This window comes from Flavobacterium aestivum, assembly GCF_026870175.2.
GTDB lineage: Bacteria > Bacteroidota > Bacteroidia > Flavobacteriales > Flavobacteriaceae > Flavobacterium > Flavobacterium aestivum.
The window spans coordinates 1,498,966-1,556,636 of the sequence record NZ_CP113977.2 but is presented as its reverse complement, the minus strand read 5'-3'; the positions used below and the strand labels follow the sequence as shown (position 1 = coordinate 1,556,636).

Here is a 57,671-nt window from a genome sequence, read left to right as displayed (position 1 = left end):
AAATTGCGATTTAGAGGTGCCTTCATTTATACCCAGCATACTTGCAATTTCTTTGTGTTTATAGCCTTCTATAACAAATAAATTAAAGATAATTTTATAACCATCCGGCAAACTGTCTATTAAACTTTGAATGTCTTCTACAGAAAACTGAATATCAACTTCACTGTCTATTTCCTCAAATCCTACAGAATCTTCTATAAAATGTACTTTTTTCCGAACTCTTATATATGAAATACATTCATTAATCATCGTTCGTCTAATCCAACCTTCAAAACTTCCTTTGTTTTCAAATCGTCCTAAATTGACAAACACTTTCATAAAAGCGGTTATCATAACATCCTCGGCCAATTGTAAATCTTTTATGTACTGTCGGCAAACACTTAACATCTTTGGCGAATACTTGGAATAAATCCATTGTTGAGCCTGCCTGTTGTTTTTGACAGCCAACGCAATTGCTTCATTTTCTTCCTGATATAAATTAATTATCTTCAAAGTCGTTTCTAGAGTGTTTCTATAAGCATAGACGAGAATTAAACCAAAATGGTTGCATGGATTTTAAAAAAAGTTAAAATAAATGTACGATTTATTCAGACAAACAACACAAATAGCTATTTATCAAATATTTAAAACTATAAAAAAGTGATTTCTAAAACTGAAAATTTATTTTTTCCTTTCGATAACGTAGTTCACCATTAAGATAAGTGCCTCTTTATAGTCAGATTCAGGATAATCGTTCAACAGTTGCAGTGCTTCTTGCTGAAATTCCACCATTTTATTTTCGGCATATGCCAAACCATGATTATTCTTTACAAAAGCAATAACTTCCTTTACTCTTTTTTTATCCTTATTGTGGTTTTTTATCGAATTGATCAGCCAGCTTTTTTCTTTTGAGGTACATGTATTGAGAACATGAATAAGTGGCAATGTCATTTTTTGTTCCTTAATGTCGATTCCTGTTGGTTTTCCGATTGCTTCTTCCGAGTAATCAAACAAATCGTCTTTTATTTGAAAAGCCATTCCGATGAGTTCTCCAAATTTTCGCATATTCTCTACTTGGGTCTCATCATCAATTACTGATTTTGCTCCGAGAGCACAACAAGCTGCTATTAAAGTGGCTGTTTTTTTTCTGATTATTTCATAATAAACAGCTTCTGTAATATCTAATCTTCGGGCTTTCTCGATCTGTAATAATTCACCCTCGCTCATTTCGCGAACAGCTACCGAAATAATTTTTAACAAATCGAAATCTTCATTATCTATTGATAGCAATAATCCTTTAGACAATAAATAATCTCCAACCAAAACGGCAATTTTATTTTTCCAAAGCGCATTTATAGAAAAGAAACCTCTACGACGATTACTATCATCGACAACATCATCATGAACCAAAGTTGCTGTATGAATCAATTCTATTACGCAGGCTCCACGGTATGTTCTTTCATCAACTACACCTTTAGATACCATTTTTGCCATCAAGAAAACAAACATAGGTCGCATTTGTTTTCCTTTTCTGTTTACAATATAATACGTAATACGGTTAAGAAGAGCCACTTTGGAGGTCATCGATTCGTAGAACTTTTTTTCAAAAAGTTCCATTTCGTACAAAATTGGCTGCTTTATTTGAGAAGTAATATTCATTTAGACCCCAAATATACTATTTTAAATAAAAAAAACGTTTATCATTATAGATTAAGTACAATTAATTATTTTGTAAATTTACACTAGCTACTGCCCTATTTATCTTTCTACGCCGAATCCTAGTATTCTCACAAAACCACTTTAAATATGATTAGAACTTTATAAAAATAGCATTTTATAATTTCCTTCGTCATTAATACACAAATAATTCTGCTAAAAAAATTGCTCTTTTATTATTTTCAAGAAGAGAATAAAGCCTTTGTAGTGCTAACTTTTTTTTAATAAAACATCTTATAATAATCATTAAATCTATTCATCATGAAAACAAAGATTTTTTTCATTGCTTCATTCATTACAATAGCTTTTTTTATGAGTTGTGACTCTTCAGACAAAACTACTGATGAAATGAATACTACGACGGCAACCAAACAAGTTGCTATCGATGCTAAAATTGATGCTTCTATTGAAGACGTTTCAAATATTGCCGAAGATCAATTTTCATTAAAAAAAACCAGTACTGCCAGACCTTCAGAAGCAATGCATAGTTTCTTGCCTGCCTGTGCTGTTACAACATGGACATTTGTAGACGGAACATTTACTGGTACAATTGATTTTGGTACTGAAGGCTGTACTCTCCAAAACGGAAATGTGCTAAAAGGGAAAATTACTATTTCTTTCTCAGGAAATTTCATGACTCCGGAAAAAACCATCACTTATAGTTTTGATAATTTTTATCACAACGGCATCAAAATTCAAGGTAGTAAAACAATTATTAAGGCTCTAAAAAGTACTGATCTGTATGCCCCTATACATCCCGTATTTACACATAGCATTGATATGACTGTAACTTTTGAAGACGGATCCGTTATTACCAGAACTGGTAACAGAATTAAAGAAATGATAGGTGGCGACGATGACCATGACGGTGACGATGACCATGATGATTGGGAAAACAGAATCTTCTTGGTTACTGGAAGCTATACCACAAGCATGTCTAATGGTGACACATGGTCTTGTACTATTCAAACCCCTTTACGTTATGAGATGGAATGTAAAAGATCTATCCCTGTTTCCGGTACCGTTTTAAAAGTTCATAATGGTATCGAAACATTTATCGATTACGGAAACGGTACATGTGACAATCTTGCCACTGTAACTGTTGGTGGCGTAACTACTACGGTAGAATTAAAAAGATAGAACCCTTATATAAACAAAAAAGCATTAAAAGAAAGTGATTTCTTTTAATGCTTTTTCTATGATTTAAAAAAATTTAAGCTTCTTTATTGGCCAATTGTCCACAGGCGGCATCAATATCTTTACCACGACTCCTTCTTACTTTTACCACTACGCCTATTGATTCTAGTGCTTTTATATAGGCATTTATGGATTCTTCAGAAGCTTGTTGAAATTCTCCGTCATCTATCGGGTTGTACTCTATCAGGTTTACTTTGCAAGGAACATATTTGCAAAATTTCACTAAAGCATCTACTGAAGCCTTATTATCATTAATTCCTTTCCAAACAACATACTCATAGGATACTTTGCTTTTGGTTTTTTTGTACCAATATTCCAAGGATTGTCTTAAATCTACTAGAGGAAAGTTTTGGCTAAAAGGCATTATTCGAGAACGAATTTCATCTATTGCGGAGTGTAATGAAACTGCCAATTTGAATTTTACCTCATCATCTGCCATTTTTTTTATCATCTTTGGAATACCCGAAGTCGAAACCGTAATACGTTTTGGTGACATTCCTAAGCCTTCATCAGAAGTTATCATTTCTATAGCCTTCATCACATTATTGTAATTCATGAGTGGCTCGCCCATTCCCATAAAAACTATATTCGACAACGGATGATTGTAATACAGACGGCTTTCTTTATCGATAGCAATTACCTGATCATAAATTTCAGCGGGTTCCAGATTGCGCATGCGTTTTAATCTCGCAGTAGCGCAAAAATTACAGTCCAAACTACAACCTACCTGACTAGAAACACAAGCCGTTGTTCTGGTTTGGGTTGGAATCAAAACACTTTCTACCACTAATCCGTCATGCAATCTAACTGCATTTTTAACAGTTCCGTCTTCACTGCGCTGCATCGTATCTACTTTGATATGATTGATAACAAAGTTACTTTCGAGCATACTACGGGTGGTTTTAGCCACATTGGTCATATCCTCAAAACTGTGTGCTCCTTTACTCCACAACCATTCATAGACTTGATTCCCACGGAAAGCTTTATCTCCGTTGGTTACAAAAAAATCTCTCAATTGGTCTTTGGATAGTGCTCGTATGTCTTTTTTCTCGATTTGCATGGCGCAAATTTAATGACATTTTGTTGAATTCCTCTTTTGATAACAGAATTTTAAGTAAATGGCTTTCAAATATCACCTGTCGATTTTTTTTAATTCATTATTTCTTTCGGCCAATACTTCAAAAAAATCATAAATTATTAAAGCACTTGAAACCAATGCAATAATCTATTTTTAATCATTTTTTAAACCTTTTTTTTTATTAAATTTGTCTTAACAAGAAACAACTTTCTGTATCAATTAATCAAATATCTCTTAATCAAGATAGAGTTTTGGTAAGCTTTAACTAAATACAGAAACGCATAAATTATGTTAAATAGTCTCGAAATTAAACATAATTATTTTTTATAAAATAAGAGCATTTAAAGTTTTTCTGTTCTTAAAAACAGAACAAATACTATTTCCAAAAACAGACATAATAATCATTTGAAAAAGTTTTTTTTACATGATTCCTTTTTTATATTTTTATTAACAGGATTTTAATTATAAAATACAATAGTTATTAGCTTATATATTGATTTTAAATTTTGAACAATTCGATCAAATAAAATAATCTTTCTGTCACTTTCATTAATTAATCTTAACCAAAAATCATGAAAACAATTCTTAAAAAAACCTCAGTAGTATTGGCTTTCTTTGCAATTGTAATATCTGCTAATGCACAGAAAAGCTATACATTAGACGCTAAAACCAATTTTTCGGTAGCAGGAACCTCAACTCTTCACGATTGGGTAATGAAATCCGAATCTAAAACCGGAACCGCCAATCTTACTGTGGACAATTCTAAATTGACAGCTATTACCAGTATTGATATTACCCTTCCTGCTGAGTCAATAAAAAGCGAGAAAAAAAGCATGGACAAAGTTGCTTATGAAACTTTGAAAACAAAAAAAATCAAAAACATAAAATATATTTTAAAATCTGCAGAAAAAGTAAATGAAACCTCTTGGAACTTAACTGGTACTTACACTATTGCCGGAGTGAGCAAAGAGCTAAAAACATCTGTTAAAACATCCGTTACCAATGGGATTGTGAACCTGCAAGGGTCTAACAAAGTTACTTTCAAAGAATTTGGCATGAAATCACCAACTGCTATGCTTGGGACTATAAAAACCGGTGAAGATTTGACAATAAAATTCAATATTAATTTTAAATAAAAAAGATGAAAAAAATTATACTATTTACAGCTGCCATACTTTCCCTGACTACTGTTGATGCACAAGTTTCCTTCAGGAAAATGCAAAATATGATTCCGAGGAGCAAGGATGGATTAAACATGTTTGACGTAAGAAAAGATGATGTTCCTTTTGACGGTATAAGTGTAGACTTAGGTGGCGCTTTTGCAATGCAATTCCAGGCATTGAATTCCTTCAATGACCAGAGAGAAGGTTCGTATATTGCCTCTAATGGCGCTGTAATTTCAGGCAACTCCGGCACAGCAGGCTACAGACTAAATAATTTACAGAATAACTTTAATTTACCTGCCGCCAACCTAACTGTAGGTGCCCAGTTAGCAGATGGAGTGCATGTGAACCTAGATGTTTATCTTTCTTCCAGACACCATAATGAAACTTGGGTAAAAGGTGGATATTTACAAATTGATAAATTAGACTTCATCAAAAAAGATTTCTTGACTGATATCATGAAATACACTACTATCAAAATAGGTCAAATGGAAAATAACTATGGTGATGCCCACTTTAGAAGAACTGACAATGGTAATGCACTTTTGAATCCGTTTATTGAGGGTAACATCATGGATTCTTTTGAAACCGAAATGGGAATGGAAGTCTACTATAACAGAGAAGGTTTGGTTAGCATGATTGGAATTACTAATGGGAAATTAAACCAAGGGGTAGCCGAATTTATTCCGGCTGAAGCAACCCCAACAGCTCCAGACCCAAACACAACAGTTAGTCCAACTATTTTGGCAAAGCTAGGTTATGACAAACAATTAAACAAAGATTTGAGAGTAAGAATCACTGGATCATACAACCACAACGCCAATATGAGTGCTAATCCATGGGGATCTGACAGAGCCGGTAGCCGCTATTTTGGAGTTATGTCGCATCAAGCTTATTCTTATAACGGAGTTCCTAATCCGAACAACTTTGATCCAGCTTCAAATGCCACAACAGGTAGATTCAGCCCTGGTTATGCAAACTGGTACACAGCATTCATGATTAACCCATTTGTTAAATACAGAGGATTGGAATTCTTTGGAACTTTGGAATTCACTAATGGTGGAGACAAAAAAGGCAGTGATGCCTCTCGTAGTGTAGATCAATATGCTGCCGATTTAGTTTACCGATTCGGAAAAACAGAACAATTTTATATAGGAGCAAGATACAATGTAGTTTCTGGTAATATCTCCAGTCAAACTGAAAAAGTTAATGTAGACAGATTCGAATCCAGTTTGGGTTGGTACATGACTAAAAACATTATTGCTAAACTAGCCTATACCAATCAAAAATATTCTGATTATTCCCAATATAGCGGATCTAGCTTAAACGATTTATACGGAGGTAGTTTTGACGGAATTATGTTTGAAGCTGCCATCACTTTCTAATATGAAACAAAAAATAGTACTTATAGTAATGGGTCTGACACTTTTCATTTTATTGGGAAATGCCAGACCTATTGCTTTATTTGATGCTGACTCCAACATAATAATCATAAAAAGACTGGAAATTGAAATTCTTGGTCATTCCTCTGTAGGGAAATACAAATGTGTAAACTCACATCCTTACAAGGATACTATTTACTTAAACTCCAAAACTAAAAATAGATTGAAATCAAAAATTTCTATGAATAATTTTGAGTGTGGTAACAGAACTATGAATAAAGACCTTAGAAACACTGTTAAGGCTACTCAATTCCCAAAAAGCACTGTGACTATTACCAATATTAAACCTTCCGGAACCGACTATAAATGCAGTTTAAACTTTCATATAACTGACAAAAATCTTTCCTATAAAGATCTTGTTCTAAAAAACACCAAAGAATCACTGGAAGGAATTGTAACAGTAAAATTTACTGATATTGGTCTTGAACCACCTGTCAAAATGGGTGGCCTCATAAAAGTAAAAGATAAATTTGTGATTCATTTTATTCTGTTTAAATAAGGAAATACGACAGTAAAATTTTCTGATACTTTTTTCATTTTAAATCTAGCTTTCGACATATTCGTAAGAGACAAATACTATTAAAACAAAAAACTGCAACTTTTTTAGGGTTGCAGTTTTTGTTTAGACTAATCTTGTTTGTGGATACAGTTAGTAAAACTACGCTATCCACAAAAGGAATTTACTGTATATCAATGCCCTTGGTGCTAATAATTTCAATAATATCATCATCAAAAAAAGAATCTAAAAAATAAAAAGACTCTTCACCTATTTTTACCAAAAGACAAGATTGATCTAAAATATAATCCTTTTCTTTTAATGGAAACATTTCTTTTAAAAAAATCAATTCCGAAAAATTTACGCTTTTAGTTTTTTGTTTTACAATCCAAAATTTCAAGACATGAAATGGAAGTGTTTCTATTGTTAAATTCTCATCATCAATCGTAATGGTTCTAATTGTTAGATTTAATATTTTCCCATTTTTATAAAATTTCAAAAGAGTAACAGAATTTATGACAATAAATCCAATTTCATACATCCAAAATAAATCCCCAGTTATATTTCCATTCAAGAAACACACATAAATACAAGGAAAAACAATAAAGATTAAAGTCGAAAAAACATTAAAAACAATCAAGTTCTCACTTTTTTTCATAAATGCCGAAAGCTTATAGTTAGCGATATACTTCATTTCTTTATTATTTTATTTTTGTTGATAAATCCGAAATTAAAGAATCCTCAAATTCTTTATGCATTAGATAATATTCAACCTCTTTTACAACAAAAATATAACATTCTATAGTAGGAGTAGGGGCTTTTTTATTTTCTTTTAATGGAAATTCGTTAAGTAAAAATCTCAAACCTTTATACTCTGTCATTACATTTTTTTTACTAAACTTAATTAATCCAAATAGTTTAAATTCATACGTTTTAAGAACTACATCTAACTCATTTATTTCAATCTCTTTTATAGTTCTGTTAAATATAGAACCAGCTCGAATATAAGTATACAAAAAGAACAGCATTATTATTACCACTCCTGAAAGGCCAAATATTTTATCATTATTCAACCCTCCTTCTGAGCCAAAAAATATTGCCAACCCTACAAAGAGCATTAACAGGATTGAATAAACATTAGTTTTAAAAAGCTGCTTTTGATAATTTTCAACCCATTTATCAAAATTATTTTTTATCGTGTACATCATTATTTTTTTGTATTCATTTTTTTATATTCATCCCCTATCTGGTGCTCGTCTGCGACGAGTACCCACTTACTTATATCATCTAACAAATCGTTTACAACGCGGCTCACATGAATAAATTACCATAAGGCTTCAACATTTACATTACAAAAGAAGGTATTATTTTCCCTATTTTATAAATCTTAAATGAATAACTTTGCATCAAATTTCAACAACACAAAAAATGCATTTCATTTCCCAAGATTTAGAAGATTATATTGAGCAACACCCCCATCTGGTGCTCGTCTGCGACGAGTACCCACTTACTTATATCATCTAACAAAGCGTTTACAACGCGGCTCACATGAATAAATTACCATAAGGCTTCAACATTTACATTACAAAAGAAGGTATTATTTTCCCTATTTTATAAATCTTAAATGAATAACTTTGCATCAAATTTCAACAACACAAAAAAATGCATTTCATTTCCCAAGATTTAGAAGATTATATTGAGCAACACTCTGAAAAAGAGCCTGTATTACTGGCGGCTTTAAATAAGGAAACGTATCAAAAAATATTGTTGCCCCGAATGTTGAGTGGGCATTTTCAGGGGCGCGTTTTGAGTATGCTTGCCAAATTGATTCGGCCAGTGAATATTCTGGAAATTGGGACTTACACTGGCTACTCCGCTTTATGCCTATGTGAAGGTATGCAGGAAAACGGTCAATTGCACACCATAGACATTAAGGAAGAATTGGTCGATTTCCAACGCAAACATTTTGACAAATCACCTTGGGGAAAACAGATTGTACAACATCTTGGAGAAGCAATAGACATAATACCCACACTGGATATAAAATTTGATTTGGTTTTTATCGATGCCGACAAAGAAAATTACATTAATTATTTTGAATTGATTCTTCCCAAAATGAATAAAGGTGGTATTATTTTATCGGATAATGTACTCTGGAGCGGAAAAGTTCTAGAACCGGTTCATCCTAATGACACAAGCACCAAAATTTTGATTGAGTACAATCAATTACTTAAAAACGATCCAAGAGTAGAAACGGTTTTATTACCTATTCGTGATGGATTGACTGTAAGTAGAGTGATTTAAAAATAGATATTAGCTTAAAAAACAAACCCTGCAAGTTTTAAAAATTGCAGGGTTTGTTTTTATTGAGGAAAATATTTTTTGTGTGCCCATTGATAAACCTTATACATAAGATATCCCATGATCAGTCCACATAAATATCCCGAAAGGATGTCTAAAGGATAATGCAATCCTAAATAAATTCTGCTATAAGCAAAGATTAATGGCCATAAAAACAGTAAACCAAAGTACTTGAATTCTTTCTTAAAAATCGAATATAAAAATGTGGCTACGGCCATTGTATTAGCTGCATGTCCTGAGAAAAAACTAAAAGAAGTACGTACTTGAACCACCCTTATGAATGTATTGATTTCTGGATTATTACAAGGTCTAGGACGTTGAAAAGTATATTTGAATAAGTTGGTAATTTGATCTGTTGCTAACACCAAAACGGCAACAAAAAGCAACAAATATCCTGTTTGTTTTATTCCTATTTTTTTATAGATAAGATATAATAAAAACAGAAAAAAGGGAGTCCAATACCCTTGCTTTGTTATAACAAGCCAAAGTCCATCATAAGTTTCGGATCCTAAACTGTTGAGATAAATAAATAATTGGGTATCTAGGGCGAGTATTTTTTCAAGCATTACATTTGGCGTTTTATAGGTCCTGTTTGATCATCCAAAAATGATGTCCCATCAGGATTTGTTGTGCCACTTAGTATACTATCTTTGGTTTTATCGGCTTCGGAAGCAAATGTATCCGCAATTCCATTGAATGTATTGGATGTTTCCCCTAAAAGATTTGTTTTCGCTTTATTAATTTCGGAATTGATATTTCCTGTTAGATTATCCAAGGAATTTTTATCTAAACCGTTGGCTTCGGCTCCTTTTTGAATCTCGCTCTTAATATCATTAGTTGCATTTTTTAGTTGCGCCATAGCTTTCCCCATAGTTCTCGCAATTTCAGGCACTTTATCTGAACCAAAAAGCATCAATACGATAAACATGATAAAGACTAATTCGCCTCCTCCTATTCCAAACATAATTTTTTTATTTAATGAGCAAAGATATTAAATTTTAAAACTTTGTCTTTATAATTATTTCATAAAAAAGTCTCTAAGAGATTAAGTTTCTAAGACCCTAAGACTCCAATAAGCTCAAAATTCTTAACAACTTAGTCTCCTAGAAACTCAGTCTCTTTCTCCTTCTATTAATCAAATTTTGATTTTTCTTCTACCTTTGGCCATGAATTGTTGGTCACATCGATATCCGCAGTTTCAAGTTTTGGATCAATTAGAATTTGTTTAATGGCTTTATTAGTGGCATATACTTTTTTAGCTGTTTCATTATTTTGTCTCCAAATCTGTGCCGGGTATTTATAATTGTCTACTGTTCCGTCTTCATACGTAATTTGAACAATAATAGGCATTGGCATTCCTCCCGGTTTATTGAACTCTACTTCGTAAAAATATTTTGGATTTTTTAAGTTCACTTTATCTTCCGGAGTTATATTTTGATTTACATAATCCGAAAGCAATTTTACTTCTTCTACTTTCAGAGGTTTCTTTGACGCTGGATTCAATTCAGTATTATCTCCTGCAATTAAATATACAAACGGTCCTTTTTCCTCTCCAAAACGTCCTTTTTTAATTTTAACATTTTTTAAAGCAACTGTAGGCACTTCATCAACATAATATTGCTTTACATCATTAATCCCGATATCTACAACATCTGTAGAATAAAACCATCCTCTAAAAAACCAATCTAAATCTACTGCCGAAGCATCTTCCATCGTTCTAAAAAAGTCTTCTGGAGTTGGGTGTTTGAATTTCCATCTGTTAGCATAAACCTTAAAAGCATAGTCAAACAACTCACGCCCCATGATAGTCTCTCTAAGTATATTAAGTCCCGTAGCAGGTTTCCCATAGGCGTTATTACCAAACTGAATGATACTTTCTGAATTGGTCATGATAGGCTCCAAAAATTTCTGGTCTCCGCTCATATAAGGAACAATGTTTTTGGCTGGTCCTCGTTTAGATGGGAAATTTGTATTTAATTCCTGTTCTGCCATATACTCCATAAAGGAGTTCAAGCCCTCATCCATCCAAGACCATTGACGTTCATCTGAATTAACAATCATTGGAAAAAAATTATGTCCTACTTCATGAATTACTACACCGATCATTCCATTTTTCAGTTGCTCACTAGTCACACCATTTTCATCTGGACGTCCATAATTCCAACAAATCATAGGGTATTCCATTCCTTGATCTTCTGCCGAAACTGAAACTGCTTTAGGATATGGATAATCAAATGTATGTGAAGAATAACTTTTTAAAGTATGGGCTACTGTCATTGTTGAAGTTTCTCCCCAAAGCGGATTGGCTTCTTTTGGATAAACTGATTCTGCCATCACTACTTTGTTACTCAATTGTACCGCCATAGCATCATAAATGAATTTTCTTGATGTTGCTATACCAAAATCCCTAACGTTTTTGGCACTAAATTTCCAGGTTTTCTTTTTGTCTGAGAATCCTTTTTCTGCTGCTTCTGCCTCTGCTTGTGTTACAATGACAACAGGCTTATCAAATGATTTTTGGGCTAATTCATATCTTTTTACCTGCTCTGCCGTAAAGACTTCACTTCTATTTATTAACTCTCCTGTTGCATCAATAACGTGATCTGCAGGAACAGTAATATTTACATCAAAATTTCCGAAAGGTAGTGCAAACTCTCCTGCACCCCAGAATTGCATATTTTGCCAGCCTTCAACATCATTATATACTGCCATTCTTGGGTAAAATTGCGCTATAATATACAATCTATTGCCGTCTTTTTCGAACAACTCATAACCTGAACGCCCACCTTCCTGTTGGTAATTATTAATATTATACCACCACTTTATTGAAAATGACAAGCTTGTTCCCGGTTTCATAGGTGTTGCCAAATTAATACGCATCATAGTTTGATTGATCGTATAGGACATCGGACTTCCTTTGGCATCCTTTACATATTCTATATTAAAACCACGCTCCAATTCTTGCTTCAAGTATTCATTGGCAAATTTGGCAACTGGTAGAACTTGCTCTATTTTTTGATTTTTTACTAATCGGGATTGTGAATTCTTGTTAGATTGATTTTGATCCAATTGTACCCACAAATATTCTAAAGTTTCTGGAGAATTATTATGGTACGTTATGGTTTCTGAACCGCTTAGTTTAGCTTTCTTATCATCAAGTTCTATGTCTATTTTGTAATCAGCCTGTTGTTGGTAATAAGCCGGTCCCGGAGCTCCAGAGGCTGTACGAAACATATTGGGCGTAGCCAATAGATCATACATTTGGCTAAACTTATTCGTATCATATTTACCTGTTTGTTTTGCTGGAGTGGTAACAGCTTTCTCTTGTGCAATTAAAAGGGCGGGGAAAATGAATAAGAATACAATTTTCTTCATAACATCTAACTGATTACTATTAGTAGTGCACGAAAATAATATTTTTAAACAGAATTACTAATTTATGCTAATATTTTAACACTTGATTGACAGAAGTATCAGTAAAAAGTATACTTTTTTTGTTTCCAAGTATTGTAACATGGGTAATATTTTGTTGCTCGGACTGCCAATCTATTAACACCGAATTATGTATTTCCAGTGAAGTAATTTTAGAAATATCCTTACAACTCAAATAACAGACCAAGACATCACCATCCAATTCTTTACTCAAAAAATTCATGGTTTTAGTTTGTCCATTTACTTTAATCGTGAAATTTTCGGCAAGGTATTTTTTTAGTGAATTTACATCTTCTACAGTTTCTTTATCGGTTCCCAAAAACACTTTTTTATTGTATTTTTTTGCTAAAGCATTATTGCAATCATCCACAAATATCCGAGAAGTAATTTGAAGCATTTTCTTTTCGGGTGCAAAATTAATTTGATATATCGCCATATAAAACTTATGCATACCAAAACTACTTAGCGACACCAAAAAGAATCCTAAAAGTCCATAAATTATTACCTTTTTCATTTTTCTAAAGTAGTAATATTTTTAAATTCCCCATTTTTTGTTATTAAAAAATCCATGATTTCAAATGGTTCACTTGTGTTGGTATACGTTTTTGATTTAGGATCATTTTCACAAAAGAGAAGAAATAAACCTATTTGATCTTCATCAAGTTTTAAGGTATTGGTAAAAAAAGAATAACTTACACTTTTCATCGCTATAGAAGTAAAACCCATATCCGAAACAAAATCTGTTTTCTCAGGATTGTTTTTCTTCAAATTTTTGAAAATCATTTTATACACTCGAATACAATCTATCCCATTATCACCGGTACCGGTTGGCGCCATTAGAACATTCTTTGGCGAAGATTGCTTATCATCATAATATTCAGTATCTACTATACTTTGTGTATTCCCAAACTTAGGTTCTGATCCCTTTTTGGCATGAACTACTACTTCTATCAATTGACGAGCAATTGCTTGGAGATTTACCCTAAAAAAAGAAGAAGAAATATCTTTTTCAGTAAGTACTATTTTTTTGGTTTTAAACCCTAAACTCGAAATAACCAAAGTATCTTTTACTTTTACTAATATACTAAAGTACCCTTTCTGGTCGATAATAGATCCTGTTTTGGCATTAACATTAAAGACCAATCCGTTTTCTATTGCAATAGAATCATTTACTACCCTACCATGTAATGACTTTCTGGTCAGTACTTGACCTATACAAAACTGACAGCACATCAACAAAATAAGGATTCCTATTTTACTTTTCATTTGTAATCATTTTAGATTTAATATAAAGACATTAAAGATAACATCTTTCAACTTTCTAAATTTACAACTTTATTTGATTCTTCGATCCAAGGATATGTTATTTCTATATTTTTTCAAATCAAAAACATCAAAATTCGTACTAAAAAAATTACTCAGATGTTTTATTCTGTACAACCAACTTTTTGAAAGCAATGTTTTTGTTTATCAAAAAATCAACCATCTGAAAGTTATCTTTAGAGCTCAATACTTTCTTTGCATTTTCATCAGAATCACAAAAGATCAAGAAAAGATTGATTTCCTCTTCCTTTAATTTCAAAGTATTTGTAAAAAAGTAAGTACCAAACTGCCTTTGCACTTTATCTATAAAAATCTCATCCTGAATGAAGTTGGTTTTTCCTGTATCCTTTTTTTTGAATAAACCAGCAACCATCTTACCTACTCTAACAAAATTAATTCCATTTTCTATTCCATAATAAGGCATCGTTCTATTCAATGGAGAAGATTGAGAATCATCAAAAAACTGCTTATCAACAATTTCCTGTGATCCCGCAATTTTAGGGGTGATTTTTCGCCCTACAACAACCTCTTTTAACTGATTGTTGAACAACTCCATTTCTACAATATATAGTTTCTCTTTAAAATCTATATCAGCCAAAATCATTTTCTTGGGTTTCAAAGCCAGACTGGTAATCAACAAAGTATCCTTTGGCATTGCAAGAATATCAAAAAAACCATTCTTCCCAATAAAAGTAGTTACTCTTGAATTTAAATTAAAAACATATCCGTTTTCTACAGCTATAGAATCATTAACAACTTGACCATGCAAAGATTGTCTTACCTTCGTTTGTCCTATGCAATATTGCCCCACTAAAAGCAAAAGTATCACCCAAACTTTATTATTCATCAATTCGTTTTTTATTATATACTGATGCTAAATTTGTGATAAGAAACAGGCTTACCGTTTTGTTTTTATAACCTAAGGACTCTACAAATTCCGGATCTTCAACACAATAATATTGAAACCCCTTTATGAGTTCTTCTGGAATTTTTAAGGTTTTGGTATAATATTTATTTCCAAAAAGATATTCCATTTTCTTTAACAGCTGCTCTTTCTTTTCTATCTCAACATTTTTTTTAAGAACATCAATTTCTCCAGAAAGAAAACTATAAAGTCCTTGAATCCCTGAAGAGCCAGAATACAATCTACGCTCTTGAGGTGTAAATTTTACTTGTCCTCTCCGAATAATCCCTAGATTTTCGGCAGTAATATTCGCGTTTTTATTTATAACCACTTCATCTAGTTCAATACTATTAAAAGTCATATTTACTTCTAAAGTTCCTGATGCATATTCATGCTTGTATACATATTTCCGCAAATTCTTATAATCTATTCCAGAAAAACTCAAGACATCTTTATCTTTAGCCAAAATTGAAAAACAACCATTTTCATCTGATACTGCCATCATTTTATTAGAGCTATTCACCACACTAATTCCCTCCAATGGCTTAGAATCTGAAACCACTTTTCCCGTAATAATTTTTTCAACATCCTCTTGAGCAACAACTAGCTGATTTTGAAGCAAAAGAACAAACAGCACAATTAAATTATTTTTCATAACTAGCAATATTTCATTGACAAAACATACCTCTTACAACTAATTGCCTTCAGTTGTGTTCTCTCTATTTTTATTATACTTGAAAGCCAAACCCACAATCAAGAACATACTCATAGTTTTGTTTTTTGATTTTAAAGCATTTGCAAAATCAGCATCTTCAACACAATAATACTGAAACCCCTTGATGTGTTCTTCCGGTATTTTCAGGGTTTCTATATAATATTTATCCTCAAACAAATATTCTAATTTTGCCATTAGAGACTCCTTTTGCTCAACAGCCACTTCTTTTTTAAGCATTTTGGTTCTACCAGAAAAATAATTTAATAATGCATCTGTAGGAGTAGAAGTTGCTGTATACACCTTTCTTTCTGCAGGTGTTAATTTAATTTGATTCTGAGGAATTATTCCCAAATTTTCTGCGGTTATTTCTGAATGCTTATTGACAACAACCTCTCTCAATTCAATACTTGTAGCCGTCATATTCACGACAATACTCCCTAAATTAAATTCCTGTTTGTTTATAATTTTCCGCAAAGGTTCATAATCAACAGCCGAGAAACTCAGCACATCTCCTTCCTTTGCAGTAATAGAAAAATTACCATATTGATCTGACAATGTCTTTATTTTACTTGAGGTATTGATGATATTTATCCCGCTCAAAGGAATAGCATCAGCAGTTATTTGCCCTTTAATCGTTTTCTCTACACCAACTTGTGCAGAAACAGCTAGAGAAAGAGATACTAAAAAAAATAAAAAGGTAATGTTCTTTTTCACGAGCCATTTATTAGGTTATGAAACCGTTTCTAACTATTATTTACTGATTTTTTTAAATTCATTTAACTCTTTTGGAGCTTTATAATTTTTAACTTGAATCACCTTTTTGACATGTCTCTTTAGAGTTTGCTCATCATTTAAGTCGTCATAAATAGCAATTTGCGATACCATTTGTATCGAAATTAAAACCAAATATTGAATCAAATACATAATAATTTTAGTCATGATCTCTCATTTGCAAAATGTAAAAGTATCCCAATAGCCTCCAAATTAATTACTAATGCTTTAATAAATAATTGTTAATTAATAGCTGACCTTCACCCTTTCAAGATTTTCATTTTTATATCTTTACGCAAACTACTTTTATCTAAATAAAAATGAAAAATTGTATTATTGCCAGCACCTCAACTCTTCACGGAGGTGAGTATCTAGAATATTTATTACCTGAATTAAGTTTGCATTTTAAAGATTGTAAAGAAATCCTTTTTATACCTTTTTCAAGACCCAGCGGTATTACTCATGACGAATACACTGCCAAAGCTGCTTTGGCTTTCGCCAAAATAAACAAAACAATCAAAGGACTTCATGAATTCGAAAATCCAGTAGAAGCCATCCAAAAAGCTGAAGGAATTTTTACAGGTGGCGGAAATACTTTTTTACTAGTTTCCCAATTGTATAAAAATAAAGTCATGGATGTTTTGGCAGAAACTGTTAAAGCTGGAACTCCTTATCTAGGGACCAGCGCAGGAAGTAATATTTGCGGACTAACCATGCAAACTACTAATGACATGCCAATTGTTTACCCTCCTAGTTTTCAGACTTTAGGATTAATCCCATTTAATTTAAATGCACATTATTTAGATCCAGACACTCAATCAAAACATATGGGAGAAACCAGAGAAACAAGAATAAAAGAATTTCACACTTTCAATTCTTTGCCGGTTTTAGGATTAAGAGAAGGAAGCTGGTTAGATGTAAAAGGAGACTCTATTATTCTAAAAGGAGATTTAAGCGCCAGAGTGTTTAAACAAAACCAACAACCGGAAGAAGTTGCTAGCGGCACTAATTTAAGCGACTTGAAATAAAAAAACAAAAACCATTAAGGAGTTAAGTCATAACTCTCAAACAAATAAAGTCTGTAAATCAGTGGCAAATAGGCATAAAAAAAGTGCTAAATCAAAAGATTTAGCACTTTTTTTATGCCCCATTACTGAACAATTTACAAACCATTTTATGCAAGCTTTGAAGAAATTGGCATATTTTCAAGTGAATTTGCAAGACAATTATTCTGCATTTTGATTCGTGAGCTATTTGTATGTATCGCAGAGGTCAAATGTTAAATTAATCAGCCTAAAATTTTCAGAAAACTGATTTGAGCATATAATTTTCAGTAGTTAATTTTGGATATATAGAAATCAAATTATACAAGTAAATTTAAATTATTGTTCAAAAAATATCAGCATTAAAATTTAGTTATGATAAATAAAGTCAATCTATATTAGAACAGCTCCTGGTAATATGATTATAGCGGTAGTTTTGAAAGACTAAAACTACTGACAGTATTGAAATCGTCTGCTAATGTTAGTTTGTTTTTTTCGAGACTTACTTTTATAGTTAATAATATACTAAGATCGGCAAAATGGTAACCGCTGACCAATAAATGTAAAAAATATTCCTATCTTGAAAACCCTCCCATAAATGCCCTACTGTCTTTTTCTATGTAAGCATCAATTATCATCGTGGTTATATCAGCTGTGGCCAGAATGATATCAAGCAGAAAAAAGCTGCCTTATTGTTTATCAAGGCAACTGTATTAAAGAATCTTTTATTTCACGCCTTTTTGTCTAAAAGTTTTTATATCTGAATGCGATTGTTCTAACATTTCTTTAAACCCAGCATGATTTTTACAATTTATCAGCAGATTCTGACTATTGGTCAAGAAAATTTCTTCAATGACTATTGTCCTAATAGTTTTGCCTTCATTAATATAATATAAAATAAAAATGAAAGCAAAAAAAATCATTATGCATGCAGTACTATTCATAATGTCACTAGGACTGCAGGCCCAGAAAAACATTTCTGGGAAAACGACTTATTATCAAAAGCCTCTTACGAGTGTAACCATTATAGTTCTCAAAGAGGGCTCAAGTTATCTAACAGGTTCCCAAACAGATTTGGATGGAAGTTATACAATACAAAACATAAAAAAGGGCAATTATAAATTATTGTTTTCACTGATTGGTTATGATTGGAACAGACAAGTAAACTGGATCAATCGTCAAATCCAGATTCTGAAGATGAACTTCAGGGAAAAATGGGAAAAAAAATGGGAGAAAATATCAAAATCACGAATCTGCAGTCTAATATCGGCTATGACATCTCAGATAAATCTATATTTCATTCAGGCATCAAATACTTGTCAATTGCTATTGACAATGGTGCATTGTATAATTCACTGCAGTCAGGCGAATGGATTGAGGATGAAAAACTAAACAGCAGTTTTTTATAAAGAAAATATATTGACAGGCTATCTCCAGATGGGTCAGAAATGGTCAGAACGTTTTTCTACCGAAGCAGGACTCCGTTTAGAATTAACAGATACCGAAGCACGCTACATTGCTGGAATTCGGAATTCGACACCTGTTAGGAATTATGAACAGCTTTTTCCAACTTTCTCGGCAAAAGATAAACATACTCTGACATTTCAATATCGAAGACGCATTGTTCGTCCAAATTACAGAGATCTTAATCCTTTTACTGAAGTTAACGATCGTTATCTTCAGGAAAGGGGAACACAGCTTTGAGACCGGAACTGGTAAATAATCTGGAAGCTCATGGCTTGTTAAAGTCACAGATTCTGGAAGTTCTTCAAAAGCAATGCGAAAAATTGAAAACATGGAAGAAAGTAAGCATATCAATTAGTAAATTAGAACCCGTAAAATGAGTAAAAGTAAAAAAATAGCAATTGAATGGATTTATCCCGCCGTTTGGGGAACGCTGATGTATAATGTACTGAGAGCTGTCACTGATTTCACGCATCAGGGCATTTTCTGGGGAGGAGACATGAAACTTCATGCAGTAGCATTGACTCTTTCTATTTTTATGTGTTATGTATATAATTTTGTATGGGGGCAAAAACTTCTCAGAAAATGTGAAGTTAATCGGATCGGAAGAGATTATATTTTTGTTCTTGCGGAATTGATTATCTGTATGAACCTTTTACTGATAGGCGGGCAGGCGATAGGTGTGCTGTTGATGGGTTCCGGTTGGATAGATTATATGCTGATTAACGCAATCTATCTACCGTTACTGCTTATTTTTTATACACTGATTCGCAACACTATTACAGAGAAAAATGTAAATGAAAAAAATCTGGCACTCGAAAAATTAAAAGCAGAAAAAAATGAAGCCGAACTTGAATTTCTGAAGGCTCAATACCATCCACATTTTCTTTTTAATGCCCTGAATACTATTTATTTTCAGGTTGATGAGAATAATACAGAGGCAAAAAAAAGTATTGAATATTTATCTGAATTACTACGTTATCAGCTTTATGATGTAAATCAGGAAGTGGCATTTCATCAAGAAATAAATTATTTGCGTTCTTATATTGCTTTTCAACAACTCAGAAAAACAGATAAATTAACAGTAAATGTGGATATTGACAATACTTTGAAAGAACAGCGGATACATCCGTTACTATTTCAGCCACTTTTAGAAAATGCATTTAAATATGTGGGAGGATTGTATCAGATATATTTTATATTGAAACTTAAAGAAGATCAAATATATTTCGAATTGACAAACTCAGTTTCAGATACATTCGTTTCTTCAGATATAAAAGACAGCGGTATCGGACTCAATAACTTAAAACGAAGACTAGATTTGCTTTATCCTGAAAAACATCAGTTACGCACACATGCTGGTGAGTTTTTTTTTAAAGCGACGCTTCTTTTACCAATTAAATAATACGAAATAAAATTATTGAAGTATAGAATTGATTTTTTTTAAATCAGTAACAACGGTTGAAAAGATTGCTTTGAGAACATCTCAGCACACTTACATCTTTTATCAGAAAAACGGATTTGTACTAAAAGAAATTCGAAAAGATTATTGGGCAAAAGATTTCGATTTATATGATATGATTTATGATATCGAAATTTAAGTTATTGACTCAAATGCAAAATGAGGAATAGATTTTTTAAAATATTGGACTTGTTTAGAGAATAAAAAGATATGAAGTTAAAATGTATTATTACAGATGATGAACCTCTAGCTCGCAAAGGAATTAGAGGATATATTGAAAAAACAGATTTTCTTTCAATAACAGGCGAATGTGAAACTGCAATTGAGTTAAACAGTCTTCTAAAGAAAGAATCTGTAGATGTCATATTTCTGGATGTTGAAATGCCGGGATTAACCGGTATGGAATTTTTGGCATCTGCAGTAAATCTTCCTAAAATCATTATCGTATCAGCCTATGAACAATATGCTCTAAAAGGGTATGAACTGAACGTATTTGATTATCTTTTAAAACCAGTTTCTTATGATCGTTTTTTAAAATCGGTTAATAAATTATACGATCACCACGAAAAGGAACTTAAAACTGTAAATCGGGACCACATCTTTATCAAAGCAGATAAGAAAACAAAAAAAATAATGCTGAAAGATATTCTTTTTATAGAAAGCATGGAAAATTATGTTGTGATTCATACTACTTCTTCAAAAGAAATGGTTTACTGTACGATGAAAATGATGACTGATAATCTTCCATCTGACATTTTTTTTCAAACTCATCGCTCTTTTATTGTGAATACTGAACATATTCAGGCAATAGAAGGTAATACATTGGAAATTGGGAATAATAAAATTCCAATTTCCCGAAATTTGAAAGATGTGATATACAATAATCATATCGCAGGAAATTTTATTTCAAGAAATAAAGATGACTGATAGCTGCTATTTTTAGAAGAAGCAGAATATAAGATTATAAAAAATATTAGCACAATAACAATAATGGAAAATTGTCAGAAAGAAATTCTTAGACAAACTATGTTATACTGATCTTATATACGAAAGAATTAATAAGAAACTAAATTGGGAATTTTCAAATAACGAAATTGAAGAACTTATTCAAATTTCTATCTTAGAAACTGACGAAACTGCATTTCAAAAGATTGTAAAGAATATATATCACAAACAAGCAAAGAAATATCCGACTCACTATTTAGGACTGATCCTTGATCAGTCTATTTTTTTTATTTTTTGGATAAAAAAAAGCCTCAAACAAAGTTTGAGGCTTTGGAGCGAAAGACGAGGCTCGAACTCGCGACAACCAGCTTGGAAGGCTGGAGCTCTACCAACTGAGCTACTTTCGCATTAATCATTAAAATTTAACCCTTAAAATCAAATTGACTTAGAGCGAAAGACGAGGCTCGAACTCGCGACAACCAGCTTGGAAGGCTGGAGCTCTACCAACTGAGCTACTTTCGCATTACTGGGTGCAAAGATAGTTAATAAAAACAGTTATTTGCAAATTTTTTTTGAAAAAAAAACTCAAAAAAAACATTATTCGTCGCAACCATTTTAAAACTAAATTGTTATACTTTTATTTTTTTTTCATCCTCATGCAAAATATCAAAAAAATCACCGCTTTAGAGACCTATTCTGTTAGACAACCCGTCCTTCGTAAAGGAAAACCATTATCCAGTTGTCAATTTGACGGTGATGAATTAAAATCAACACAACATTTTGGTTTTTTTATAGATACTGAATTAGCAGGTATCATTTCATTGTATAAAAAAAACAACGATAACTTTTCATCATCAAACCAATATCAAATTCGAGGAATGGCTGTGTTAGATCAGTTCCAAAAGAAAGGCATTGGTGCCAAGCTCGTTTTATTTTGCGAGGATTATTGCAAAGAAATCCATGTCGATTTAATTTGGTTTAATGCCAGAACATCAGCTGTGGGCTTTTATGAAAAATTAGGCTTTCATAAAATTGGACTTCCGTTTGAAATAAAAGAAGTAGGTGAACATAGTCTAATGTCTAAAAACCTAATAGATTAAATTAAGAAATTAGCTTTGATTCTTTTTCGCGATCAATAGAAGGGTGATAGATATACAGACACGATTTATCTTTAATAGCTGAGATGATTTCGCTTGCCAATTCAACTGGAATTGCAGGACAACCTTGACTTCTTCCTAACCTTTTATTTCCTCTTATAAAAGAATCCGAAACATAATCAGCTCCATGAACCACAACAGCTCTTTCTCTGGCGTGATCATTTACGCCTTTTTCTAAACCGTCTAACTTAAGAGAAAGACCATGCTTTCCATTATAAATCTCTCCTGTTGCATAGAATCCCAAACTACTTTTGAAAGACGATGCCGCATTAGAAAATCGCGTTGCAAATTCTTCACCTGTATTTCTTCCGTGTGCCACCAAAGACTGGAACAACACTACATTTGTTTTTAAATCAATAACCCAAAGACGCTTAGCATTAGAGGATAAACTAAAGTCAACCAACGTAAGTATATCTTTCTTAATCAATCCTTTTTCTTTTAATAAATAAAACCCTTTTAGAGCTTCTGCAAAAGTTTCTTGTTTTGGCAATTCAAAATTATTAGGATTAAGAGCCTTATAAACCATTTCGATATTGGCATCAAAATTAGATTTAGCAGCAATTATAGAAGAAATTTTATTTGAAGTTGATAGAGGAGATTTTATTTCTTTTTCAGTGGAATTGAACGAAAAAAATACAAAAATAGATGAAAGAAAAAATTTATAAATCATTGTTTAACAGTTAGTTGTGTGGTATTTTGATGTTCGCAAATGTACATAAAAAAACTTTTTACGCAACGCAAACTCCTTTTGTCGATTAAATTTAACACTTTATCGACATTTTACGAAAGTAATCAACTTTAACTAGTTTACAATAAATTATATACTCTTTTATCAAATATTCAACAATTTCAAACAAAGACACTATTTATATCCTCGTTTACAGCATTTTATGATATCGTATTTTATTCAACAAAAAACAAAATACATTCCTATTAAATAACACTAAAAAGACTACAGACAAGTATGAGTGAGTAATAAAATATCATATTTTGCAAATTTTTGCGCAAAAAAGGAAGATTTACTGTAACATTACCAAAATATAACAGTCTATTATCACAACCTATTAAACTATACCAATATACCACTCCATGAAAAATTTAATCTTAGTCTGTTTTTTGTTTCAATGCATTCTTGGCTTCAGCCAAAAAAAGACACTCCAAACAAAATTCACCTCAGAAAAGATAATCCTAGATGGCAAATTAGACGAAGTAATTTGGCAATCAGTTCCTATTGCGACCAATTTCGTGATGTTTCAACCTGATAACGGAAAACCTATTCCAGAAAACAAAAGAACTGAAGTTCGGGTTTTATATGATAATGAAGCTATTTATATAGGCGCCTTACTTTACGACAATGAGCCTAATAAGATACTAAAGGAAATAACCCCAAGGGATGATTTTGGTGCAGCCGATTTTTTTGGAATCTTCATCAATGGCTACAATGATGGTCAACAAAATTTTCAGTTTTTTGTAAATGCCCCAAATGGGCAAGCCGATTGTTTGGCTACTGATAGTAACGGAGAAGACTATTCATGGGATTCTGTATGGGATAGTAAAACACTTATGACCTCTTTTGGCTGGGCTGTAGAAATGCGTATTCCTTATGCTGCTCTTCGTTTTTCGAGCGAAAAGAAACAAACCTGGGGAGTAAACTTTTTTAGAGAAATAAGACGTGATCGTCAAAAATACTCCTGGAATTTTATTGATTCTAAAATTGGGACATTTACTCAACAAAACGGAATCCTGGAAGGGATTGAAAATATAACCCCACCAACAAGACTTTTCTTCTTACCGTATGCATCTTTTTATACCTATGCAAATGATGAGCAAAAAACCTATGGCGAATTAAAAGGAGGTTTGGACATCAAATACGGAATAAACGACGCCTTTACACTAGATGCTATGCTAATTCCTGATTTTGGTCAAACTAAATATGATGACCGAATTTTAAACCTAACTCCGTTCGAACAACAATTTAATGAAAACAGAGGTTTCTTTACTGAAGGGACGGATTTATTCAGCAAAGGAAATCTTTTCTATTCCAGAAGAATTGGTGGACCACCTCCCTACTCTCCAGAGACAAACACTAATGAAAAGATAATCGAAGACCCAACCAGTGTAGATCTTTATAATGCCACCAAAGTTTCTGGAAGAACCAAAGGAGGCTTGGGAATTGGGTATCTAAATGCGATCACTAAAAAAACCTACGCCACTATTAAGGATACAATCACCCAAGAAACAAGACGTGTTTTAGTAGAACCGCTAACGAATTACAATGTCTTGGTTTTTGACCAACGCTTTCATAAAAATTCTTCTATTTCGTTAATAAATACAAATGTTACCCGAAATGGATCTTTTAGAGACGGTAATGTCACTGGTTTGATATGGGATTTGAACACAACCAAAAACACTTATAATTTATTTGGGAATTTAGAATACAGTTATGTCAATGACATTGAAGAAAAGAAAAAAGGAATTAACACCTCTATCAGTTTTGCAGAAACGAGTGGCAAATTTCGCTATAATTTAGGCTCAAAACTCGTTACAAAAGACTTTGACAACAATGATTTAGGAATCATTTTCGAAACCAATTATTACAGCTTTGATGGATTTACCAGCTATAGGATTCTTAGCCCTACCAAAATATTTAATTCCTTCAATACAAACATTAATTCCAATATTCAATTTCAAAAAGAGACAGGTAAACTACAATCTAACGAAATTAATCTCAATGTAAATTCAACTACCAAGAAGAACCATTACGTAGGTTTTGGAATCAATTATCGACCAGTCGAAGTATACAATTACTACGAACCTAGAACCGAAGGTCGTTACAGCATTGATCCTTCACGTTTGGGAGGCTTCTTTTCTATTTCAACAAACTACAATAATAAATTCGCAATTGACATCAATCCATCAATAGCTGTATTGAATGAACCTCAAAGAATGTCATATGGCTTTTTTATTGGCCCGAGATATCGTTTCAACGACCATTTAGCATTGTATTATAATTTTAACTTTTTCCGTCAAAACAACAACAAAGGTTATGTTGATAGTAGTAAAGATAATGATGAGTTGGCTCCCAATACCATAATCTATGCGAACCGAAATGCCATTAATTACACCAACAGCCTAAATGGAAAATATTCCTTGAGCAGCAAAATGAATTTCAACCTTTCTGCTCGTTATTATTGGTCGTATACCGAGAATAAAAGCTTCTTCCAACTGCAAGACAACGGAAGACTAACTCCTTATGACAACTATACTGAGCACAAAGACCAAAATCTTATTACCTGGAATTTAGATGTATCTTACAATTGGTGGTTCGCACCGGGAAGCCAACTGACTATTTTGTATCGAAGCAATGCCTCTAAATATGACAATCTAATAAACAAAGATTTTGGAAACAATTACACCAATCTACTTAACAATCATGACTTGAGCCATGCTTTATCTATTAGCGTGAAGTATTTTATAGACTACAATCAGGTGAAAAATATACTCTAGGAATCACAAACTTATAAACTATAACGATTTCATTTGATCAAGCCAAACCTTTTGAAACCATAATTATCATATTGAAAGCGGTATACATTTTTTGAAATGCTTTACCTTTGTGAAAAATAAAATGACATGAACAAAAAAGTAATTCTAATGATATTAGACGGTTGGGGAAAATCACCTGACCCAAAAGTTTCTGCAATTGACAATGCAAATGTTCCGTTTATAAATAGTCTATATACAAAATACCCTAATGCTCAATTAAGAACCGACGGTTTACATGTAGGTCTTCCAGAAGGTCAAATGGGAAACAGTGAAGTAGGACACATGAACCTAGGTGCCGGAAGAATAGTTTACCAAGATCTTGCCAAAATAAATCTTGCTGTAGAACACAAAACTTTGGTAAAAGAACAAGTCCTTATTGACGCCTTCGAATATGCCAAACAAAACAACAAAAAAGTACACTTTTTAGGATTACTTTCTGATGGAGGTGTACACTCACATACATCTCACTTGCGCGGACTCATTGATGCAACCCAAGAATACGGTTTGCAAAACGTATTTGTACATGCCTTTACAGATGGTCGTGACGTAGATCCTAAATCAGGAAAAAAATACATACAGGATTTAGAAAATTATATCTCAAATACCACTGTAAAACTAGCTTCTGTAGTAGGTCGTTATTATGCTATGGACCGAGACAAACGTTGGGAAAGAGTAAAACTAGCCTACGATTTAGTGGTAAACGGAATTGGAACACATTCTAAAAATGCCTACGAAACCATAAAAGAAAGCTACAAAAACCATGTAACGGATGAATTTATCACTCCAGTGGTGATGGTAGACGATAACGACAAACCTCTTGCTACAATTCAAGAAGATGATGTTGTTATCTTTTTCAATTTTAGAACAGACAGAGGACGTGAATTGACTGAAGCGCTTTCGCAAAAGGATTTCCACGAGCAAAACATGCACAAACTAAAACTGTATTATGTTACGCTTACCAATTATGACGAAACGTACGAAGATGTAAAAGTGGTGTATAATAAAGACAACATTACAGAAACATTGGGTGAAGTTTTAGAAAAAGCCAACAAAAAACAAATTCGTATTGCAGAGACAGAGAAATATCCTCACGTAACATTCTTTTTCTCTGGAGGGCAAGAAACTCCATTTGAAGGCGAAAGCAGAATATTAAGAAACTCCCCAAAAGTAGCTACATACGATTTGCAACCCGAAATGAGCGCATATGAATTGAAAGATGCTTTGGTTCCAGAATTAAACAAAGGTGAAGTTGATTTTGTATGCCTTAATTTTGCCAATGGTGATATGGTTGGACACACTGGAGTTATGAGTGCTGCCATCAAAGCCTGTGAAGCCGTTGATGCTTGCGTAAAAGAAGTTATCGAAGCGGCTCTTGCCAATGATTATACCACTATTGTAATTGCCGATCACGGTAACTGCGAAACCATGATTAATCCAGATGGAAGTCCAAACACAGCGCACACAACGAATCCTGTGCCAATCATTTTGGTAGACAAAGATTTGAAATCAATAAAAGATGGTGTTTTAGGAGACATTGCCCCTACTATTCTTGAGTTGATGGGAATCGAACAACCAGCAGCAATGACATGTCATTCGTTACTATAAAACTCTAAAAAATATAGCCCAGAAAATTAATCCGTCTCAATAAATTTAAGACGGATTTTTTATTTCTAATGCTGTCAGTTACAATACAAAACTATGCAGCACACATTCTGCGGCATAAATCAAAAGACCTACCAAACCGCCCACAAGTGTTCCATTAATTCGTATGTACTGAAGATCACTTCCTATTTCCAGCTCAAGCTTCTTGGAAACCTCATCTGTATCCCAACTTTTTACTGTAGAAGAAATCAAATCACCAATCATTTTTTTATTATTGATTACAACAGATAAGACATCATTTTTTATAAAGTTATTAATCTTGTTCATCATCAGCTGATCCTCCTGTATTCCTTTACCAAAACTCTGAATGAGGTTCGCAATACTTTTTTTGATCGTTGATTTTTCTTTTAAAGCCAAATCATTCATAATGGCTGTTTTGATTTCAAGCCAAATTCCACTAATGTAATCCTGTACTTCTTTTTTGTTGGCAAAGCCAAGAACCAAATCGTTGACTTTTTGCTGCATTTCCGGAGAACTTTTCAGCTCGGTAATAAAATGCATCACATAGTCATTTATCCTTTTGCGGATAGCGCTATCCTGATAACTGGCTTGTTCCAGAAAATCGTACAATCCATTAAATATACCTTCAGTTATTTTTTTATCGGCTAAGCCAAAGGAAAGAAATGGAGTCGAACTCTTTACTTTTTCTTCAATCAGGTGTTTGTTATTTTGCAATTCAATAATAAGTGTCTTCAAAACATTAGTAACCAATTGTTCTTGTTTTTCACTTTTTGCTAATGATTCCAAGCCATAAGCAATCCATTCTCCAAAATTTATTTTACTTAGTTTATCACTAAATTGAGCGTGAATAAAATGCTTTACCTCATCATCATCAATGGTTTTCAAGATACCTGGAATCACGTTTTCTACAATTAAGCCAGCTACTAAACTGGCATTATTTTCGTCAATCAACCAGTCAGAAGCTTTTACAGCCACATTGAAATGTTCAATTTTTACTTCTAATTTTTCCCTTATCAAAAACTCATCCGAAACAAAATTCCCAAGATTTACACCTATCTTATCTTTGTTGCTAGGGATTAACGCCGTGTGCGGAATAGGAATTCCAAGCGGGTGCCTGAACAAAGCCACTACCGCAAACCAATCTGCAATTCCACCTACCATAGCTGCTTCGCTGAAAGCTTTTAACCAATCAATTTTATAAACATTACCTATCACAAAAAGAACCACAGCAAATCCCAAAAAAATAAATGCATTTCTTTTCATCTTCTTCAATCCCTGTTCTTTATTTCTATTTTCTTGGTCTATGGATATATTCATAATGCAACGAATTGATTTATTAGCTAATATAAACATTTAAAATACTGCAAGTTCTAAATCCAAAATAGGTTTCGAATCACAATAGAGTTTTATATCTATTTTTAAAAGTATGAAAATTAAAACAAAGGCAACACAAAAGAAATAATTTTAAAAGTGTATTTTTGCAAACTGAAAATTTGAAAATATGATTATTCAAAAAACCCGTGAGGAAATAGAATTGATGCGCGAAAGTGCATTGATCGTATCAAAAACATTAGGAATGATTGCTTCTGAAATAAAAGAAGGAGTTACTACATTATATCTAGACAAAAGAGCCGAAGAATTCATCAGAGATCACGGTGCAGTTCCTAGTTTTCTAGGACTTTACGGTTTTCCAAATTCACTGTGCATGAGTCCTAACTCTCAAGTGGTACACGGAATTCCAAACAATACCCCATTAGAAAGTGGCGATGTGATCTCGGTAGATTGCGGCGCATTCAAAAACGGATATCATGGAGACCATGCTTATTCTTTCGAGATTGGCGAGGTAGCACCCGAAACCAAAAAATTATTACAAGTTACCAAAGAATCTTTATACGTTGGAATCCGCGAATTACGTGCTGGAAACCGTGTTGAAGATGTAGGTAATGCAATTCAAAAATATACCGAAGCACACGGTTATGGTGTGGTTCGAGAACTGGTAGGTCATGGTTTAGGGCAAAAAATGCACGAAGATCCGGAGATGCCTAACTACGGTAAAAAAGGTCGTGGAAAACTTTTAATTGAAGGAATGGTTGTTGCTATTGAGCCAATGATCAATATGGGAACCAAAAACATCAAACAACACAAAGACGGTTGGACAATCACCACTGCAGACGGAAAACCAAGTGCCCACTTTGAACACGACGTAGCTATTATAGACGGAAAACCAGAGATTTTATCAACGTTTGCTTATATCTACAAAGAACTGGGAATTGTGAGTAATGAGGAAGATGAGTTTAGAAAAGTGCCTTTAGTTATTTAAACACGAATTTCACGAATTGGCACGAATTCTAAATCTAAAAATTTCGCAAACTAAACTGAAAAAAAACAAATTTCACGAATTAGCACGAAATTTAAATCTATTAAAATCTCACTAACTTCAAAAGATGCACGATTTATATTTAAAAGAAGAAGCGTATACAATTGTCGGTCTTTGTATGGAGGTTCATAAAATTCTTGGAAAAGGTCATAGTGAAAAGGTTTATGGAGATGCTTTAGAATATGAGTTTAAGAAAAATAATATTCCCTATTCAAGAGAGTCAAAATTCAACATCGAATACAAGGAGATTATTTTACCAACCTATTATTTTGCCGATTTTGTGATTTTTGATGAAATTATTTTAGAAATAAAAGCAATTCAAGAACTTTCCAGTAGTGAAATAAAACAAACATTAAACTATCTTGCCGCATCACAAAACAAACTAGGATTACTAGTTAATTTTGGAGAAGACAGTCTAAAATACAAAAGAGTAATTCTTTAATCATAACATAATATTCGTGAAATTCTTTTTTTTACACACTCTTCATTCGTGTAAATTTGTGAAATTCGTGTTTAAATTTTTATCAAATGAAATCTGTTTTCAAATTAATTCTCAATACCATTCCTCGTCCTTTATTAATCAGATTGAGCTATCTGGCGAGACCAATTATCGCTTTTTCATTAAAAGGAAACAATTTTACTGACCCTATAGACGGAAGAAGTTTTAAATCATTCTTGCCTTATGGGTACGAAACGCAACGCAATAATGTGCTTTCGCCTAGCACACTTTCGCTAGAGAGACATCGTTTGCTTTGGTTATACCTAAACGAGCAAACCGATTTTTTTACAGCTCCTAAAAAAGTATTGCATTTTGCACCAGAACAGGCTTTTTACAAAATGTTTCGCAAGCAAAAAAATCTGGATTATACCACAACCGATTTATTTTCACCATTGGCTGATGTAAAGGCTGATATTTGTAATTTACCCTTCGAGGATAATCAGTACGATGTAATTCTTTGCAATCACGTATTGGAACACATTCCGGATGATACAAAAGCCATGCAGGAATTATATCGTGTCTTGAAACCAGGCGGAATGGCAATTCTTCAAATTCCACAAGATTTATCAAGAGCTATAACCTTTGCTGATGATAGTATTACAGACCAGAAAGAACGTGCCAAAATATTCGGGCAATACGATCACGTACGCATTTATGGTCGCGATTATTTTGACAAACTAAGAAGCATTGGTTTTACCGTTGTCGAGGAAGATTACACAAATAAAATAGCTCCAGAATTGGTAGAAAAATATTGTTTGGCAAAAGGTGAAATCATTCCAGTTTGCTTTAAATAGTATCACTGGCTTTACCAAAAAAATATTTTGCTACGGATTTTAAAGATTCCCATAGATTAAAAATTCGCAAACAAAGAAATCTGTGTAAATCTGTGTAATTTGTGGCTTAAAAAATTTCAACCCTCTTCACGGATCTAAATAAATAACTGCATTTGAAAACCGAAAATTCCTTTCTGTTCTGCTTTGATATTGCTTTTGAAAAAAAACTAGATTGCCCTATTCCAACGGCATATATCATCGAACAAACCGAAGAAATAAATTATTTAGACAAAAAAGCAAGCCCCGAAGTTTTAGAAAGTTTCGGGGTTATTTTTGATAATTTAGATAGCAACACCAAGAAAGTGCTGACTATTTGCGAAGATCTAAAACCCGAAAAAGTTTTTAAAAAATTCAGCAAAAACAGTAAATCTGCTAAGACTATCGATGATTTACTCAAAGACTCTAAACTAGCTTTTGGTATTCGCCAATTTATAAAAACCAACTTAGAGCAGTTTTATACTATAGTCAAGCAAGAGAACTTTCCTTTGTCTATAAATTTAAACGCTGAGAAAGATTTCAGAAAGAGCAAGCTTACCACCAACCATTCTAGTTTAGAAACCCAACTCCATTTTGACAAACACGAAAACGGGATTACCTATACCTTGGCTTTAAAAGACAACGAAACTGTTTTTCATCCATCTGATGTTGCGATCGAATTACTTTTAGACGAACCAAGCTGGCTCATTGTCGACAAAAAGCTATTCCATTTACAACATATCAATTCTAAAAAAATCACTCCTTTTTTGACAAAAAAATCCATTGAGATTCCGTCTAAATTGGTTTCTGATTATTTTGAGAAATTTATCAAGGATATTGCCAAAAGGGCAAACATTACAGCAACAGGTTTTGAAATCGAAACCAGAAACAAAATCGTTTCTTGTGCGATTCAGCCTGTGTTGGATTTTTTCAAAAATAGCTATTATCTCAACTTATCATTCGATTATAGCGGATATTCATTTGAGTTAAATTCAACCAAAAATACCCATTCCAATATTGATTTAAGCGATTTAGACAACATCAAACTCATTCAGTTCAAACGTACTGAAACGGAATCTTCGTTTACAGATCAATTACTGCAATTAGGTTTATCTAAAACCGAAAATGGTTTCTTTGGACTTTTGCCAAAAGAAGAAAAACAAGATCCATACGCAACAATCCAATGGGTGATAGAAAATCAGGAAATCTTAGAATCTTCGGGTTTTTCGATTAAAGATTTAAAAATCGACAGTAAAAAAATCGACACCCACAAAGTCACCATTCAATTCTCAAATGAAGTCAAAAGCGATTGGTTTGACATCAAAATGATAGTAGTTTGCGAGTCATTTGAATTTTGCTTCAGCGAAATAGTTTCGAATATAAAAAACCGAAACCGACTCTTTCTTTTACCCAATGGCAACTACTTCTTGATTCCACTAGAATGGATGACACTTTACGGCCCAATGGCTAAATTGGCAAAAATTCAGAACGGGAAACTTACATTGCCCAAAAATAATTTTGCTGTTTTGGAAGGAATTCCAGAACTGAAAGATTCGACAAACTTACAAGCCGTTATAGAATACCAACCATCTGCTTTGGTAAAAGCAACACTGAGACCTTATCAAATTCAAGGGGTCAAATGGCTTTTGGAACATTACAACAATGGTCTTGGCGCATGTTTGGCTGATGACATGGGATTGGGAAAAACATTGCAAACCTTGACAACAATGGTTGCTGTGCAAGAACAATTGGATTTTGAAAAAGCTGAAAATGTTCAACTGGATTTGTTCGGGAACGAAATTCCAATGCCAAAAGAATACTTAAAAGCACTGATTGTTTTGCCTTCATCATTAGTATTTAATTGGTACAACGAAGCCAGGAAATTCACACCACATTTCCGAAGAGTGCAATACACTGGCAACGATCGAAAAATGCTTTCCAAAAAACTGGAAAAATACGACTTGATTTTCACCAGTTACTCGATTGTTTCGAGAGATATTTCGATTTTAGAAAAATACAATTTCAGGTATTTGATTTTGGACGAAAGTCAATACATCAAAAACAAAAACTCTAAAATTTTCAAAGCAATCAACCAAGTAAAAGCCAGCCATAAAATATCGTTGAGCGGAACACCAATAGAAAACTCCCTTGATGATTTATGGTCACAAATGCAATTTATCAATCCAAACATATTGGGGAGTTATACCTTTTTTGCCGAAAATTATAAATTCCCAATCGAGAAAAAACAAGACGAGAACAGTTTATTGGAATTAAAGAACCTCATCAGTCCATTTATTTTACGACGTACCAAGGAACAGGTTTTAAAAGATTTACCAGAACTGTCCGAGCAAATTTTCTATTGTGAAATGGAACCCGAACAAGAGAAATTGTACGAAGAGGAAAAATCTAAAGCCAGAAACTTCCTTTTGAAAACCGAAGGTCCAAGCAGAGACAAAATCAGCATTATCAACACCTTGATGCGCTTAAGACAATTGAGCAATCACCCGAAAATGATCGATTCTAAATCGGAAATGGATTCGGGGAAATATATTGCTGTAACTCGATATTTAGAAACTTTGGTACAATCTAACCAAAAAACGATTGTTTTTAGTTCGTTTGTGTCTAATCTGGATTTTTATAAAACTTGGTGCAAAGAAAACAAAATCGATTTTTGTGAACTCACTGGAGATACCCCTTTAAAAGAAAGGGAATATCAAGTCAATCGTTTCCAAGGACAAGAAAAACCATTGTTATTTTTCATCTCCTTGAAAGCTGGAGGAGTTGGCCTTAACATTACCAAAGCCTCTTATGTTGTTTTTCTGGATCCTTGGTGGAATCCTTTTTCAGAAAAACAAGGAATTGGCCGTGCGCATCGAATTGGACAATTGAATAAAGTAAACGTGATTCGGTTTATCGCTAAAAATACAGTTGAAGAAAAAATCATTCGCCTACAGGAAAGCAAAAAACTATTGGCCGATTCTCTTCTAGACGAAAATTACTTAAGCGCAGATATTGAGGAGAATTTGGATTTTATTTTGGAATAAAAAAACCAGTTCTATTAAGAACTGGTTATAATAAACATCAATTGATTATCTAGCTTTTCTCAGGCATCAACATTCCAATCACTTTATCTTTTGCAAGATATTTTTTTGCTACATCTTGAATATCTTTTGCGGTAATCGCATTAATTTTCGCTTCGTTTTGAAGAACTGCTTCAGGACTAATACCGTTAATATATGACTCCTTAAAGTTAGAAAGCCAATAGCTATTTTCTTTTATATTTTTTTTATATTCAAGCAATTCGGCTTCTTTAAATTTTACCACATCTTTTGCTTCGGGTCCGTTATCAATTATTTTTTTTAATTCTCTCAAAGCTGAAGCAGTCAGTTTTTCAGCATTCTCAGGACCGCATGGAAATTTAATACTGAAACTGAAGGCACCATTAGGTACTTTACTCATACTTCCTCTTGCACTGATTCCGTATACGCCACTTTCGTTTTCACGTAATTCTTCAACTAACTTTATGGTCAAAACTTCGCCTAAAGCTTTCATTACCAAATCTTCTTTTGGAGAATAAACCGCATCCCCATAGAACATAATTGATACTGAACTTTTTGGATCCGTTCCTTTGTTAACTACTTTTTTCAAATCACCTTTACGCAATCTATACCCTAAATCTATAGCTTTTTCCTTCTTCTCCGAAGATGGTAAAGATGCAATATATTTACAAGCATAAGCTTCCATTATTTTATTATCTACATTTCCGACAAAATAAAATTCAAAATCTCCAGCATTAGCAAAACGTTCTTTATATTTTTTGTAAGCCAACGTATAATCAGTTTCACCCCATGTTTTCTCATTTGGAATTAAACCATTAAACCTTGGGTTTTCTACATTCAGATAATATTGAAATTCTTGCTGAAAATAGAAATTAGGTTGTGATGTCAAATTTTTATAAAAACTTGATTGTTTTTGTTTAAACCCTTCAAATGCTGCAGTATCCAAATTTAGATCCGTGAAGTAGGCATAAGTCATTTGAAATAGATATTCCAAATCCTTAGGGGTTGCATTTCCATGAAAACCTTCAGTAGTATTGCTGATGTAAGGATACACACTAGCAATTTTACCAGTCATGAATTTATTGATATCATTCAATTTCAGACCGGAAAAACCTGCGTCCGTCAATGCGTCATTGGCAAATTGAACTTTTTTCATCTCTTCATCAGAATATAAATTACTTCCCCCAAAACTTACTGCTTCAAAAAGTACCTCATCATTTTTGAAGTCTGTTTTCTTATATGTCACCTTTGCTCCATTAGATAAAAATAAAGTCTTTGTTCCTATTTTATCATTACTTTCACGTTTGACAATAACTCCTGGAATTACTTCCTTTCTTAACAAACTTGTCGCTACAATAGCATCTTCATAAGGTTTAATTTCATCTGAATTAAACCTTAATACTTTCAAAACATCTTCTTCAGTTGGTTTTTTAAGTCCTTCTTTTTCTGGACCTGTAAGAATGACAACACGATTGTCTTCCTTAATAAATTCTTTAACGAAACTATTAACGTCTTTTAGCTCAATTTGAGGTAGCATTTGTTTTGTCATTGCAAATTGCCACTCAATTCCTGGGGAAGGCTCACTTGTCAAAAAATTTGATTGATACTCCCAAACAAAATTTTCAGATTCGGTTTTATCTTTGTCTTTATAGGCACTTTCAATCTGAGATAAAAATTTCGATTTGGCTCTATTTAATTCACCCAGAGTAAAACCAAATTTTTTGACTCTTTCATTTTCTTCTATCAATACCTTCAAAGCTTCCAACTGTTTATCTTCTTGTGACAAACCAAAAGATTGATACGCTTTTTTACTTCTAGCCCAAGTAGAGCCGTGAAAAGTATATCCATAAGTAAAAGGCGGTGTAGGAGAGTTGGTTAATTCATCCAATCTGTTATTAAGCATTGATGTAAAAAGCCTTTCAACAAGTTCTTTTTTATAATCTCCAAGAGTTACTACTTTCTTTGGCAAACCATAATCTTTATAAATCAATTGTACTTGCGCATAGGTTGCTTCTTTATCATTTTCAATAGACACAAGAGTTTCCGCATGATTAGGAACCTCATAAACTAGACGTGGCTTTTCATTTTTTGGATTCTGATAACTCGAAAAATGAGCGATTACTTTTCTCTCCATTTCAGCAACGTCAATATCACCAACAATGATAACACTCATTAAATCTGGGCGGTACCAGTCCTTATAAAACGATAATAATTTATCATATTTGAATTTTTCTATAATTTCTTTTTCACCAATCGGTAATCGTTCAGCATAATGGGATTTATACAACGCTTTAGGTAAATAATGATCTCGCATCCTTTTTTGAGCACCTAAACCCAAACGATATTCTTCCAAGACTACCCCTCTTTCTTTGTCAATTTCCTCCGGAGTTAAATTCGCATTAAATGCCCAATCCTCAATAATATTAAAACCATTTTCTAACTTCTCTGGATTGTCTGAAGGAATAGGAAGAAAATATACCGTTTCGTCAAAACCCGTATAAGCATTTAAATGTTGTCCAAACTTAACACCTATACTTTGCAAATAATCAACTAATTTATTTTTCGGAAAACGTTTGGTTCCATTAAAATTCATGTGCTCCATAAAGTGAGCTAATCCTTTTTGGTCATCATCTTCCAATATCGATCCTGCGTTAATGACCAATCGAAGTGTAACTTTATTTTCAGGTTTTCCATTTTTCTTGATGTAATAAGTCAAGCCATTTTCAAGTTTACCTGTTTTTACATTGGAATCGAAAGGAATTACTTTTGAAAAATCAATTTCCTGTGCCAAAACAGCAAAAGGAAATAGTAATAGCCCTAAAGCTAACTTGTTTATTTTTGTCATAATTTTTTATTTTTTTAAATCAAAATAACATAAAAAATTAGTAATACAAATCTCTCATTGTGAAAAAATTAACATAAATTACTCACAAACAAAAAAATAACAATTCATTTCAAACATTTAAAAAACAGACTTAATTTGTATATTTACAGCTCATGAATAAGAAGCCTCAAATGAAAATAATTTCTGTTTTACTCCTTTCTATATTCTGTTTAACTGCTACTGCACAAGTAGAGTCTGAAATAGCTCCACCATTCAACATCAAAACAGTTTCTTTTATTCAGAACAATAAAAACACTGTCCCAATATTTAAGCTTGGAGATGCGTTTGATTTTCAATTTGACGACTTATTCGGTAATGAAGCCGACTACTATTATGAAATCACCCATTGTGATTACAATTGGGTTCCTTCTAACATTCCTAAAAGCGATTATTTACAAGGATTTGACAGTCAAAAAATTCAAGAGTACAAAAACTCTTTTAACACGCTTCAGTCCTATTCACACTACACTCTATCTATCCCAAATCAATACAGCCGATTATTACTTAGTGGCAATTATGTTCTTACCATTTTGAATTCAGACAAAGAGGTGGTCTTGAAAAGACATTTCATCTTATACGAAGACATTGTAAGAGTGCCTTTAAGAATAAAAAAAGCCAGAACTGTAAACAATCTCTATTCTAAGCACAACTTGGAGTTTGAAATAATTGGAGACAACTTTCTTTTTCAAAATCCAACAGTAAATTTAAAAGTGGTATTGCTTCAAAACGGAAAATTCAATACAGCCATAAAAAACATTCCTTCCCAATATGTTATTGGAAACACTTTTGTTTACAAATACGATAAGGAAACCCAATTTTGGGCTGGAAACGAATTCTTGAATTTTGATTCTAAAGACATCCGATATGCCAATAATTATATCAGCTATGTAAATTCCGATAATGGGATTTATAATTCGCATTTGTATGTCAATAACGACCGAGCAAATTTACCCTATACCAACTTTTCAGACATTAACGGAAATTTTAAGGAGCAAATTGTAAACAGTATAAACCCAAAAATTGAATCTGATTATTCATGGGTTTATTTTACTCTTTCGGCACCTTCTTTTATGCTAAACAAAAACGTTTATGTTGCCGGAATGTTTAATAATTATAGCACCACCCCTGAATATAAAATGGATTATAATCCAAAAACCGCTCTTTACGAAAAAGCCATTTTAATCAAACAAGGATTTGTAAATTACCAATACCTTGTTGCAGACAATAAAGGCATAGTTGATCAGGAAAACGCTATTGACGGAAATTTTTATCAAACCGAAAATGACTACTCCGTTTTAGTCTATTACAAAGGAAACGGAGACCGGTACGAAAAAGTAATAGGCTATGGCACAGCCAATTCCTTACATATAACAAATTAAAAAAACTTGCAAAAAAAATTTTAGATTCGCTATATTTTTTTTGTAATTTTGTCGAAATGAAGTAACTATTTATAGCTCTTTACTATGGTTTCACAAATAACACGAGGCATTAAAATATCAGTATTGACTAGTTTTGAAGGAACCTACTTCAAAAACTACAAGATTCATTTCGCCTTTAGTTATGAGATTACAATAGAAAATCACAGTAAAGATTCTGTCCAATTAACTTCACGTCATTGGGAAATCTTTGATTCTTTAAATGACATAGAGTTTGTGGACGGTGAAGGTGTTATAGGCAAAAAACCAGTTTTAAAACCAGGAGAACGACACACTTATAGTTCTGGTTGTTTATTGTCTTCCCCTTACGGAGCCATGCAGGGTTATTTTAATATGATTAATTTTACTTCAACAAAATCCTTCAAAGTTATCGTGCCTACTTTTAGATTGTGCGCACCGTTTGCTTTAAACTAAAAGCAATCTTAGCTATATAAAATCTTAGCATATAATTACCAAATTTTTAAATTAACCTTTGTACTTTTGCGCTAATTATGTAATTCACAAATTGTGAATCATTTAATTATCTAATTGTCTAATATTTAATTTAAGAATATGCTAAAAGGTTTTTTTAATGTACCAAAAGCGGTAAACGAACCCGTAAAAGGATACGCTCCAAACTCACCAGAAAGAGCAGCTGTTCAAGCAGCTTATACAAAAATGTGGAATTCTACAATCGATGTGCCTTTATATATTGGTAGCGAAGAAATTAGAACAGGAAACACAAGAAATATGACAGCTCCACACGATCACAAACATGTCGTAGGAACTTATCATCTTGCTGAAAAAACACATATAGAAAGCGCTATTGCAAATGCTCTAGAAGCAAGAACAGCATGGGCAAATATGGCATGGGAACAGCGTGCAGCAATTTTCTTAAAAGCAGCTGAACTTATTGCTGGTCCATACAGAGCTAAAATAAATGCCGCAACAATGATTGCGCAATCTAAAAATATACACCAAGCTGAAATTGATGCTGCTTGTGAATTGATCGACTTTTTACGTTTCAACGTAGAATTTATGACTCAAATCTACGCAGATCAACCAGCTTCAAATTCAGATATGTGGAATCGTTTAGAATACAGACCACTAGAAGGTTTTGTATACGCGATCACTCCATTCAACTTTACTGCTATTGCTGCTAATCTTCCTGCAAGTGCTGCTATGATGGGTAATGTTGTTATCTGGAAACCAAGTGACAGTCAAGTATTCTCTGCAAAAGTTATTATCGATGTATTCAAAGAAGCTGGTATTCCTGATGGAGTTATCAACGTTGTTTTTGGTGATGCTTTGATGATTACAGATACAGTTTTAGCAAGTCGTGATTTTGCTGGAATTCACTTTACAGGTTCAACTCATGTATTCAAAGACATTTGGTCAAAAATTGGAGCTAACATTCACCACTACAAAACTTACCCAAGAATTGTAGGTGAAACTGGAGGAAAAGATTTCATTATCGCTCATCCAAGTGCCAATGTAAAACAAGCAGCAACAGGAATTGTTCGTGGTGCATTTGAATTTCAAGGTCAAAAATGTTCAGCAGCTTCTAGAGCTTATGTTCCTCAAAGCTTATGGCCAGCTGTTAAAGAACAATTGATCACTGACACTAAGTCAATGAAAATGGGTTCTCCAGAAGATTTTGGTAACTTTATCACTGCTGTAATCCATGAAGGATCTTTTGATAAATTGGCTAGTTTTATTGACCAAGCTAAAAAAGATGCTGATGCTGAAATTATCGTTGGTGGAAACTACGATAAATCTGTAGGTTACTTTATTGAACCAACCATAATCGTAACTACAAACCCTCATTACACTACAATGGAAACCGAATTATTCGGACCTGTAATTACGATTTATGTTTATGAAGATGCTAAATGGGCTGAAACATTAAAATTGGTTGACACTACATCTGAATATGCATTAACTGGTGCTGTTTTCAGTCAAGATCGTTATGCAATTGAAGAAGCAACTGTAGCTTTACAAAACGCTGCCGGTAACTTCTACATCAATGACAAACCAACTGGAGCTATTGTAGGAATGCAACCTTTTGGTGGAGCAAGAGCTTCTGGAACTAACGACAAAGCTGGTTCTGCATTGAACTTATTGCGTTGGGCTTCTCTAAGAACAATCAAAGAAACGTTTGTTACTCCAACTGATTATAGATATCCGTTTTTAGGAGAATAATCTAGTTTTAGATTTATAAAAAAGCCACAAATTTCAAATGAAATTTGTGGCTTTTGCTTTTATTCACTTTAAACATTTATTTCAAAACCGGAATCTTTACATAACTATCATTATACCATTTTACTTTTAATGGTTCTTTGGCATCCTCGATAGTTTCATCGCTGACCTCTTTGCCTGTTCCATAATTCAATTGAGAAAATGGGTTTTTATTGACATTGATTACCACAAGCAAACGGCTGCCTTTGCTTAGTTGTTTACTGACCAAATGCGTATTCGAAAAAGGAATAGATTCTATTTCATTTGGTTTCAATAAATTCCTTTTAGTAATGTCTTTGGCATAACTGGCACGACCTAAAAAATAAGACAAATGAAAATAGTCCCCATTTGGCATTACTTCATATAAAGTGACTCCTATATCCATATCTTTTTTGTTGATACATGCTTTTATTTCTCCTAAAAATGAACCATTAATTAACATTGGTTCTTTCAAAGGCTCGCTTATAAAAACAAATCCGTTACGGGTGTCAATTTCTTTTCTAATAATGGGATCTGGATAATAATCGTTATTTTCCGTTTGCCTGTCAGCAAAATCAACTTCTTGGTACAAGTATTTACTTTGGATTGGTTTTTTGTTATTTAAAGCATAAAAATTTCCTGATTTATTATCCGTCAAATACATCTTCAAGAAACTATTGCTCATTTTGTCAAGAGAAGGAGCACTTCTCCACTCATTTGCCCCCATTACTTCGTAGTTAATTTTGTCTTTCAACACTTCTGGTTTAGTGCCATTTTTGAGAATATAATCAAACCATTGATAGGTTATTTTTTTGATATTGATTATTGCAACTGAATCAACTTTATAATCATACAAATTTATTTCGCCACCTATTTGAGTTCCAAAATGACCATATGGTCCGATAACTACATAGACCGGAGTTTGTAGATTATATTTCTGAAGCTCTCTTACATAATACAAACTTGAATTTTGGGAATCGTTATAATATCCGTCAAAAGCTAAAACAGGAATATTTATTTGAGCAAATTCTTTTCCGTAAGGTACCATTTTCTGCCAATACTCGTCAAATGAAGGATGGCTTATCCATCGCTGAAACAATCTATTGGGACTACCGTCTATACTATCCATTTTTTTATAGGCCACTCCTGTTTCCCACCATTTGTTTTGCATTTTTCTAAAACGTTGCCTGTCATTTCCCGCAATAGTGTCTAAATATTTGTTGTTTCCAACATAAAACGACCATTCGTAATTGGGATTTACAGAAATGTTATTTTCCATTGGCAGTCCCATTCCGGGTCTGTTAGCAACATATGGTACAATTGTTTTAAGCGCTGGATGCATTTTTTTGCAAGCAGCCCACTGTGTAAACCCATTGTAACTACCGCCAAACATTCCTACGCATCCGTTACACCATTCTTGTTTACTTATCCAATCAATAACATCATAAGCATCATTGGCGTCATTTTCATAAGGAAATATTTCATTTGGACTAAACCGCTTACCTCTTGTGTAGGCAATAACACCTACATAGCCATTGTCTGCTGTCTCTTTTAATGTTTTAATATCTCTTCCTTTGTCTCTAACATAAATGGTATACTGAAGAATAACGGGTTTTGGAGTAGTGATTCCTTTTTTTCGAACCACCATTGCAGATATCGTTGCGCCATCTCGTGTTTTAATCATCACACTGTCCTGGATGTCATAAGCACTTTTTACATCTTGTAATTTGGCAATACTTGTTTGTTGTGCAGCCACGTTAAAGACAATCAGAGAAAAAATAAAATTTAAAATTAACTTCATTGAATAGTTTTTTAGGTCTTAAATTTTGAAAAAGTCCAGTGTAATTTTCAAGTTTCTCTTATAGTCATTTGTCGAAGCTCATTTGTTATCTGCAGTATTTTGATTCTTGGTTATTGGGGTACTTTATAATATGCTTTTGAAACAATTCTCCAACCTTCGGAAAATTTATAGAGTATCATATGATCAGTAAAAATTTTCTTTTCATTTTTTAATAAATTCAAAACTACTGTTGCAACATTTCCTGAGATAGTTATATTTACATACTCACATACCGCTTTTGTTGTTGGTTTTTCAGCATTTTGTTTTCGTCCGTTTTCTATTCTTGTTATCCAATCCTCTAATGTAAGTTGCGAAATATCATTATTCACCAAGCTTAACATTTTGAATGAAGGATGAAAACCTTTTCTTATGTCTTCTATTGGGCCTCCATTGTGTATGCCACCTATATAAGCGTTTTCAATAACAGCTTTAATTGCATCTTCTTCGGTTTTAGTTTGCCCAAACGTTAGCGTACTGATTGTAAGCAAAATAAATAATAGTGTTGTCTTTGTCATAATTGATTTGGTATTTGTTTTTAGTGTTATCTGATTTACTTAAAATGATTCGAATTTAAACTATTACTCAACGATATATCAAGTATTTTATTACAATATTCGGCAATTTAAAGCTTAAAACAAGAAATTGTATGAAAATTATCTATTTCCGTATTCTTTGGTCCTTTAAAAGTGTCATAATTCACTACTAATAGCTTCCCTTTATAAATGATGGTTTCACAAGGATTATCCAATTGTCCGTCTGCACCATCATTGTTGTCATTTTCCCAAATTGTAGTGATTGTATTGGTATTTAAATCCAGTTGATGAACACTGTTGTTGTCATAATTAGCAATAAAAATAGAATTCCTTTCCTTGTCATAAAAAAAGCCGTCACAACATTTTAATTTATCAGAATCAAAAACTACTTTCTTAGATTTTACTTTGCCTTCTTTAGTGAATTCAAATTTTGTAATCACCCCATCACCAAAATTCCCCGCATACAAATTCCCTTTACTATCAAATGCTATTCCATCAATCCCAATTGAATTTCGCTTCATTTCAGGCTTCAAAGTAAACATGCTTAGCAAGTATTTTTCCTTTGTCTCTTTATCCAGATTTATTTTACCAGCATTTAATTCTTCCAATGAAAAAGTATAAATACTACTTTCTCTTTTGCTTTCGCCTAAAGCATCCGTAATATAAACTCGGTTTTTGTACCATCTAACTGCCTCCCCAAAGTTGAAACCTTCCGCCAGAACTTCTGCGTTTTTAGGCTTTCCGTTTACAACTATAATTCTTATCAGTCTGGAGAAATTTTCTTTATCAGCAAAAAATTGGTTATCCATTAAATAAAGATTTCCGTCAGGCCCAAATTCCATTCCCATCGGATGCACTCGTTTCGTGATTGGGTGAAGTGGTAGTTGATCAAACCATATTACAGGCTTGTCATCTTTATCGAAGGTTAAAATTTTAGCTCCATTTTTTTCAAACGAAGTAGGGTTTAATACGGATAAATAAAGATTCCCTTTTTTATCCAAAGCCATTCCGTCTGGTGTTGTACAAGTCTCTCCTAAATCAGCAAACAAAGTTGGCTTAATAGATCTGGAAGCTTCATTCCAAACGATTTCTTGTTTTACTTCCTGCGAAAAAACATTTAGAGAACAAACTATCATAGTGATAGCCATAACATTTTTAAAAATTGATTTCATATTCTGATTCATTAGTTTTTAATTGCTTCTTGATACTATTAAGTCAAGTTCTGTTTCACTAGTCTTTCTAGCAATAACACAAATAGTAAAATGATTTTGATTACCATAGTTTATTTTTTTAGCCAAAGTAATAGAACAACATCATCCTATTTTTGTCCGCAACTGTAAAGGCTGTTTCCGCATTCAAAGAATCAATTATTGAATATTCCTGTATTCATGGGCTTAAATATAGTTTTCAGGAGTTAAAAACCATTATTCATCATGCTAAATGAAGTATGCTTTGATAATTTGCTAACTTGCCGCCTCCTAAAACACAATATGAATTTTCTCAAAAACATAGACATAAAAAGAGTTGCAAGCCATTGTTTATTCTGGTTATCCTTTATGCTATTATATCTCAACGGCAAGTCGGAGGATTCAGGATATTACTCCTTTATTTTTATATATAGCTTCAAAATTTTTGCCCAAGCGATTGCGGCCTACGGATTAATTTATTGGATTATCCCAAATTTGCTAAACAAAAAAAAGCATATCCTTTTTATACTGGCCTCCATCAGCTGGCTGTATTTTGTTTTTGCATTTTTAATGACATTAAAGTATTACTATCTCGAGCCAAAATTCCCTGGTTTTTTTGATGATTGGCTCGGGCATAAAATGTCTATTCATGAAAGATTGACTTCTTTTAAATTGATATTTAGAGAATTCTCCTTTATTACATATCCAATTATTATAATGGGTTTTGTAAGCTTTAACAGAAAACAACAACGTCTTTTGAAACTGGAAGAAGAAAAAAAATCAATGGAACTCAAAGTATTAAAAAACCAACTGAATCCTCATTTTTTATTCAATACCTTAAACAATCTTTATGCTTTGACACTCAAAAAAGACGACAAAGCTCCCGAAATAATTGCTAAGCTGTCGGAAATATTGGACTTTGTTTTGTACCGTTGCAATGATGATTTTGTATGTATAAAAAAAGAAATCAATCTATTGGAAAACTATATTTCATTAGAAAAATTACGCTATAATGAAAACAGATTAGACATCTCGTTTACGAAAGACATTCACGAAGACAGTAAAATTTCGCCATTGATTCTGTTGTCTTTTTTAGAAAATGCTTTTAAACATGGTGTAGTCAATGAAACGGAAAAAGCAGTAATTCAAATAGATTTACAGACAAAGAAACAAGAAATTGTTTTTAGAATCGCTAATACAAAACCGCAAAATGAAACAGGGGAAAAATCAGATAAATCAAAAATAGGACTCGAAAACGTTCGAAAACAACTGAATTTATTGTATCCCAATAAACATCAATTGGAAATAGAAGAAACTCAAACAAAATTCAAGATTGAACTTTGTCTTAATCTTTAGCATTTTAAATCCATTTACTTTCGAAAAAAATAATCATCAAGCGAATCCCATGAAACAAAAAATCTTAATTAGTGTTTTCATTTTCTGCGCTTTTATTAAGGCAAATAGCCAATCTAAAGCCATTGATACTTTAGTAGATGTTGGAAATCACAAAATCCATTTCAAGATTGTAAAAGGAAAAGGAACCCCAATTCTATTTGATGCTGGAGGTGGAAATAATGGAACTGTTTGGAATTCATTATTAGATCAAACTTCTAAAATAACAAATGCTACTCTGATTACTTATGACCGAGCTGGCTTTGGTACGAGTACAATTGACACATTACAAACTGATGATGCAAAACACGGTATCATTAGTAGTATTGAAGATTTAGAAATTGGATTAAAAAAATTGGGGTATGATAAAGAAATTGTACTCGTTTCACATTCTTATGGCGGGTATCTTTCTGCTCTTTACGCCTCAAGACATCCTAAACTAGTTAAAGGAATTGTTTTAATTGATGTTAACCATAATTATTATGAAGATGGATACATTGAAAAAGTAGTTGCTACTCAAGACAAACTTATCCCAGAATGGAAGAAAAACAATAAAGGAATCTATTATATGGCGGCTACAATTATTGAAACCGTCAAAATAATGAGTAAAATAAAAATCTCTCAAAACATTCCGGTTGTTGATTTTGTTAACGGAATTCCTTTCTTAAAAACAACCGAAGAAATCGAACGTTGGAAAGAATGTCATAAAAAATATGTAGCCAATAATCCGAACGTTACAGGCATTACTGCAAATGATTGCGGCCATGGCATTTGGATGGGTAATCCACCTTTAGTAATCAATTCAATTGCAAAATTGTATGCCAATACTTCTAAACAAAAAGCTGAAATTTTAGAACGTGCTTTACAATACTCAATAACGGCTTGTAACGACGAAAAAGCTGAAGTTCTGGCTTTTAATAATTCTGAAGATGATTTGAATACTTGGGGTTATCAATTATTAGGGAAAAACGAAAACCAAAAAGCTACCGAAGTTTTCAAACTTAATATGCTCATGAATCCTTCAAGCGCAAATGTTTATGATAGTTATGGCGAAGCTCTTTTAAAAACAGATCAAAAAGAAGAAGCTATTAAAATGTATAAAAAATCGATTGAGTTAAACCCTGAAAATAAAAATGGAAAAGAAGTTTTGGAAAGAATTACAAAAGACAACGCAAAACCTTTAAATTAGATTTTTAGAATTTAAAAAACACTTATCCCTTTTTGAATGAAATACAAATGCATCATCGTTGACGACGAGCCTTTGGCAAGAGAATTAATCGCATCACATTTAGCCCATTTCGATAATTTCGAATTGGTTGCTTCTTTTGAAAATGCCTTGAAAGCGTATACTTTCTTAGAATCGAATACGATAGATTTGATGTTTCTGGATATTGAAATGCCATTACTCAAAGGAAACGATTTCCTGAAAAAACTAAAAAATCCGCCTAAAGTAATTTTTACAACGGCCTACAGAGAATATGCATTAGAAGGTTACGAGCTCAATGTGATTGATTATCTCTTGAAACCCTTGACTTTTGATCGTTTTTTTGTTTCTATAGAAAAGTTCAAGCAATTACAAATTCCGAAAGCACCTGAAAACTCAACTAACGAAGATCACATATTTGTATCTTCCGGCAGTAAGAATATCAAGATCGTTTTCGACTCCATTTTATTCATCGAAAGTCTCAAGGATTATATTACCATTCATCTCGAAAATGGGAAATCACATCATCTCAAGCAAAACATTTCTGCTTTCGAAAAAGTGCTGGATTCCAATTTTATCCGAATCCATCGTTCTTTTATCATTCAAACAAAAAAACTGACTGCCTATTCCAAAAATGAAGTAGAAATAAACGCAGTAGAAATCCCAATTGGAAGTAGCTACAAAGAAGTTTGGTTCGATTATTTGAAAGGTCTTAAATAAAAAATCTCAAGAATTCAAGACAATTAGAATCCTTAAGCTTTTTTATGTATGTCTGAAGATATTGGTTTAAACCACAAATTTCAATGGCAGATGCACTACTTTTTTAGTTTCAAAAAACTCATCTTCAAAGAAATCTGAAATATTATACTCAGTTGCTTTAGGAAAATCTTTTAACTCCTCTGTTAAGTCACCTCCCTTTAGATAAAGAATACCATTTTTCAATTCGTGTTTGTTTTGCTTCTTGATTTTAGTTTTTATCCAAGAAACAAAATCAGGCATATTGGTTACCGCACGACTTACAATGAAATCGAAATCGCCTTTTACATTTTCGGCACGAATTTGTTCCGCTTTTACATTTTTTAGTTCTAATGCTTCGGCAACTGCTTTAACCACTTTGATCTTTTTGGCAATAACATCTATCAAATAAAAACGGGTCTCAGGGAAAAGTATCGCCAATGGAATCCCGGGAAATCCTCCACCAGTTCCTACATCCAAAACATAAGTTCCAGGTTCAAACTTATTTACTTTGGCTATAGCCAAAGAATGCAATATGTGTTTAGTATACAAGGAATCAATGTCTTTACGGGAAATCACATTGATTTTTTCATTCCAATCGTGGTATAAAAAATCCAATTTTTGAAACTGTTCTATCTGATTATCAGACAGGTTAGGAAAATACTTTAGAATCTCATCCATCTTAAAAATTTTTAACAAAAGTACTGCTTTTAACTCATAAATATTTAACTCAATATTGTATATTGAAAATTTATATTGGTTACCTTTGCCAATATTCAAAAAACATATGAACAATACCGCACCTACATTTGCAAAACAGGATAATCTAAAGTTTTTCAGAACGCTTAACTCTCGAGTAAACAGTTATTTTAAAGAAAATAATATAGAAAAAACCGGAAACTGGAAAATTCATTTAAAAACTGTAATACTTTTTACCGTTTTTCTTGTTCCATATTTTTTGATACTCACTCTTGACATGCCTTTTTGGGCTCATCTCCTATTGACCATTGTTATGGGAATTGGAATGGCCGGAATTGGAATGAATGTTATGCATGATGCCAACCACGGATCTTACTCTAACAAAAGCTGGGTTAATAAATTAATGGGGAGTACTATATACGTATTAGCCGGAAACGTTCATAACTGGCAAGTACAACATAATGTTTTACACCATACTTACACTAACATCATTGGTCACGATGAGGACTTAGAAGCTGGAAGAATCATGCGCTTCTCTAAAGAAGCGAAATGGCGAAAATTTCATAAATTCCAACAATATTACGCTGTGTTTTTATACGGTTTATTGACTTTCAACTGGGCCATCACCACCGACTTCAAGCAAATGCGCAGTTATCTAAAAAGAAAACTATCTTACGGTGAACCAAAAAGCCCAAAAGTACTTTGGACAACATTAATCATCACCAAAATAATTTATCTAGCCATTTGGATTGTTTTACCAATGCTAATTGGTATCACTTGGTGGAAAGTGCTTGTTGGTTTTTTTGTAATGCATTATACTGCAGGATTAATTTTGAGTATTGTATTTCAATTGGCACACGTAGTAGATGAAGCAGCTAACCCTCAACCAAATGAAACTGGTGAAATGGAAAACACCTGGGCTATTCACCAATTGTTTACTACAGTTAATTTTGCTCCAAAAAACAAAATTGTAAACTGGTACACCGGAGGATTAAACCACCAAATCGAGCACCATATTTTCCCTCACATTAGCCATGTGCATTATGGTAAAATTGCAAAAATTGTAAAAGAAACGGCAAAAGAATGCCAATTACCTTATTACGAATACAAAACAATGACTGCTGCCGTAGTTGCGCACTTTAAACATTTAAAAACACTGGGACTAAAACCTGCATTATAATAATTACCTAAAAAAGAATAAACCAAAAAAAATCATATTTTAATGAGCAATCCACTTTCAGACAGAATTAACAATCTAGCTACATCGCAAACATTAGCGATGGCTGCATTGGCAAGAGAATTAAAAGCGCAAGGAAAAGACATTATCAGTTTAAGCTTAGGAGAACCAGACTTTAATACCCCAGATTTCATCAAAGAAGCTGCAAAACGCGCAATCGATGAAAACTACAGCACATATTCTCCAGTAGAAGGTTATGCAGAATTGAAAGAAGCAATTTGCAGAAAATTCAAAAGAGACAACGATTTAGATTACAAACCATCACAAATTGTGGTTTCAACAGGAGCCAAACAATCATTATATAACATTGCACAAGTAATGCTTAATGATGGTGACGAAGTTATTTTGCCAGCACCATACTGGGTAAGTTATTTCGAAATCATAAAATTATCAGGAGGAGTTCCTGTAGAAGTTCCAACTTCTGTAGAAACTGATTTTAAAATCACTCCAGAACAATTAGAGGCAGCCATCACACCAAAAACAAAAATGATGTGGTTCAGTTCTCCTTGTAACCCAAGTGGATCGGTTTACAACAGAGAAGAACTAACTGCTCTTGCTAAAGTTTTAGAAAAATACCCACACGTATATGTAGTTTCAGACGAAATTTATGAGCACATCAATTTCTCAGGAACTTTCTGCAGCATCGCTTCTATTCCGGGAATGTTAGAAAAAACAATAACAGTAAATGGAGTTGCCAAAGCATTTGCTATGACAGGATGGAGAATTGGTTATATTGGAGCACCAGAATTTATTGCAAAAGCATGTATCAAAATTCAAGGTCAAGTAACTAGTGGAGCCAACAGTATTGCTCAACGTGCTACTATTACAGCTGTAGATGCAGATCCATCTGTATTGAATCACATGGTAGACGCTTTCAAAGGTCGTAGAGATTTAGTAGTGGGATTACTAAAAGAAATTCCAGGAGTAAAAATCAACGTTCCAGAAGGTGCATTTTATGTATTCCCAGACGTTTCATCTTTCTTCGGAAAAACATTAAGAGGAACATTAATCAAAGATGCTAATGATTTCTCTATGTATCTTCTTGCCGAAGCTAACGTTGCAACCGTAACTGGTGACGCTTTTGGAAACCCAAATTGCATCCGTTTCTCTTACGCAACCAGCGAAGAATTATTAACAGAAGCATTACGCAGAATCAAAGAAGCAGTTTCGCTTACAGAAATTCTAGCCTAATATATTATTTATTTCAATTCAAGTTTCAGGTTTCAGGTGTCACAGCTTGAAATCTGGAACTTTTTTTATTTGGGCGTGCCTCCATCCCGATAAAAAGGGTAACTCACTTTGCGTAGACACCCCTTTTTATCGGGATGCTGTCGGGCTATACGTGCTACAAGGTAGCTAGCTTCAAATGAAATTCACTGAACTCCTATGAAAATAAAATGTATAGTGAAGCAATCCCTCACGCTAGCAAACTGCTAAATAAACGATTCAATTATTTCCCAAAAAAGAATTAATCGACCTCAAAAAAAATTACACACAAAAATGTATTTTTGTTACAATTATACAAAACAGACTAAACTCATAAACCTCATAACCTTACTAAACTTCTTTCAATGAAAATACTACTTCTAGGCTCAGGCGAATTAGGAAAAGAATTTACAATCGCTGCACAGCGCATTGGGCAAACCGTAATCGCTGTTGACAGTTATGAAAACGCTCCAGCTATGCAAGTAGCTCATGGTTTTGAAATCATCAATATGCTCGATGGAGATGCTTTAGACAAAATTATTGCCAAACACCAACCCGATTTCATCGTTCCAGAAATAGAAGCCATTAGAACCGAGCGTTTTTACGATTACGAAAAACAAGGCATCACAGTAGTTCCATCAGCAAAAGCAGCAAACTTTACCATGAACAGAAAAGCCATTCGTGATTTGGCCGCCAAAGAACTAGGATTACGCACTGCCAATTACCGCTATGCCACTTCTGCCGAAGAACTACACAAAGGTGTTGAAGCCGTTGGAATGCCCTGCGTAGTAAAACCATTAATGTCTTCCTCCGGAAAAGGACAATCAACCATAAAAACGGCTGCCGATATTGACAAAGCCTGGCAATATGCTGTAGAAGGCTCAAGAGGCGATGTAGTCGAAGTTATAGTCGAGGCTTTTGTAAAATTCAATTCGGAAATCACATTATTGACCGTGGTTCAAAACAACAACCCTACCTTATTTTGCCCACCAATCGGACACAGACAAGAGCGTGGCGATTATCAGGAAAGCTGGCAGCCTGCAAAAGTATCCGACAAAGATCTATACGAAGCACAGGATATGGCCGAAAAAGTTACCGAAGCTTTAGGCGGAGCAGGATTATTTGGCGTTGAATTTTTCCTTGCCGATGACGGTGTTTATTTCTCTGAACTATCACCACGCCCTCACGATACAGGAATGGTTACTTTGGCGGGAACGCAAAACTTTAATGAATTCGAATTGCATTTACGTGCCATTTTGAGCCTTCCAATTTTCGAAATTACTTTAGAAAAAGCAGGAGCCAGCGCAGTAATTCTAGCTTCAGAAAATTCAACAAATCCAACTTTTACAGGAATAGAGAAAATCGCGGCTTTACCCAAAACCGATTTTAGGATTTTTGGCAAACCTACTTCAAGACCCTATCGCAGAATGGGTGTGGCTCTAACCAATGACACTCTGGAAACTGCAATAGAAGAAGTAGTAGAAAAAGCAAAAGAAGCAGCTCAATTAGTTAAAGTACATTCTTAATCATTATTTAGAACCTCTAAAAGCAGTTGGCGTCATTGCTGTGTGCTTTTTAAATAATCGTACAAAATAGGAATAGTCATCGAAACCCAACTCTGTTGCAATTTCATTGACTGTTCTTTTTTTATCCATTAGCATTCTTTTTGCTTCCAGAATAATTCTATCCGTGATAACCTGTGTAGTGGTCTTTTTTAAGATTTCATTGCATATCCTATTCAAATGCTTTAGCGTAATATGCAGCTGTGACGCATAAAAGGAAGGTGCTTTTTCTGTCCAGAAATTTTTCTCCAAAAGCACATCAAAATTTTTGATTTTCACATTATAGGAATGAGTTTCCAGAATATATTCTTCATTGTATTTTCTGGCAATTTCAATATGAATACTATCCAACAAGTTCATGATTTTATCTTGCTTCATGATTTTATTCCCTTGATATTCCTCTAACATATTATAGAAATAGGGCTCAATAACTTTTGACTCTTTTACATCAAAAATCATTTCAGGAGAAATGCCCAATGAATGATAAAACGGATATGCATCTATTGTCTTTTGTCTAAAATAGAGATTGTACATTTCTTGAGAATAAAAAATAACAAAACCATCAATATCATCAGACAAATCCCAATGATGAATTTGTCCGGGCTGCATAAAAAACATACTCCCAGGCTGTATCCTAAAAGTATCAAAATCGATGTCATGTGTTCCGGAACCTCTTGTAAAAAAAACCAACACATACGAATTATGTCTATGGGGCTCTTCGACAAAACTATGATCAATTAAGTGATTCTTGAAGGTATTAATATACAAATCATCATTAACCGCATTACAATTGAATCGCTGAATAGAATAAATGGGATACTTTTTCATGGCTCTTTCAATGTCTTTATTGTGCTATAATTAGCGAATATAGAAAACATCTGTGACACGAATAAAAAATACCTTTGAAAAAAAATAAAAAAAAATGTCACACACACTTGTTCACATCCTAAGTAATCATTGCCCTCATTGTCTTGAAGGCAAAGTATTTAATGAAAAAAACATATTTCTAAACATTGGTTTCCCAAAAATGAATGAATATTGCCCTCATTGTCACTTTAAATTTGAGAAAGAGCCTGGCTATTTTTTTGGAGCTATGTATGTAAACTATGGGCTATCTGTAGCACAAGGAATCGCAACTTATCTAATTGCACAACAATTCTTCACAGAAAGATTCGATTTAAAAATCATTGCCATTATTGCTTTCGTGATAGTATCAATGGCCTCAATCAACATTCGTCTTTCTAGATTATTGTGGATTTATATGTTTAAGAATTATTCGATTTAAAAAAAGAACACCTCATTACAAAGCTTAGACTGCTTTCCTTAATGCAAGTGAAATCTGCAAACACTATATTTTAATTTATTGTCATAAAAAACCATCTTTTTAAAAGAACTTTCTAAAAAAAAACTTAAGAAATCCCAACTTACTAAAAAATACATTTTCATTTTTTTATGTTTGCAAAAACAAACACTTGTAAATGAAATTATTGATTGTCGAAGATGAACCTAATTTGTTATCCGTTTTAAGAAAAGGATTTACCGAAAATAATTTTGAGGTAAGTGTCTGTCTTGACGGAGAAACTGCCTTAGAAATGATTCAGAACAACGATTTTGATGTAGTTATTTTGGATGTAATGCTTCCGAAAATTAACGGAATAGAGATTTGCCGAAGATTAAGAGCTATCAAAAACTTTGTTCCCATTCTTCTATTAACGGCATTGGGAACTTCTGAAAATATCGTAAACGGGTTAGAAAACGGTGCCGATGATTATTTAGTAAAACCATTTAAATTCTCAGAACTCAATGCTAGGGTCATGGCTTTAGCAAGACGAGCCAATTTAGACACTCAAAAACCCGACATCATAAAACTAGAGGACTTAGAAATAAATGGCAAAACCAAATCGGTACATCGAAATGGAAATCCCATACTTTTGACACATAAAGAATTCAAACTACTATACTATTTAGCTAAAAACAAGGGAACAATCGTTTCTCGAAATCAAATTCTTGACAATGTTTGGGACATCAGTTTTGACATGAACACCAATGTTGTAGATGTGTACATTAATTATTTGAGAAAAAAAATCGACAAACCGTATAACACCAAAATGATTCAAACCATCAAAGGTTTTGGTTATTTATTACAGACTGAAAATGACTAATATTAAAAAGAAAATCACTTATTCCTACGTTATTCTTTCGTCTATTAGCACCATTCTGTTGTGTGTTTTAGTATTTTACTTATTTAGAAGCAACAACCAATATTACTTTTTAAAACGTTTGGAAGATCGTGCAAAAATTGTTGCTTCGATCCATTTTCAGAAAGACCCTGAAAAAATTAAGTATTACAAGCAACTTAAAAAAAATGGTTTAGAAGAATTAATTCAAGAAGAAGATTTTGTCCTTAAAGTAAATAGTCAAAACACTTTCGAATACAATACCAAATTAAACTTACCCAACGAATTCTATACTAATGTTTTAAAAAACGGAAAAGAATCCTTTGAGATAAACAACAAATATTACTTAGGTCAAATTTTTACTGAGAACGACCAAAAATATATTGTTATCATTGCAGCTGTTGACCGAAAAGGACATCTTACAACCGTTTATATTTTAAGAATTATGATTCTTGGAATTGTAGTTTTCTTTATTTTATCCTTTTTTCTAGGAAGATTATTAGCCAAAAAAGTAATAATTCCTGTTTCGAATATAGCAAAAGAGGTAAAAAGAATTAGTGCTTCAAATTTATCCCGAAGACTCCAAAATGATGGAAATACTGGTGAAATAGCCGATTTGACTTCGACCTTCAACGATATGCTGGACCGACTGGAAACATCATTTGAAATTCAGACCAATTTTATCAATAACGCTTCTCACGAACTTAAAACACCAATTACTACCATTATTGCCGAAGCTGAAATTATGCTTCTGAAAGAACGAGAAAAAGAGGAATATATCACTTCATTAGAAAATATTCACAGGCAATCGTCTAAATTAGGAAGTTTAACCGAGAGTCTTCTAAAACTTACTCAAACTGGTTACGATGGAACCAAACAAGTCCAAAATGTGGTTCGCATGGACGATTTGCTATTTGAAGTAAAAACAGACTTAGACACTTTTTTTCCGGATAATAAAGTAAGTATCAAACTGGATGTCTCTGCAAAAGACAGTAATTATTTATCCATTCCGTGTAACAAAAACTTACTGGAATTGGCTATAAACAACATCATTTCAAATGGTGTAAAATACTCTGACAATAAAGAAGTTTTTGTTAATCTTAGTGCAACCAAAGACAACATCAAGATTATAATTAGTGATATTGGGATTGGAATTCCATCAGAAGATATCCCGCATCTTTACGAACCTTTTTTCAGAGGAAAAGAAGCCAGTAAATACATTGGTTACGGTCTAGGCTTGCCGTTGGCAATGAAAATTATCCGAATGCACAACGGTGAATTACAGATTCAATCCGAAAAAAACAAAGGGACAATCGTGACTATTTTGTTCAAAAAATCCAACATTAAAAATTCTAATGTTGATTCTTAGGATTTTCTAATCTCATTTTAAACTGGCTCTAATGTAGCAGGATTTACTTTGCAAGTACAAAAAAACAGATGTACTTATGAAAAACTTTTTAATCCCTACACTACTAACTCCTGATACAATTGCAGCAGTTAAAACAGCCATCAATCATTCTAAAAATGAAAATGCAAAAATCATTCTTTTTTTAGTTACTGATGAAATTAATTCTTTCTCAGCCGCTCAATACCTAAGAGAACAAGACAGTCTAATAACTCACAAAGAATTAGACGTTTTAGATAATTGTCGTGATTTAATTGAAAAATTCCCCAATTGCAAATTAGAATTCAAACGTCAGTCTGGAATCACCTCGCCTCTTTTAAAAAACTTTCTGCAGTTTCATTCCGTTGACTTAGTTCTACTGACCAACTCAGTAATCACAAGTAAAAAAACGGTACATACTAATTTGGTACAGATTCTTGAAAATCAAAAAACACCAATTTTACGCCTTATCAGCGACCATACTACCCAACTGAACAAAGCAATTTATTTAGAAAATGCATATTCCCGTTTAAATATTGACGATATACAACACTATATGCAAGATCAATTTCCATTGCAAAAAATAAGTCAAGTTCTAAAAAAGGAACAGGAAACTTCAGAATACATCAATTCCCTATTGAAAGAAGTTTTATCAAAAAATGATATTGATTTTGTAATTGAAACCCGTAGTTCAGAAAGGTCAAAGATCAAAAGCAAAAAACAGAACCAACTAAATCAACATTTTGACATACCGGTTTTATCTCTACATGAAGAAACCGTCTAATACAATTACATTATGCTATTAAAAAAGAGAATCCCCCTAAGTTATATATTAGGCAAAATTAAATTTGAACTTATAATAGTACTGGCATATACTTGCTTATTTGATATTTTTCATAGGCTTAATCCCGAACTAAATACTGAAATTCCGTTGGCGATACCTTCTGTAATCGGAACCGTAATTTCATTATTACTTGCATTCAAATCCAACCAAGCCTATGATCGTTGGTGGGAAGCACGAATTATCTGGGGAGCCATTACTAACGATTCCAGATCGCTGGTAAGACAACTTATTACCTATTACAAAGACCCTATTTTTTCGATTGAAGCCAATAATTTCATTGAAAAAATGGCAAAAAGACAAGTTGCATGGTGTTATGCTTTAGGAAATGCTTTGAGAGGAGAAAATGTATATAAACCTATCAAAGGATTATTGACACCCGAAGAATTTGACTATGTTAAAAAACACAAACATGTTCCTAATGCATTATTAATGTTGCATGGAAAAGATCTAAAAGATGCTCTTCGTGAGGAAAAAATAAATGCTTTTCAGCAAATCGAATTAGATCGAACGCTGACTAATTTTTGCGATCACATGGGAAAATCTGAACGTATAAAAACAACAATTTTTCCAACTACATACGGGCTATACATTCAC

Annotated in this window: 53 protein-coding genes, 2 tRNA genes and 1 pseudogene (2 of these 56 only partly in view); 32 read left to right on the top strand and 24 right to left on the bottom strand. The window is 33.0% G+C overall.

The window, feature by feature from the left end; translation table 11 throughout:
- Both OZP08_RS06825 and OZP08_RS06820 read right to left on the bottom strand, forming a co-directional pair.
- Nucleotides 1-492: the 5' portion of an RNA polymerase sigma factor gene (locus tag OZP08_RS06825; protein WP_268848895.1), read on the bottom strand. The gene continues 66 nt to the left of window position 1, outside the view; 492 of the gene's 558 nt are visible here — the first part of the coding sequence; its start codon is at nt 490-492; the stop codon falls past the left edge of the window.
- A 168-nt stretch (nt 493-660) separates the two neighbouring features.
- The gene (locus OZP08_RS06820) at nt 661-1,638 is read right to left on the bottom strand and encodes a polyprenyl synthetase family protein (RefSeq protein WP_281323295.1); all 978 of its coding nucleotides are present in this window, start codon (nt 1,636-1,638) and stop codon (nt 661-663) included.
- A 318-nt stretch (nt 1,639-1,956) separates the two neighbouring features.
- Here OZP08_RS06820 and OZP08_RS06815 point away from each other — a divergent pair, with 318 nt between their 5' ends.
- On the top strand, nt 1,957-2,835 hold the full coding sequence (locus OZP08_RS06815; RefSeq protein WP_281323294.1) for a hypothetical protein: 879 nt from the start codon (nt 1,957-1,959) through the stop codon (nt 2,833-2,835).
- A gap of 73 nt (nt 2,836-2,908) precedes the next feature.
- Here the strand turns inward: OZP08_RS06815 and rlmN are convergent, their stop codons facing one another.
- Nucleotides 2,909-3,952, bottom strand: a complete 1,044-nt coding sequence (rlmN, locus tag OZP08_RS06810; protein WP_281323293.1) for a dual-specificity RNA methyltransferase RlmN — start codon at nt 3,950-3,952, stop codon at nt 2,909-2,911.
- Nucleotides 3,953-4,542: 590 nt separating this feature from the next.
- On the opposite strand from rlmN, the gene OZP08_RS06805 reads away from it, so the two are divergent.
- Genes OZP08_RS06805 through OZP08_RS06795 form a run of 3 tightly spaced genes read left to right on the top strand, consistent with a single transcriptional unit; the run spans nt 4,543 to nt 7,074 of the window.
- Nucleotides 4,543-5,106 carry a YceI family protein gene (locus OZP08_RS06805; RefSeq protein WP_281323292.1) on the top strand — a complete coding sequence of 188 codons (564 nt, stop codon included), beginning with the start codon at nt 4,543-4,545 and terminating at the stop codon, nt 5,104-5,106.
- A 5-nt stretch (nt 5,107-5,111) separates the two neighbouring features.
- Entirely contained in the window at nt 5,112-6,518 is a 1,407-nt protein-coding gene (locus tag OZP08_RS06800) for a hypothetical protein (RefSeq protein ID WP_268848889.1), read from the top strand.
- A gap of 1 nt (nt 6,519) precedes the next feature.
- The gene (locus OZP08_RS06795; protein WP_268848888.1) at nt 6,520-7,074 is read left to right on the top strand and encodes a hypothetical protein; all 555 of its coding nucleotides are present in this window, start codon (nt 6,520-6,522) and stop codon (nt 7,072-7,074) included.
- A gap of 181 nt (nt 7,075-7,255) precedes the next feature.
- Here OZP08_RS06795 and OZP08_RS06790 read toward each other — a convergent pair whose 3' ends face one another.
- Nucleotides 7,256-7,765: a hypothetical protein gene (locus OZP08_RS06790; RefSeq protein ID WP_268848887.1), complete on the bottom strand. Its 510-nt coding sequence runs from the start codon at nt 7,763-7,765 to the stop codon at nt 7,256-7,258.
- Between the two features lie 7 nt (nt 7,766-7,772).
- Entirely contained in the window at nt 7,773-8,279 is a 507-nt protein-coding gene (locus OZP08_RS06785) for a hypothetical protein (protein WP_281323291.1), read from the bottom strand.
- A gap of 454 nt (nt 8,280-8,733) precedes the next feature.
- Between OZP08_RS06785 and OZP08_RS06780 the strand changes: the two genes are divergently transcribed.
- Entirely contained in the window at nt 8,734-9,375 is a 642-nt protein-coding gene (locus OZP08_RS06780) for an O-methyltransferase (protein ID WP_268848885.1), read from the top strand.
- A 59-nt stretch (nt 9,376-9,434) separates the two neighbouring features.
- Here the strand turns inward: OZP08_RS06780 and OZP08_RS06775 are convergent, their stop codons facing one another.
- The 9 genes from OZP08_RS06775 to OZP08_RS06735 all read right to left on the bottom strand — a co-directional run bounded on the left by OZP08_RS06775 (nt 9,435) and on the right by OZP08_RS06735 (nt 16,745).
- Entirely contained in the window at nt 9,435-9,998 is a 564-nt protein-coding gene (locus OZP08_RS06775) for a phosphatase PAP2 family protein (protein ID WP_268848884.1), read from the bottom strand.
- A complete protein-coding gene (locus OZP08_RS06770) occupies nt 9,998-10,396 on the bottom strand; it encodes a Sec-independent protein translocase subunit TatA/TatB (RefSeq protein WP_281323290.1) in 399 nt (132 codons plus the stop codon). The genes OZP08_RS06775 and OZP08_RS06770 overlap by 1 nt, the downstream gene beginning before the upstream one ends.
- A gap of 167 nt (nt 10,397-10,563) precedes the next feature.
- Entirely contained in the window at nt 10,564-12,807 is a 2,244-nt protein-coding gene (locus tag OZP08_RS06765; protein WP_281323289.1) for a M1 family metallopeptidase, read from the bottom strand.
- Between the two features lie 67 nt (nt 12,808-12,874).
- On the bottom strand, nt 12,875-13,378 hold the full coding sequence (locus OZP08_RS06760; protein WP_281323288.1) for a DUF6702 family protein: 504 nt from the start codon (nt 13,376-13,378) through the stop codon (nt 12,875-12,877).
- A complete protein-coding gene (gene bamP, locus OZP08_RS06755; protein ID WP_281323287.1) occupies nt 13,375-14,130 on the bottom strand; it encodes a BamP family beta-barrel-assembly machinery protein in 756 nt (251 codons plus the stop codon). The genes OZP08_RS06760 and bamP (OZP08_RS06755) overlap by 4 nt, the downstream gene beginning before the upstream one ends.
- Nucleotides 14,131-14,278: 148 nt before the next feature.
- Complete coding sequence (gene bamP, locus OZP08_RS06750; protein WP_281323286.1) at nt 14,279-15,034, bottom strand: BamP family beta-barrel-assembly machinery protein; 756 nt, start codon at nt 15,032-15,034, stop codon at nt 14,279-14,281.
- On the bottom strand, nt 15,027-15,746 hold the full coding sequence (locus tag OZP08_RS06745) for a carboxypeptidase-like regulatory domain-containing protein (RefSeq protein WP_268848879.1): 720 nt from the start codon (nt 15,744-15,746) through the stop codon (nt 15,027-15,029). Before OZP08_RS06745 ends, bamP (OZP08_RS06750) begins: the two co-directional genes overlap by 8 nt.
- Nucleotides 15,747-15,785: 39 nt before the next feature.
- The gene (locus tag OZP08_RS06740) at nt 15,786-16,520 is read right to left on the bottom strand and encodes a carboxypeptidase-like regulatory domain-containing protein (RefSeq protein WP_281323285.1); all 735 of its coding nucleotides are present in this window, start codon (nt 16,518-16,520) and stop codon (nt 15,786-15,788) included.
- Nucleotides 16,521-16,556: 36 nt separating this feature from the next.
- Entirely contained in the window at nt 16,557-16,745 is a 189-nt protein-coding gene (locus OZP08_RS06735) for a hypothetical protein (RefSeq protein WP_268848877.1), read from the bottom strand.
- A gap of 152 nt (nt 16,746-16,897) precedes the next feature.
- On the opposite strand from OZP08_RS06735, the gene pepE reads away from it, so the two are divergent.
- The 6 genes and pseudogenes from pepE to OZP08_RS19715 form a co-directional block, all read left to right on the top strand.
- A complete protein-coding gene (gene pepE, locus OZP08_RS06730; protein ID WP_268848876.1) occupies nt 16,898-17,605 on the top strand; it encodes a dipeptidase PepE in 708 nt (235 codons plus the stop codon).
- Nucleotides 17,606-18,523: 918 nt separating this feature from the next.
- The gene (locus OZP08_RS06725; RefSeq protein WP_281323284.1) at nt 18,524-19,012 is read left to right on the top strand and encodes a carboxypeptidase-like regulatory domain-containing protein; all 489 of its coding nucleotides are present in this window, start codon (nt 18,524-18,526) and stop codon (nt 19,010-19,012) included.
- A gap of 27 nt (nt 19,013-19,039) precedes the next feature.
- Entirely contained in the window at nt 19,040-19,324 is a 285-nt protein-coding gene (locus tag OZP08_RS06720) for an outer membrane beta-barrel protein (protein WP_281323283.1), read from the top strand.
- A gap of 136 nt (nt 19,325-19,460) precedes the next feature.
- Complete coding sequence (locus tag OZP08_RS06715; RefSeq protein WP_281323282.1) at nt 19,461-20,489, top strand: sensor histidine kinase; 1,029 nt, start codon at nt 19,461-19,463, stop codon at nt 20,487-20,489.
- Between the two features lie 267 nt (nt 20,490-20,756).
- Nucleotides 20,757-21,473 (top strand): LytR/AlgR family response regulator transcription factor, encoded by a 717-nt coding sequence (locus OZP08_RS06710; protein WP_281323281.1) that lies wholly within the window; start codon nt 20,757-20,759, stop codon nt 21,471-21,473.
- A gap of 70 nt (nt 21,474-21,543) precedes the next feature.
- A pseudogene (locus tag OZP08_RS19715) lies at nt 21,544-21,660 on the top strand (DUF3781 domain-containing protein); the annotation flags it as partial.
- A 162-nt stretch (nt 21,661-21,822) separates the two neighbouring features.
- Here OZP08_RS19715 and OZP08_RS06705 read toward each other — a convergent pair.
- A tRNA-Gly gene (locus tag OZP08_RS06705) sits at nt 21,823-21,898 on the bottom strand.
- 42 nt (nt 21,899-21,940) lie between these two features.
- Nucleotides 21,941-22,013 (bottom strand) — tRNA-Gly (locus tag OZP08_RS06700).
- 134 nt (nt 22,014-22,147) lie between these two features.
- Between OZP08_RS06700 and OZP08_RS06695 the strand changes: the two genes are divergently transcribed.
- Entirely contained in the window at nt 22,148-22,591 is a 444-nt protein-coding gene (locus OZP08_RS06695) for a GNAT family N-acetyltransferase (RefSeq protein WP_281323280.1), read from the top strand.
- A gap of 1 nt (nt 22,592) precedes the next feature.
- Here OZP08_RS06695 and OZP08_RS06690 read toward each other — a convergent pair whose 3' ends face one another.
- The gene (locus tag OZP08_RS06690) at nt 22,593-23,318 is read right to left on the bottom strand and encodes a murein L,D-transpeptidase catalytic domain family protein (RefSeq protein ID WP_281323279.1); all 726 of its coding nucleotides are present in this window, start codon (nt 23,316-23,318) and stop codon (nt 22,593-22,595) included.
- A gap of 419 nt (nt 23,319-23,737) precedes the next feature.
- Between OZP08_RS06690 and OZP08_RS06685 the strand changes: the two genes are divergently transcribed.
- Complete coding sequence (locus tag OZP08_RS06685) at nt 23,738-26,155, top strand: DUF5916 domain-containing protein (RefSeq protein ID WP_281323278.1); 2,418 nt, start codon at nt 23,738-23,740, stop codon at nt 26,153-26,155.
- Nucleotides 26,156-26,281: 126 nt separating this feature from the next.
- On the top strand, nt 26,282-27,799 hold the full coding sequence (gene gpmI / locus OZP08_RS06680) for a 2,3-bisphosphoglycerate-independent phosphoglycerate mutase (protein ID WP_268848869.1): 1,518 nt from the start codon (nt 26,282-26,284) through the stop codon (nt 27,797-27,799).
- A gap of 78 nt (nt 27,800-27,877) precedes the next feature.
- On the opposite strand, the gene OZP08_RS06675 is transcribed toward gpmI, so the two are convergent.
- The gene (locus tag OZP08_RS06675) at nt 27,878-29,134 is read right to left on the bottom strand and encodes a DUF445 domain-containing protein (RefSeq protein WP_281323277.1); all 1,257 of its coding nucleotides are present in this window, start codon (nt 29,132-29,134) and stop codon (nt 27,878-27,880) included.
- A 184-nt stretch (nt 29,135-29,318) separates the two neighbouring features.
- Between OZP08_RS06675 and map the strand changes: the two genes are divergently transcribed.
- The 4 genes from map to OZP08_RS06655 all read left to right on the top strand — a co-directional run bounded on the left by map (nt 29,319) and on the right by OZP08_RS06655 (nt 34,546).
- Nucleotides 29,319-30,137: a type I methionyl aminopeptidase gene (gene map / locus OZP08_RS06670; protein ID WP_268848867.1), complete on the top strand. Its 819-nt coding sequence runs from the start codon at nt 29,319-29,321 to the stop codon at nt 30,135-30,137.
- A gap of 124 nt (nt 30,138-30,261) precedes the next feature.
- On the top strand, nt 30,262-30,636 hold the full coding sequence (locus OZP08_RS06665; protein ID WP_268848866.1) for a GxxExxY protein: 375 nt from the start codon (nt 30,262-30,264) through the stop codon (nt 30,634-30,636).
- A gap of 86 nt (nt 30,637-30,722) precedes the next feature.
- Nucleotides 30,723-31,487: a class I SAM-dependent methyltransferase gene (locus OZP08_RS06660; protein WP_281323276.1), complete on the top strand. Its 765-nt coding sequence runs from the start codon at nt 30,723-30,725 to the stop codon at nt 31,485-31,487.
- A 152-nt stretch (nt 31,488-31,639) separates the two neighbouring features.
- On the top strand, nt 31,640-34,546 hold the full coding sequence (locus OZP08_RS06655) for a DEAD/DEAH box helicase (protein WP_268848865.1): 2,907 nt from the start codon (nt 31,640-31,642) through the stop codon (nt 34,544-34,546).
- Between the two features lie 49 nt (nt 34,547-34,595).
- On the opposite strand, the gene OZP08_RS06650 is transcribed toward OZP08_RS06655, so the two are convergent.
- The gene (locus OZP08_RS06650; protein WP_281323275.1) at nt 34,596-37,406 is read right to left on the bottom strand and encodes a M16 family metallopeptidase; all 2,811 of its coding nucleotides are present in this window, start codon (nt 37,404-37,406) and stop codon (nt 34,596-34,598) included.
- A 170-nt stretch (nt 37,407-37,576) separates the two neighbouring features.
- Here OZP08_RS06650 and OZP08_RS06645 point away from each other — a divergent pair, with 170 nt between their 5' ends.
- The 3 genes from OZP08_RS06645 (at nt 37,577) to pruA (ending at nt 41,062) form a co-directional block, all read left to right on the top strand.
- Nucleotides 37,577-38,824 (top strand): type IX secretion system plug protein, encoded by a 1,248-nt coding sequence (locus tag OZP08_RS06645; RefSeq protein ID WP_268848861.1) that lies wholly within the window; start codon nt 37,577-37,579, stop codon nt 38,822-38,824.
- 84 nt (nt 38,825-38,908) lie between these two features.
- Nucleotides 38,909-39,295, top strand: coding sequence for a Co2+/Mg2+ efflux protein ApaG (gene apaG, locus OZP08_RS06640; protein ID WP_281323274.1), 387 nt, complete (start codon nt 38,909-38,911; stop codon nt 39,293-39,295).
- A gap of 138 nt (nt 39,296-39,433) precedes the next feature.
- Complete coding sequence (gene pruA / locus OZP08_RS06635; RefSeq protein WP_268848860.1) at nt 39,434-41,062, top strand: L-glutamate gamma-semialdehyde dehydrogenase; 1,629 nt, start codon at nt 39,434-39,436, stop codon at nt 41,060-41,062.
- A 76-nt stretch (nt 41,063-41,138) separates the two neighbouring features.
- Here pruA and OZP08_RS06630 read toward each other — a convergent pair whose 3' ends face one another.
- The 3 genes from OZP08_RS06630 to OZP08_RS06620 form a co-directional block, all read right to left on the bottom strand.
- Nucleotides 41,139-42,878 carry a CocE/NonD family hydrolase gene (locus OZP08_RS06630; protein WP_281323273.1) on the bottom strand — a complete coding sequence of 580 codons (1,740 nt, stop codon included), beginning with the start codon at nt 42,876-42,878 and terminating at the stop codon, nt 41,139-41,141.
- Between the two features lie 110 nt (nt 42,879-42,988).
- Nucleotides 42,989-43,432 carry a nuclear transport factor 2 family protein gene (locus tag OZP08_RS06625; protein ID WP_268848858.1) on the bottom strand — a complete coding sequence of 148 codons (444 nt, stop codon included), beginning with the start codon at nt 43,430-43,432 and terminating at the stop codon, nt 42,989-42,991.
- Nucleotides 43,433-43,539: 107 nt separating this feature from the next.
- A complete protein-coding gene (locus OZP08_RS06620) occupies nt 43,540-44,622 on the bottom strand; it encodes an NHL repeat-containing protein (protein WP_268848857.1) in 1,083 nt (360 codons plus the stop codon).
- A gap of 318 nt (nt 44,623-44,940) precedes the next feature.
- On the opposite strand from OZP08_RS06620, the gene OZP08_RS06615 reads away from it, so the two are divergent.
- From OZP08_RS06615 to OZP08_RS06605, 3 genes are read left to right on the top strand one after another with little or no spacing between them, the layout of a single operon-like run.
- Nucleotides 44,941-45,993 (top strand): sensor histidine kinase, encoded by a 1,053-nt coding sequence (locus OZP08_RS06615; RefSeq protein WP_281323272.1) that lies wholly within the window; start codon nt 44,941-44,943, stop codon nt 45,991-45,993.
- 49 nt (nt 45,994-46,042) lie between these two features.
- Nucleotides 46,043-47,218 (top strand): alpha/beta hydrolase, encoded by a 1,176-nt coding sequence (locus OZP08_RS06610; protein WP_268848855.1) that lies wholly within the window; start codon nt 46,043-46,045, stop codon nt 47,216-47,218.
- Nucleotides 47,219-47,254: 36 nt separating this feature from the next.
- The gene (locus tag OZP08_RS06605) at nt 47,255-47,953 is read left to right on the top strand and encodes a LytR/AlgR family response regulator transcription factor (RefSeq protein WP_268848854.1); all 699 of its coding nucleotides are present in this window, start codon (nt 47,255-47,257) and stop codon (nt 47,951-47,953) included.
- A 66-nt stretch (nt 47,954-48,019) separates the two neighbouring features.
- On the opposite strand, the gene rsmG is transcribed toward OZP08_RS06605, so the two are convergent.
- A complete protein-coding gene (rsmG, locus tag OZP08_RS06600; RefSeq protein ID WP_281323271.1) occupies nt 48,020-48,649 on the bottom strand; it encodes a 16S rRNA (guanine(527)-N(7))-methyltransferase RsmG in 630 nt (209 codons plus the stop codon).
- 106 nt (nt 48,650-48,755) lie between these two features.
- On the opposite strand from rsmG, the gene OZP08_RS06595 reads away from it, so the two are divergent.
- From OZP08_RS06595 to purT, 3 genes are all read left to right on the top strand, one after another.
- Nucleotides 48,756-49,847, top strand: coding sequence for a fatty acid desaturase family protein (locus OZP08_RS06595; protein WP_268848852.1), 1,092 nt, complete (start codon nt 48,756-48,758; stop codon nt 49,845-49,847).
- 42 nt (nt 49,848-49,889) lie between these two features.
- Nucleotides 49,890-51,095: a pyridoxal phosphate-dependent aminotransferase gene (locus OZP08_RS06590; protein ID WP_268848851.1), complete on the top strand. Its 1,206-nt coding sequence runs from the start codon at nt 49,890-49,892 to the stop codon at nt 51,093-51,095.
- Nucleotides 51,096-51,475: 380 nt separating this feature from the next.
- Nucleotides 51,476-52,636 carry a formate-dependent phosphoribosylglycinamide formyltransferase gene (purT, locus tag OZP08_RS06585; RefSeq protein ID WP_281323270.1) on the top strand — a complete coding sequence of 387 codons (1,161 nt, stop codon included), beginning with the start codon at nt 51,476-51,478 and terminating at the stop codon, nt 52,634-52,636.
- 3 nt (nt 52,637-52,639) lie between these two features.
- Here the strand turns inward: purT and OZP08_RS06580 are convergent, their stop codons facing one another.
- A complete protein-coding gene (locus tag OZP08_RS06580; RefSeq protein WP_268848849.1) occupies nt 52,640-53,500 on the bottom strand; it encodes an AraC family transcriptional regulator in 861 nt (286 codons plus the stop codon).
- A gap of 94 nt (nt 53,501-53,594) precedes the next feature.
- Between OZP08_RS06580 and OZP08_RS06575 the strand changes: the two genes are divergently transcribed.
- The 5 genes from OZP08_RS06575 to OZP08_RS06555 all read left to right on the top strand — a co-directional run.
- Nucleotides 53,595-53,957 carry a DUF983 domain-containing protein gene (locus OZP08_RS06575; protein WP_268848848.1) on the top strand — a complete coding sequence of 121 codons (363 nt, stop codon included), beginning with the start codon at nt 53,595-53,597 and terminating at the stop codon, nt 53,955-53,957.
- Between the two features lie 193 nt (nt 53,958-54,150).
- Nucleotides 54,151-54,834 (top strand): response regulator transcription factor, encoded by a 684-nt coding sequence (locus tag OZP08_RS06570; protein ID WP_281323269.1) that lies wholly within the window; start codon nt 54,151-54,153, stop codon nt 54,832-54,834.
- Nucleotides 54,827-56,218 carry a sensor histidine kinase gene (locus tag OZP08_RS06565; RefSeq protein WP_281323268.1) on the top strand — a complete coding sequence of 464 codons (1,392 nt, stop codon included), beginning with the start codon at nt 54,827-54,829 and terminating at the stop codon, nt 56,216-56,218. The genes OZP08_RS06570 and OZP08_RS06565 overlap by 8 nt, the downstream gene beginning before the upstream one ends.
- Before the next feature lie 76 nt (nt 56,219-56,294).
- Complete coding sequence (locus OZP08_RS06560) at nt 56,295-57,017, top strand: adenine nucleotide alpha hydrolase family protein (RefSeq protein WP_281323267.1); 723 nt, start codon at nt 56,295-56,297, stop codon at nt 57,015-57,017.
- Between the two features lie 12 nt (nt 57,018-57,029).
- A protein-coding gene (locus OZP08_RS06555; protein ID WP_268848843.1) for a bestrophin family protein crosses the window boundary here: on the top strand, nt 57,030-57,671 show its 5' portion. 315 nt of this gene lie beyond the right edge of the window; the window shows 642 of its 957 coding nt (coding positions 1-642); its start codon is at nt 57,030-57,032; its stop codon lies off the right edge, out of view.

What these genes read in the sequence shown, in the direction of transcription:
- OZP08_RS06815 (WP_281323294.1), top strand. Translation starts at nt 1,957, where the DNA reads ATGAAAACAAAGATTTTTTTCATTGCTTCATTCATTACAATAGCTTTT.
- OZP08_RS06785 (WP_281323291.1), bottom strand. Translation starts at nt 8,279, where the DNA reads ATGATGTACACGATAAAAAATAATTTTGATAAATGGGTTGAAAATTAT.
- bamP (WP_281323286.1), bottom strand. Translation starts at nt 15,034, where the DNA reads ATGAATAATAAAGTTTGGGTGATACTTTTGCTTTTAGTGGGGCAATAT.
- gpmI (WP_268848869.1), top strand. Translation starts at nt 26,282, where the DNA reads ATGAACAAAAAAGTAATTCTAATGATATTAGACGGTTGGGGAAAATCA.
- OZP08_RS06795 (WP_268848888.1), top strand. Translation starts at nt 6,520, where the DNA reads ATGAAACAAAAAATAGTACTTATAGTAATGGGTCTGACACTTTTCATT.
- OZP08_RS06570 (WP_281323269.1), top strand. Translation starts at nt 54,151, where the DNA reads ATGAAATTATTGATTGTCGAAGATGAACCTAATTTGTTATCCGTTTTA.
- OZP08_RS06765 (WP_281323289.1), bottom strand. Translation starts at nt 12,807, where the DNA reads ATGAAGAAAATTGTATTCTTATTCATTTTCCCCGCCCTTTTAATTGCA.
- OZP08_RS06690 (WP_281323279.1), bottom strand. Translation starts at nt 23,318, where the DNA reads ATGATTTATAAATTTTTTCTTTCATCTATTTTTGTATTTTTTTCGTTC.
- OZP08_RS06820 (WP_281323295.1), bottom strand. Translation starts at nt 1,638, where the DNA reads ATGAATATTACTTCTCAAATAAAGCAGCCAATTTTGTACGAAATGGAA.
- OZP08_RS06630 (WP_281323273.1), bottom strand. Translation starts at nt 42,878, where the DNA reads ATGAAGTTAATTTTAAATTTTATTTTTTCTCTGATTGTCTTTAACGTG.
- OZP08_RS06625 (WP_268848858.1), bottom strand. Translation starts at nt 43,432, where the DNA reads ATGACAAAGACAACACTATTATTTATTTTGCTTACAATCAGTACGCTA.
- OZP08_RS06645 (WP_268848861.1), top strand. Translation starts at nt 37,577, where the DNA reads ATGAAAATAATTTCTGTTTTACTCCTTTCTATATTCTGTTTAACTGCT.
- OZP08_RS06710 (WP_281323281.1), top strand. Translation starts at nt 20,757, where the DNA reads ATGAAGTTAAAATGTATTATTACAGATGATGAACCTCTAGCTCGCAAA.
- OZP08_RS06565 (WP_281323268.1), top strand. Translation starts at nt 54,827, where the DNA reads ATGACTAATATTAAAAAGAAAATCACTTATTCCTACGTTATTCTTTCG.
- OZP08_RS06650 (WP_281323275.1), bottom strand. Translation starts at nt 37,406, where the DNA reads ATGACAAAAATAAACAAGTTAGCTTTAGGGCTATTACTATTTCCTTTT.
- rlmN (WP_281323293.1), bottom strand. Translation starts at nt 3,952, where the DNA reads ATGCAAATCGAGAAAAAAGACATACGAGCACTATCCAAAGACCAATTG.
- OZP08_RS06620 (WP_268848857.1), bottom strand. Translation starts at nt 44,622, where the DNA reads ATGAAATCAATTTTTAAAAATGTTATGGCTATCACTATGATAGTTTGT.
- OZP08_RS06665 (WP_268848866.1), top strand. Translation starts at nt 30,262, where the DNA reads ATGCACGATTTATATTTAAAAGAAGAAGCGTATACAATTGTCGGTCTT.
- OZP08_RS06560 (WP_281323267.1), top strand. Translation starts at nt 56,295, where the DNA reads ATGAAAAACTTTTTAATCCCTACACTACTAACTCCTGATACAATTGCA.
- OZP08_RS06580 (WP_268848849.1), bottom strand. Translation starts at nt 53,500, where the DNA reads ATGAAAAAGTATCCCATTTATTCTATTCAGCGATTCAATTGTAATGCG.
- pepE (WP_268848876.1), top strand. Translation starts at nt 16,898, where the DNA reads ATGAAAAATTGTATTATTGCCAGCACCTCAACTCTTCACGGAGGTGAG.
- OZP08_RS06685 (WP_281323278.1), top strand. Translation starts at nt 23,738, where the DNA reads ATGAAAAATTTAATCTTAGTCTGTTTTTTGTTTCAATGCATTCTTGGC.
- OZP08_RS06605 (WP_268848854.1), top strand. Translation starts at nt 47,255, where the DNA reads ATGAAATACAAATGCATCATCGTTGACGACGAGCCTTTGGCAAGAGAA.
- OZP08_RS06790 (WP_268848887.1), bottom strand. Translation starts at nt 7,765, where the DNA reads ATGAAGTATATCGCTAACTATAAGCTTTCGGCATTTATGAAAAAAAGT.
- OZP08_RS06745 (WP_268848879.1), bottom strand. Translation starts at nt 15,746, where the DNA reads ATGAAAAATAATTTAATTGTGCTGTTTGTTCTTTTGCTTCAAAATCAG.
- OZP08_RS06780 (WP_268848885.1), top strand. Translation starts at nt 8,734, where the DNA reads ATGCATTTCATTTCCCAAGATTTAGAAGATTATATTGAGCAACACTCT.
- OZP08_RS06770 (WP_281323290.1), bottom strand. Translation starts at nt 10,396, where the DNA reads ATGTTTGGAATAGGAGGAGGCGAATTAGTCTTTATCATGTTTATCGTA.
- OZP08_RS06715 (WP_281323282.1), top strand. Translation starts at nt 19,461, where the DNA reads ATGAGTAAAAGTAAAAAAATAGCAATTGAATGGATTTATCCCGCCGTT.
- OZP08_RS06675 (WP_281323277.1), bottom strand. Translation starts at nt 29,134, where the DNA reads ATGAATATATCCATAGACCAAGAAAATAGAAATAAAGAACAGGGATTG.
- apaG (WP_281323274.1), top strand. Translation starts at nt 38,909, where the DNA reads ATGGTTTCACAAATAACACGAGGCATTAAAATATCAGTATTGACTAGT.
- OZP08_RS06660 (WP_281323276.1), top strand. Translation starts at nt 30,723, where the DNA reads ATGAAATCTGTTTTCAAATTAATTCTCAATACCATTCCTCGTCCTTTA.
- map (WP_268848867.1), top strand. Translation starts at nt 29,319, where the DNA reads ATGATTATTCAAAAAACCCGTGAGGAAATAGAATTGATGCGCGAAAGT.
- pruA (WP_268848860.1), top strand. Translation starts at nt 39,434, where the DNA reads ATGCTAAAAGGTTTTTTTAATGTACCAAAAGCGGTAAACGAACCCGTA.
- bamP (WP_281323287.1), bottom strand. Translation starts at nt 14,130, where the DNA reads ATGAAAAGTAAAATAGGAATCCTTATTTTGTTGATGTGCTGTCAGTTT.
- OZP08_RS06595 (WP_268848852.1), top strand. Translation starts at nt 48,756, where the DNA reads ATGAACAATACCGCACCTACATTTGCAAAACAGGATAATCTAAAGTTT.
- OZP08_RS06610 (WP_268848855.1), top strand. Translation starts at nt 46,043, where the DNA reads ATGAAACAAAAAATCTTAATTAGTGTTTTCATTTTCTGCGCTTTTATT.
- OZP08_RS06735 (WP_268848877.1), bottom strand. Translation starts at nt 16,745, where the DNA reads ATGACTAAAATTATTATGTATTTGATTCAATATTTGGTTTTAATTTCG.
- OZP08_RS06775 (WP_268848884.1), bottom strand. Translation starts at nt 9,998, where the DNA reads ATGCTTGAAAAAATACTCGCCCTAGATACCCAATTATTTATTTATCTC.
- OZP08_RS06805 (WP_281323292.1), top strand. Translation starts at nt 4,543, where the DNA reads ATGAAAACAATTCTTAAAAAAACCTCAGTAGTATTGGCTTTCTTTGCA.
- OZP08_RS06800 (WP_268848889.1), top strand. Translation starts at nt 5,112, where the DNA reads ATGAAAAAAATTATACTATTTACAGCTGCCATACTTTCCCTGACTACT.
- rsmG (WP_281323271.1), bottom strand. Translation starts at nt 48,649, where the DNA reads ATGGATGAGATTCTAAAGTATTTTCCTAACCTGTCTGATAATCAGATA.
- OZP08_RS06590 (WP_268848851.1), top strand. Translation starts at nt 49,890, where the DNA reads ATGAGCAATCCACTTTCAGACAGAATTAACAATCTAGCTACATCGCAA.
- OZP08_RS06760 (WP_281323288.1), bottom strand. Translation starts at nt 13,378, where the DNA reads ATGAAAAAGGTAATAATTTATGGACTTTTAGGATTCTTTTTGGTGTCG.
- OZP08_RS06695 (WP_281323280.1), top strand. Translation starts at nt 22,148, where the DNA reads ATGCAAAATATCAAAAAAATCACCGCTTTAGAGACCTATTCTGTTAGA.
- purT (WP_281323270.1), top strand. Translation starts at nt 51,476, where the DNA reads ATGAAAATACTACTTCTAGGCTCAGGCGAATTAGGAAAAGAATTTACA.
- OZP08_RS06615 (WP_281323272.1), top strand. Translation starts at nt 44,941, where the DNA reads ATGAATTTTCTCAAAAACATAGACATAAAAAGAGTTGCAAGCCATTGT.
- OZP08_RS06725 (WP_281323284.1), top strand. Translation starts at nt 18,524, where the DNA reads ATGAAAGCAAAAAAAATCATTATGCATGCAGTACTATTCATAATGTCA.
- OZP08_RS06575 (WP_268848848.1), top strand. Translation starts at nt 53,595, where the DNA reads ATGTCACACACACTTGTTCACATCCTAAGTAATCATTGCCCTCATTGT.